At 72.0% G+C, this 57,671-nt stretch carries 50 protein-coding genes (1 of these 50 running past the window's edge); 43 read left to right on the top strand and 7 right to left on the bottom strand.

The features are described 5' to 3' along the window. From nsdA to ftsH, 7 genes are all read left to right on the top strand, one after another. Window positions 1–1,162 carry the 3' portion of a transcriptional repressor NsdA gene (gene nsdA, locus ACZ7BZ_RS29840; protein ID WP_380453478.1) on the top strand. 335 nt of this gene lie to the left of the window's left edge, so only the last 1,162 of its 1,497 coding nucleotides appear in the window; the start codon falls outside the window, past its left edge; the stop codon is at window positions 1,160–1,162. A gap of 289 nt (window positions 1,163–1,451) precedes the next feature. Then, complete coding sequence (locus ACZ7BZ_RS29835) at window positions 1,452–2,864, top strand: ammonium transporter (RefSeq protein WP_380453382.1); 1,413 nt, start codon at window positions 1,452–1,454, stop codon at window positions 2,862–2,864. Next, a complete protein-coding gene (locus ACZ7BZ_RS29830; protein ID WP_270143771.1) occupies window positions 2,861–3,199 on the top strand; it encodes a P-II family nitrogen regulator in 339 nt (112 codons plus the stop codon). The genes ACZ7BZ_RS29835 and ACZ7BZ_RS29830 overlap by 4 nt, the downstream gene beginning before the upstream one ends. Before the next feature lie 189 nt (window positions 3,200–3,388). Then, window positions 3,389–5,824 carry a [protein-PII] uridylyltransferase gene (locus ACZ7BZ_RS29825; RefSeq protein WP_470361045.1) on the top strand — a complete coding sequence of 812 codons (2,436 nt, stop codon included), beginning with the start codon at window positions 3,389–3,391 and terminating at the stop codon, window positions 5,822–5,824. Window positions 5,825–6,060: 236 nt separating this feature from the next. Further along, on the top strand, window positions 6,061–7,626 hold the full coding sequence (gene ffh, locus ACZ7BZ_RS29820; protein ID WP_380453476.1) for a signal recognition particle protein: 1,566 nt from the start codon (window positions 6,061–6,063) through the stop codon (window positions 7,624–7,626). Between the two features lie 230 nt (window positions 7,627–7,856). Further along, window positions 7,857–8,381, top strand: a complete 525-nt coding sequence (locus ACZ7BZ_RS29815; RefSeq protein ID WP_470361044.1) for a GNAT family N-acetyltransferase — start codon at window positions 7,857–7,859, stop codon at window positions 8,379–8,381. Between the two features lie 113 nt (window positions 8,382–8,494). Continuing rightward, a complete protein-coding gene (ftsH, locus tag ACZ7BZ_RS29810) occupies window positions 8,495–10,417 on the top strand; it encodes an ATP-dependent zinc metalloprotease FtsH (protein ID WP_470361043.1) in 1,923 nt (640 codons plus the stop codon). A gap of 153 nt (window positions 10,418–10,570) precedes the next feature. Here ftsH and ACZ7BZ_RS29805 read toward each other — a convergent pair whose 3' ends face one another. Continuing rightward, window positions 10,571–11,395, bottom strand: coding sequence for a class I SAM-dependent methyltransferase (locus ACZ7BZ_RS29805; protein WP_470361042.1), 825 nt, complete (start codon window positions 11,393–11,395; stop codon window positions 10,571–10,573). A gap of 307 nt (window positions 11,396–11,702) precedes the next feature. Between ACZ7BZ_RS29805 and proS the strand changes: the two genes are divergently transcribed. The 18 genes from proS to ACZ7BZ_RS29715 all read left to right on the top strand — a co-directional run bounded on the left by proS (window position 11,703) and on the right by ACZ7BZ_RS29715 (window position 28,469). Beyond that, entirely contained in the window at window positions 11,703–13,115 is a 1,413-nt protein-coding gene (gene proS, locus ACZ7BZ_RS29800; protein ID WP_470361041.1) for a proline--tRNA ligase, read from the top strand. Window positions 13,116–13,632: 517 nt separating this feature from the next. Further along, window positions 13,633–14,211 carry a hypothetical protein gene (locus ACZ7BZ_RS29795; protein ID WP_188307074.1) on the top strand — a complete coding sequence of 193 codons (579 nt, stop codon included), beginning with the start codon at window positions 13,633–13,635 and terminating at the stop codon, window positions 14,209–14,211. 517 nt (window positions 14,212–14,728) lie between these two features. After that, the gene (gene rpsP, locus ACZ7BZ_RS29790; protein ID WP_380453371.1) at window positions 14,729–15,157 is read left to right on the top strand and encodes a 30S ribosomal protein S16; all 429 of its coding nucleotides are present in this window, start codon (window positions 14,729–14,731) and stop codon (window positions 15,155–15,157) included. A 2-nt stretch (window positions 15,158–15,159) separates the two neighbouring features. Continuing rightward, on the top strand, window positions 15,160–15,399 hold the full coding sequence (locus ACZ7BZ_RS29785) for an RNA-binding protein (RefSeq protein WP_030056773.1): 240 nt from the start codon (window positions 15,160–15,162) through the stop codon (window positions 15,397–15,399). A 264-nt stretch (window positions 15,400–15,663) separates the two neighbouring features. Beyond that, complete coding sequence (gene rimM, locus ACZ7BZ_RS29780) at window positions 15,664–16,224, top strand: ribosome maturation factor RimM (protein WP_380453369.1); 561 nt, start codon at window positions 15,664–15,666, stop codon at window positions 16,222–16,224. Window positions 16,225–16,313: 89 nt separating this feature from the next. Further along, a complete protein-coding gene (gene trmD / locus ACZ7BZ_RS29775) occupies window positions 16,314–17,132 on the top strand; it encodes a tRNA (guanosine(37)-N1)-methyltransferase TrmD (RefSeq protein WP_380453474.1) in 819 nt (272 codons plus the stop codon). Between the two features lie 154 nt (window positions 17,133–17,286). Further along, complete coding sequence (rplS, locus tag ACZ7BZ_RS29770) at window positions 17,287–17,637, top strand: 50S ribosomal protein L19 (protein ID WP_030243502.1); 351 nt, start codon at window positions 17,287–17,289, stop codon at window positions 17,635–17,637. Between the two features lie 77 nt (window positions 17,638–17,714). Further along, entirely contained in the window at window positions 17,715–18,686 is a 972-nt protein-coding gene (gene lepB / locus ACZ7BZ_RS29765; RefSeq protein WP_470361040.1) for a signal peptidase I, read from the top strand. Beyond that, complete coding sequence (gene lepB / locus ACZ7BZ_RS29760) at window positions 18,670–19,611, top strand: signal peptidase I (protein WP_470361039.1); 942 nt, start codon at window positions 18,670–18,672, stop codon at window positions 19,609–19,611. The genes lepB (ACZ7BZ_RS29765) and lepB (ACZ7BZ_RS29760) overlap by 17 nt, the downstream gene beginning before the upstream one ends. A 241-nt stretch (window positions 19,612–19,852) precedes the next feature. Continuing rightward, the gene (lepB, locus tag ACZ7BZ_RS29755; RefSeq protein WP_470361038.1) at window positions 19,853–20,869 is read left to right on the top strand and encodes a signal peptidase I; all 1,017 of its coding nucleotides are present in this window, start codon (window positions 19,853–19,855) and stop codon (window positions 20,867–20,869) included. Between the two features lie 145 nt (window positions 20,870–21,014). Next, window positions 21,015–21,770: a signal peptidase I gene (gene lepB, locus ACZ7BZ_RS29750; RefSeq protein ID WP_470361037.1), complete on the top strand. Its 756-nt coding sequence runs from the start codon at window positions 21,015–21,017 to the stop codon at window positions 21,768–21,770. 112 nt (window positions 21,771–21,882) lie between these two features. Further along, window positions 21,883–22,356, top strand: coding sequence for an NUDIX hydrolase (locus ACZ7BZ_RS29745; protein ID WP_470361036.1), 474 nt, complete (start codon window positions 21,883–21,885; stop codon window positions 22,354–22,356). A 55-nt stretch (window positions 22,357–22,411) separates the two neighbouring features. Then, window positions 22,412–22,738: a DUF2469 domain-containing protein gene (locus tag ACZ7BZ_RS29740; RefSeq protein WP_030056781.1), complete on the top strand. Its 327-nt coding sequence runs from the start codon at window positions 22,412–22,414 to the stop codon at window positions 22,736–22,738. Window positions 22,739–22,906: 168 nt separating this feature from the next. Next, window positions 22,907–23,410 carry a YraN family protein gene (locus tag ACZ7BZ_RS29735; RefSeq protein ID WP_470361035.1) on the top strand — a complete coding sequence of 168 codons (504 nt, stop codon included), beginning with the start codon at window positions 22,907–22,909 and terminating at the stop codon, window positions 23,408–23,410. A gap of 1 nt (window position 23,411) precedes the next feature. Continuing rightward, window positions 23,412–25,121: a YifB family Mg chelatase-like AAA ATPase gene (locus ACZ7BZ_RS29730; protein ID WP_470361034.1), complete on the top strand. Its 1,710-nt coding sequence runs from the start codon at window positions 23,412–23,414 to the stop codon at window positions 25,119–25,121. Continuing rightward, entirely contained in the window at window positions 25,118–26,356 is a 1,239-nt protein-coding gene (gene dprA / locus ACZ7BZ_RS29725) for a DNA-processing protein DprA (protein ID WP_470361033.1), read from the top strand. Before ACZ7BZ_RS29730 ends, dprA begins: the two co-directional genes overlap by 4 nt. Before the next feature lie 540 nt (window positions 26,357–26,896). After that, the gene (gene whiG / locus ACZ7BZ_RS29720; RefSeq protein WP_470361066.1) at window positions 26,897–27,769 is read left to right on the top strand and encodes an RNA polymerase sigma factor WhiG; all 873 of its coding nucleotides are present in this window, start codon (window positions 26,897–26,899) and stop codon (window positions 27,767–27,769) included. Window positions 27,770–27,884: 115 nt separating this feature from the next. Next, window positions 27,885–28,469, top strand: a complete 585-nt coding sequence (locus ACZ7BZ_RS29715) for a TetR/AcrR family transcriptional regulator (protein ID WP_470361065.1) — start codon at window positions 27,885–27,887, stop codon at window positions 28,467–28,469. Between the two features lie 61 nt (window positions 28,470–28,530). Here the strand turns inward: ACZ7BZ_RS29715 and ACZ7BZ_RS29710 are convergent, their stop codons facing one another. Next, complete coding sequence (locus tag ACZ7BZ_RS29710; RefSeq protein ID WP_470361032.1) at window positions 28,531–28,890, bottom strand: peptidoglycan DD-metalloendopeptidase family protein; 360 nt, start codon at window positions 28,888–28,890, stop codon at window positions 28,531–28,533. 980 nt (window positions 28,891–29,870) lie between these two features. On the opposite strand from ACZ7BZ_RS29710, the gene rpsB reads away from it, so the two are divergent. From rpsB to rlmN, 6 genes are all read left to right on the top strand, one after another. Continuing rightward, window positions 29,871–30,755: a 30S ribosomal protein S2 gene (gene rpsB, locus ACZ7BZ_RS29705; RefSeq protein WP_470361031.1), complete on the top strand. Its 885-nt coding sequence runs from the start codon at window positions 29,871–29,873 to the stop codon at window positions 30,753–30,755. Window positions 30,756–30,884: 129 nt separating this feature from the next. Beyond that, complete coding sequence (gene tsf, locus ACZ7BZ_RS29700) at window positions 30,885–31,724, top strand: translation elongation factor Ts (RefSeq protein ID WP_380453351.1); 840 nt, start codon at window positions 30,885–30,887, stop codon at window positions 31,722–31,724. 262 nt (window positions 31,725–31,986) lie between these two features. Next, window positions 31,987–32,751, top strand: a complete 765-nt coding sequence (gene pyrH / locus ACZ7BZ_RS29695; RefSeq protein ID WP_030056790.1) for a UMP kinase — start codon at window positions 31,987–31,989, stop codon at window positions 32,749–32,751. A gap of 96 nt (window positions 32,752–32,847) precedes the next feature. Beyond that, on the top strand, window positions 32,848–33,405 hold the full coding sequence (frr, locus tag ACZ7BZ_RS29690) for a ribosome recycling factor (RefSeq protein WP_380417258.1): 558 nt from the start codon (window positions 32,848–32,850) through the stop codon (window positions 33,403–33,405). A gap of 284 nt (window positions 33,406–33,689) precedes the next feature. Continuing rightward, window positions 33,690–34,991 (top strand): phosphatidate cytidylyltransferase, encoded by a 1,302-nt coding sequence (locus tag ACZ7BZ_RS29685; RefSeq protein WP_470361030.1) that lies wholly within the window; start codon window positions 33,690–33,692, stop codon window positions 34,989–34,991. Window positions 34,992–35,064: 73 nt separating this feature from the next. Then, entirely contained in the window at window positions 35,065–36,165 is a 1,101-nt protein-coding gene (rlmN, locus tag ACZ7BZ_RS29680; protein WP_380453347.1) for a dual-specificity RNA methyltransferase RlmN, read from the top strand. Between the two features lie 15 nt (window positions 36,166–36,180). On the opposite strand, the gene ACZ7BZ_RS29675 is transcribed toward rlmN, so the two are convergent. From ACZ7BZ_RS29675 to ACZ7BZ_RS29660, 4 genes are all read right to left on the bottom strand, one after another. Further along, the gene (locus tag ACZ7BZ_RS29675) at window positions 36,181–37,332 is read right to left on the bottom strand and encodes a hypothetical protein (RefSeq protein ID WP_470361029.1); all 1,152 of its coding nucleotides are present in this window, start codon (window positions 37,330–37,332) and stop codon (window positions 36,181–36,183) included. Between the two features lie 27 nt (window positions 37,333–37,359). Then, entirely contained in the window at window positions 37,360–38,115 is a 756-nt protein-coding gene (locus tag ACZ7BZ_RS29670) for an ABC transporter ATP-binding protein (RefSeq protein WP_470361028.1), read from the bottom strand. 224 nt (window positions 38,116–38,339) lie between these two features. Further along, entirely contained in the window at window positions 38,340–39,734 is a 1,395-nt protein-coding gene (locus tag ACZ7BZ_RS29665; protein WP_470361027.1) for an aspartate aminotransferase family protein, read from the bottom strand. Then, a complete protein-coding gene (locus tag ACZ7BZ_RS29660) occupies window positions 39,731–40,204 on the bottom strand; it encodes an Lrp/AsnC family transcriptional regulator (RefSeq protein WP_030306695.1) in 474 nt (157 codons plus the stop codon). The genes ACZ7BZ_RS29665 and ACZ7BZ_RS29660 overlap by 4 nt, the downstream gene beginning before the upstream one ends. Before the next feature lie 269 nt (window positions 40,205–40,473). Here ACZ7BZ_RS29660 and ACZ7BZ_RS29655 point away from each other — a divergent pair, with 269 nt between their 5' ends. From ACZ7BZ_RS29655 to ACZ7BZ_RS29645, 3 genes are all read left to right on the top strand, one after another. Further along, window positions 40,474–41,949 carry a gamma-aminobutyraldehyde dehydrogenase gene (locus ACZ7BZ_RS29655; protein ID WP_470361026.1) on the top strand — a complete coding sequence of 492 codons (1,476 nt, stop codon included), beginning with the start codon at window positions 40,474–40,476 and terminating at the stop codon, window positions 41,947–41,949. Between the two features lie 202 nt (window positions 41,950–42,151). Continuing rightward, window positions 42,152–43,510 carry an aminotransferase class III-fold pyridoxal phosphate-dependent enzyme gene (locus tag ACZ7BZ_RS29650; RefSeq protein ID WP_470361025.1) on the top strand — a complete coding sequence of 453 codons (1,359 nt, stop codon included), beginning with the start codon at window positions 42,152–42,154 and terminating at the stop codon, window positions 43,508–43,510. Window positions 43,511–43,580: 70 nt separating this feature from the next. Further along, window positions 43,581–44,783: a polyamine ABC transporter substrate-binding protein gene (locus ACZ7BZ_RS29645; RefSeq protein ID WP_470361024.1), complete on the top strand. Its 1,203-nt coding sequence runs from the start codon at window positions 43,581–43,583 to the stop codon at window positions 44,781–44,783. A 98-nt stretch (window positions 44,784–44,881) separates the two neighbouring features. Here the strand turns inward: ACZ7BZ_RS29645 and ACZ7BZ_RS29640 are convergent, their stop codons facing one another. Then, entirely contained in the window at window positions 44,882–46,537 is a 1,656-nt protein-coding gene (locus tag ACZ7BZ_RS29640) for a PucR family transcriptional regulator (RefSeq protein WP_470361023.1), read from the bottom strand. Between the two features lie 251 nt (window positions 46,538–46,788). On the opposite strand from ACZ7BZ_RS29640, the gene ACZ7BZ_RS29635 reads away from it, so the two are divergent. The 9 genes from ACZ7BZ_RS29635 (at window position 46,789) to ACZ7BZ_RS29595 (ending at window position 57,357) form a co-directional block, all read left to right on the top strand. Beyond that, window positions 46,789–48,300 carry a gamma-aminobutyraldehyde dehydrogenase gene (locus ACZ7BZ_RS29635; protein ID WP_470361022.1) on the top strand — a complete coding sequence of 504 codons (1,512 nt, stop codon included), beginning with the start codon at window positions 46,789–46,791 and terminating at the stop codon, window positions 48,298–48,300. A gap of 55 nt (window positions 48,301–48,355) precedes the next feature. Continuing rightward, window positions 48,356–49,615: a polyamine ABC transporter substrate-binding protein gene (locus tag ACZ7BZ_RS29630; RefSeq protein WP_470361021.1), complete on the top strand. Its 1,260-nt coding sequence runs from the start codon at window positions 48,356–48,358 to the stop codon at window positions 49,613–49,615. A gap of 37 nt (window positions 49,616–49,652) precedes the next feature. Then, window positions 49,653–50,792 (top strand): ABC transporter ATP-binding protein, encoded by a 1,140-nt coding sequence (locus tag ACZ7BZ_RS29625; RefSeq protein ID WP_470361020.1) that lies wholly within the window; start codon window positions 49,653–49,655, stop codon window positions 50,790–50,792. Further along, on the top strand, window positions 50,789–51,718 hold the full coding sequence (locus tag ACZ7BZ_RS29620) for an ABC transporter permease (protein ID WP_465749837.1): 930 nt from the start codon (window positions 50,789–50,791) through the stop codon (window positions 51,716–51,718). The genes ACZ7BZ_RS29625 and ACZ7BZ_RS29620 overlap by 4 nt, the downstream gene beginning before the upstream one ends. Next, on the top strand, window positions 51,718–52,521 hold the full coding sequence (locus ACZ7BZ_RS29615; RefSeq protein WP_470361019.1) for an ABC transporter permease: 804 nt from the start codon (window positions 51,718–51,720) through the stop codon (window positions 52,519–52,521). The genes ACZ7BZ_RS29620 and ACZ7BZ_RS29615 overlap by 1 nt, the downstream gene beginning before the upstream one ends. A gap of 61 nt (window positions 52,522–52,582) precedes the next feature. Beyond that, window positions 52,583–53,977 (top strand): NAD(P)/FAD-dependent oxidoreductase, encoded by a 1,395-nt coding sequence (locus ACZ7BZ_RS29610; RefSeq protein ID WP_470361018.1) that lies wholly within the window; start codon window positions 52,583–52,585, stop codon window positions 53,975–53,977. A 154-nt stretch (window positions 53,978–54,131) separates the two neighbouring features. Continuing rightward, a complete protein-coding gene (locus tag ACZ7BZ_RS29605) occupies window positions 54,132–54,680 on the top strand; it encodes a hypothetical protein (RefSeq protein ID WP_470361017.1) in 549 nt (182 codons plus the stop codon). A 143-nt stretch (window positions 54,681–54,823) separates the two neighbouring features. Next, window positions 54,824–55,609 carry a nucleotidyl transferase AbiEii/AbiGii toxin family protein gene (locus ACZ7BZ_RS29600; RefSeq protein ID WP_470361016.1) on the top strand — a complete coding sequence of 262 codons (786 nt, stop codon included), beginning with the start codon at window positions 54,824–54,826 and terminating at the stop codon, window positions 55,607–55,609. A 224-nt stretch (window positions 55,610–55,833) separates the two neighbouring features. Continuing rightward, the gene (locus ACZ7BZ_RS29595; protein WP_470361015.1) at window positions 55,834–57,357 is read left to right on the top strand and encodes a CoA-acylating methylmalonate-semialdehyde dehydrogenase; all 1,524 of its coding nucleotides are present in this window, start codon (window positions 55,834–55,836) and stop codon (window positions 57,355–57,357) included. The last annotated feature ends 314 nt before the right edge of the window (window positions 57,358–57,671 follow it).

Raw genomic sequence — 57,671 nt, 5'->3', positions numbered from 1 at the left:
GCCGTGGAGCGCCCCGCAGACCGTCCAGCTGATCAGCGACTACTCCCGCAGCGACCTGATGCTCAACCGCCGGGGCTTCCTCGGCACCTCACTCGCGCTGACCGCCGGCGCCGCGCTGATCGAGCCCATGCAGCGCTGGCTCGCCCCCGGCCCGACGGGCATCCCCACCCCGATCCTCACCGCGGCCAACGGCGGCGAGGTGTTCACCGGCCGGCTCTCCGAGCCCGAGCTGGAACTGCTGGAGCAGACCACGGTCATGTTCCGCCAGTGGGACGCCCAGAACGGCGGCGGGCTGCGCCGCAAGGCCGTGGTCGGCCAGCTCCACGAGGTCACCGACCTGCTGCAGGAGACGTACAGCGAGGACACCACCAAGCGGCTGTTCCGGCTCACCGCCGAACTCGCCCACCTGGCCGGCTGGATGTCCTACGACGTCGGGATGCACCCGAGCGCGCAGAAGTACTACGTGCTCGCCCTGCACGCCGCCAAGGAGGCCGGCGACCGCCCGTTCGGCGCGCTGATCCTCACCGACATGAGCCGCCAGATGATCCACCTCAACCGGGGCGAGGACGCCCTGGACCTGATCCACCTGGCCCAGTACGGCAGCCGGGACACCGCCACCCCGCGGCAGCAGTCCCTGCTGTACGCGATGGAGGCGCGCGCCTACGCCACCATCGGCGAGGTGAACCGCTGCGCCCGGGCGATCCGGCTGGCCGAGGACACCTTCACCGACATCCGCGAGGGCGACGGGGACCCGGACTGGCTGAAGTTCTTCTCGCCGGCCGAGCTGAACGCCGAGAACGCCCACTCCTACCGCGACCTCGCGTACCACTCGGACAACGCCCAGCTGTACGCCTCGCTGTCCGCGCCGGTGATGGGGCGCGCCGTCGACCTGTTCCGCCAGGACGACGACCACGTGCGCTCGTACGCCTTCAACCTGATCGGCATGGCCAGCGTCCACCTGCTGCAGAAGGAGGCCGAGGAGGCGGCGCGGTACGCCGAACAGGCGGTGGACATCGCGACCAAGGTGCGCTCGGAGCGGCTGAACTCCCGGGTCCGCAAGACCACGGAGGCCGCGGCCGCCCGGTTCCAGGGCGTGGACGCGGTGAGCCGGCTCCAGGAGCGGGTGGTCCAGGACATCCCGGAGTTCGTCTCGGTGGTCTGAGCGGCCCAGGGCAGGAGACTCCACCGACCGTGACGGCCGCCGCCGTCACGGTCGGTGGCTTTACGGGCCACGGACCGTGCGGTGCGGCGGCAGAGTAGCCCATCCGGCCCTGCGGCGGGGCCGCGGTTCACGCGGCCGTAACCCGCGCGTCGCACGCGTCACGGCCGCGAAACAAGCGACCGCACTGGCCGAAACCCGCCTTCGGCACTCTCCTCTTCATCGCCGACACCCCGGGTGGCACGGGACAGGTACCCGGGGGCGGAGCGGCTTGGACGCAGAGGAGACGCCGATGCCGGACGGCTTCAGCGCGGGCGACACCGCCTTCGTGCTCATCAGTGCGGCCCTGGTCATGGTGATGACCCCGGGCCTGGCCTTCTTCTACGGGGGCATGGTCAGGGCCAAGAGCACATTGAACATGCTGGCGATGAGCTTCCTCTCGCTCGGCATCGTCAGTGTGCTGTGGGTCCTCTACGGCTATTCGCTCAGCTTCGGGCCCGACTCCTTCGCCGGACTCATCGGCAACCTGGACTTCCTCGGGATGCGCGGCATCGGACTGAACGAACTGACCGGGTCGATCCCGGTGACGGCCTTCGCGATCTTCCAATTGATGTTCGCGATCATCACCCCGGCGCTGATCAGCGGCGCCGTCGCGGACCGGGCCAAGTTCTCCGCCTGGGGCCTGTTCATCGCGCTCTGGGTGTCGGTCGTCTACTTCCCGGTCGCGCACTGGGTGTTCTTCATGGACAACGGCCACGGCGGCTGGCTGGGCGACAGAAACGGCGTGATCGACTTCGCCGGCGGAACGGCCGTGCACATCAACGCCGGTGTCGCCGGCCTCGCACTCTGCCTGGTGCTGGGCAAGCGGGTCGGCTTCAAGAAGGACCCGATGCGCCCGCACAGCCTGCCGCTGGTGATGCTCGGCTCCGGGCTGCTGTGGTTCGGCTGGTTCGGCTTCAACGCGGGCTCGGCGCTGGCCGCCAACGGCGTGGCCGCGATGGCGATGGTCAACACCCAGGTCGCCACCGGTGCCGCGCTGGTCGGCTGGCTGGTCTACGAGAAGCTCAAGCACGGCGCGTTCACCACGCTGGGCGCCGCCTCCGGCGCGGTGGCCGGCCTGGTCGCGATCACCCCGGCCTGCGGCTCGGTCAGCCCGCTCGGCGCGGTGGCCATCGGCCTGATCGCGGGCGCCGTCTGCGCCGCGGCCGTCTCGCTCAAGTACCGCTGGGGCTTCGACGACTCGCTCGACGTGGTGGGCGTGCACGCGGTGGGCGGGGCGATCGGCTCGCTGCTGATCGGCCTGTTCGCCACCGGCGGGGTCGGCCAGACCGCCAAGGGCCTGTTCTACGGCGGCGGGCTGGGTCAGCTCGGCAAGCAGGCGATGGGCGTGGCGGTGGTCGCGGCGTACTCCTTCGTGCTCTCCTGGCTGCTGGCCAAGGCCGTCGACAAGCTGGTCGGCTTCCGGGTCGCCGAGGAGGTCGAGGTGGCCGGCATCGACCAGGCCGAACACGCCGAGTCCGCCTACGACTTCAGCGCCGTCGGAGGCGGCCTGGCCCGGGCCCTGCCGGCGCTGGGCCTCGGCTCCGGTGCCAGCTCCGGGCCCGGGTCCGCGCCTGGTGGCAAGCCCGCCGGGACGGCCGTCGAGAAGGCCGCCGACAAGACCACCGAACAGCCCGCCGAGAAGACCGAGGTCGACGCCCGATGAAGCTCATCACCGCCGTGATCAAGCCGTACCGCCTGGACGAGGTGAAGGCCGCCCTGCAGGCCTTCGGGGTCCACGGCCTGACCGTCACCGAGGCCAGCGGCTACGGGCGCCAGCGGGGCCACACCGAGGTCTACCGGGGCGCCGAGTACACCGTCGACCTGGTGCCGAAGATCAGGATCGAGGTGCTGGTCGAGGACGAGGACGCCGACGACCTGATCGACGTCCTGGTGAAGGCCGCCCGCACCGGCAAGATCGGCGACGGCAAGGTGTGGAGCATCCCGGTCGACACCGCCGTCCGGGTCCGCACCGGCGAACGCGGCCCGGACGCCCTGTGAGGCACTGACCGATCCGGCGGACCCGCCCCTGCCCGGGGCGCGGGTCCGCCCGTCGGTGCATCCCCGCTCGGCCGTACGACGGCTCGGCCGTACGACCGCCTGGCTGCACGACGGCTCGGCTGTACGGCCCACCCGCACCACGGCCCACCCGCACCACGGCTCACCCGCATCACGGACGGGACCCCGCGCATGACCACCGAGACCAGCCCCTCCGATCCCCTGGACCACCCGGCGGCCCGGACCGCGCTGCTGGAACGGCCCGGACTGACCGGCCGCCCGCGCCGCCTCGCGCTCGCCCGGCTCACCGACGACTGGCTGGCCGGGCTGCTCGCCGCCGCCGGGGCCCCGGCCTCCGGCGTCGCGCTGGTCGCCGTCGGCGGCTACGGCCGGGGCGAGCTGTCCCCGCGCAGCGACCTGGACGTCCTGCTGCTGCACGACGGCCCGATCGCCCGTGAGCTGCCCGAGCGGATCTGGTACCCGGTCTGGGACGCCGGAGCCAAGCTCGACCACTCGGTGCGCACCCCCGCCGAGGCCCGTGCGGTGGCCGCCGCCGACCTCAAGGCCCAGCTCGGCCTGCTGGACGCCCGCCACCTCGCCGGGGACCCGGCGCTCACCGCCGCGCTGCGCTCCGCGGTGCTCACCGACTGGCGCGCCAGCGCCCCCGCGCGCCTGCCAGAGCTGCGCGAACTGGGCCGGGAGCGGGCCGAACGGCACGGCGAGCTGTCCTTCCTGCTGGAGCCCGACCTCAAGGAGGCCCGCGGCGGCCTGCGCGACCTGGTCGCGCTCGACGCCGTCGCCGCCACCTGGCTCGCCGACGCGCCCCGGGACGGCCTGGACGCCGCGGCGCTGCGGCTCGCCGATGTCCGCGACGCCCTGCACCTGGCCACCGGACGGGCCACCGAACGGCTCAGCCTCCAGGACCAGGACCAGGTCGCCGAGCGGCTCGGGGTGCTGGACGCCGACACCCTGCTGCGCCAGGTCTACGAGGCCGCCCGGACCGTCTCCTACGCGACCGACGTCACCTGGCGGGCGGTGGACCGGGTGCTCGCCGCCCGCTCCGGCCGGGGCCGTCGGGCCGTCCGGCTGGGCTTCCCATTCACCGGTGCCGGGCGCGGCAGCGGCGCGGTGGCCCGGGGCGCCGTCACGCGCCGCCCGCTCGCCGAGGGCGTGGTCGAGCAGGACGGCGAGGCGGTGCTCGCCCAGGCCGCCCGCCCTGCCGCCGACCCGGTGCTGCCGTTGCGCGCCGCGGCCGCCGCCGCCCAGAACGGGCTGACCGTCTCGTACGCGACGGTGCGCCGACTGGCCACCGAGTGCCGTCCGCTGCCGGTGCCCTGGCCGGACGAGGCGCGCGAGCAGCTGGTGACCCTGCTGGGGGCGGGGGAGGCGGCCGTGCCGGTGTGGGAGGCGCTGGAGGCGGAGGGGCTGGTGACCAGGCTGATACCGGACTGGGAGCGGGTGCGCTGCCGCCCGCAGCGCAACGCGGTGCACCGCTGGACGGTGGACCGGCACCTGGTGGAGACGGCCGTCCGGGCCGCCGCGATGACCCGCCGGGTGGCCCGGCCGGACCTGCTGCTGGTCGCCGCGCTGCTGCACGACATCGGCAAGGGCTGGCCCGGCGACCACAGCGAGGCCGGCGAGGTGATCGTCCGCGACCTGGCCGCCCGGATGGGCTTCCCGCCCGAGGACACCGAGACCCTGGCGGTGCTGGTCCGCCACCACCTGACCCTGGTCGACACCGCGACCCGGCGCGACCCGGACGACCCGGCCACCGTCGAGACGGTCACCAAGGCGGTCGGCACGCTGCCGGAGCTGGAGCTGCTGCACGCGCTCACCGAGGCGGACGCGCTGGCCACCGGCCCGGCGGCGTGGAGCGCCTGGCGGGCCTCGCTGGTGGACGGCCTGGTGGCCCGGGCCGCCGCCCAGCTGGCCGGGGGCCCGGTCCCGCCGACGGAGGTCGCGCCCGGCGCGGAGCAGGAGCGGCTCGCCGTCGAGGCCGCCCGCACCGGCGCTCCCGCACTGTCGCTGCTGGCCCAGGCGGTGGGCGCGGACCCGGGCACCGAACCGATGGGCGTCGAGCTGACCCTGGCCGTCCCGGACCGGCCCGGGCTGCTCGGCACGGTGGCCGGGGTGCTGGCGCTGCACCGGCTGACCGTCCGCTCCGCCGGTCTGCGCGAACTGGACCCGATCGGCGCGGGCCCGGTGCTGCTGCTGTCCTGGCGGGTGGCCGCCGAGTTCGGCGAACTGCCGGAGGCGGCCCGGCTGCGCGCCGACCTGCGCCGGGCGCTGGACGGCTCGCTGGACGTCTCCCGCCGCCTCGCCGAGCGGGACGCCGCCGCCCCGCGCCGCCGGGGCATAGCGACCCCACCGCCGCTGGTCGCGGTGGCGCCGGCGGTGGCCTCGGCGACCGCGACCGTGCTGGAGGTCCGCGCGCACGACGCCCCCGGGCTGCTGCACCGGATCGGACGGGCGCTGGACGGGGCGGGCGTCCGGGTGCGCACCGCGCACGTCTCCACGCTGGGTGCGGAGGCCGTCGACTCCTTCTACCTGACCGATCCGGAGGGTCGTCCGCTCACCGCGGGGCGGGCCGGGGAGGTGGCGGCGGCGGTCCGGGCGGCGCTGGGCTGAGGCCTTGCCGTCCGGGGCCGGACCTCCGCCGTACGGGGCGGCGGAGGTCCGCCGCACGGGATGCCGGAGGTCCGCCGTACGGGGCGGCGGAGGTCCGTCGTACGGGGCGGCGGAGGTCCGCCGCACGGGATGCCGGAGGTCCGCCGTACGGGGGTGGAGACCGTACCCGGGGCGGCCGGATACCCTGGGGGACGACGACCGTACTGATACCGATGCCGCAGAGGACCCGCGACGACGTGTTCGACACCCTTTCCGATCGCCTCGCAGCGACGTTCAAGAACCTCCGGGGCAAGGGCCGCCTGAGCGAGGCGGACATCGACGCCACCGCCCGCGAGATCCGCATCGCGCTGCTGGAGGCGGACGTCGCGCTGCCGGTCGTCCGGGCCTTCATCAAGCAGGTCAAGGAGCGGGCGCTCGGCGTCGAGGTCTCCGGCGCGCTGAACCCGGCGCAGCAGATCATCAAGATCGTCAACGAGGAGCTCATCGCGATCCTCGGTGGCGAGACCCGCCGGGTGCGGTTCGCCAAGAGCGGCCCGACGGTCATCATGCTCGCCGGTCTGCAGGGTGCCGGTAAGACCACCCTCGCGGGCAAGCTCGGTGCCTGGCTGAAGAAGCAGAAGCACACCCCGCTGCTGGTCGCCTGCGACCTCCAGCGCCCCAACGCGGTCAACCAGCTCCAGGTGGTCGCCGACCGCGCCGGCGTGGCCTTCTACGGCCCGCAGCCGGGCAACGGCGTCGGCGACCCGGTGCAGGTCGCCAAGGACTCGATCGAGTACGCCAAGCAGAAGCAGTACGACGTCGTCGTCGTGGACACCGCCGGCCGCCTGGGCATCGACGCCGAGCTGATGCAGCAGGCCGCCGACATCCGCGCCGCGGTGAACCCCGACGAGGTCCTGTTCGTCGTCGACGCGATGATCGGCCAGGACGCGGTCACCACCGCGCAGGCCTTCCTCGACGGCGTCGACTTCACCGGTGTCGTGCTCTCCAAGCTCGACGGCGACGCCCGCGGTGGTGCCGCCCTGTCGGTCGCGCACGTCACCGGCCGGCAGATCATGTTCGCCTCCAACGGCGAGAAGGTCGACGACTTCGACGCCTTCCACCCGGACCGGATGGCCTCGCGCATCCTGGGCATGGGTGACGTCCTCTCGCTGATCGAGAAGGCCGAGCAGACCTTCTCGCAGGAGGAGGCCGAGAAGATCGCCGCCAAGCTGCGCGGCGGCCCGAAGGCCTTCACGCTGGACGACTTCCTGTCCCAGCTGGAGCAGGTCCAGAAGATGGGCTCGATCTCCAAGCTGCTCGGCATGCTGCCCGGCATGGGCCAGATCCGCGAGCAGATCAACAACATCGATGACAAGGACGTCAACCGGGTCGGGGCGATCATCAAGTCGATGACCCCGACCGAGCGCGCCGAGCCGGAGCTGATCAACGGCTCCCGCCGGGCCCGCATCGCCAAGGGCGCGGGCGTCCAGGTCGGCGAGGTCAAGAACCTGGTCGAGCGGTTCTTCGACGCCCGCAAGATGATGTCCGCGATGGCCTCCGGCAAGGGCATGCCCGGCATGCCGGGGATCCCCGGCATGGGCGGCGGCGCGAAGAAGTCCGGCAAGAAGGCCCCGCAGGCCAAGGGCAAGCGCAAGAGCGGCAACCCGCTGAAGCGGGCGCAGGAGGAGGCCGCGGCCGCCGAGCGCCGCGCGCTCGGTCCGGGTGCCGGCCAGGGCCCGGCCGACGGCGGCGCGTTCGGCCTCGGCGCGGGCAAGGGCCCGGCCGACTTCGAACTGCCCAAGGAGTTCAAGGACCTGCTGTAGGCCTCGGCCCGGCAATCCTGTTCGGCCCGTCGCCCGGTGCACTCCGGGCGGCGGGCCGTTCGCGTGTCCGGGCCGTCGTCGCTGCTGCTGCTGCTGCCGTCGCCGTCGCTGCCGCCGCCGCGTCCGTGCGTGCGGGCCGGGTGAGGGCCGGGGGTGGTGTTCGGGCACGTGTCGGCCTGGCCGGGCACGCTGCGGTGCCGGAGGACGGTGCGGTGTCCGATGATGGCGGCATGCGAGTGACGATCAGGGCCCCGAGGGCCGAGGACGAGGTTGTGTACGCGGAGGCGGTCCGACGGTCCGCCGAGCACATCGGACGGTGGAACCCGGTCGAGCCGGACGGCCTGCCGGAGCTGCTGGGGCGGCAGGGGGCCGGCCTGCGCACCTTCCTGATCCTCGACCGGGAAACCGGCGGGCTCGTCGGGAAGGTGAACGTCGCCAACATCGTGATGGGCCGGTTCTGCAACGCCTCGCTGGGCTACGACTCGTACCTGCCGTTCGCCGGCACCGGGCGGATGACCGAGGGCCTGCGGCTGGTCCTGGACCGCTGCTTCGCCCCGCAGTCGGCCGACGGGCTGGGGCTGCACCGGCTGGAGATCAACGTGCAGCCGGAGAACGAGCGCTCGATCGCGCTGGCCAAGCGGCTGGGCTTCCGGCACGAGGGCTTCACCCCGCGGATGCTCTTCCTGCAGGGGGACTGGCGCGACCACGAGCGGTTCGCGCTGACCGCGGAGGAGTGGCCGGGCGCCGCCGTGTGAGCCCCGACGGGGCGTCATAACCGCTGGTCGGGGGGCTTGGGCACGGCCGTACGGCCGGTCCGGCGCGGCGTTGCGGTTGGCCCGCCCGAGCGGCTGTCCGTATTGTCCGGTGGGTGACCGAACCCGTGCCGCCGCGCCAGACCCCCGACCAGCCCTGGCGGTCCGAGGGGGCCCCGCCCCCGCCGCCGCCCCGCCGCCGGATGCCCGGCGGCTGGGCCGGCCTCGTCCTCACCGCACTCGTGGTGTTCCTGATCTCCGACCTGCTGCTGTCGTTCTTCGGCAACGAGGGCGCCACCACGATCTCCTACACCGAGTTCAACAACCAGCTGAACAAGGGCAACATCACCAAGATCTACTCCAAGGGCGACGCGATCGAGGGCACCCTCAAGAGCGCCCAGCCCAAGCCCGACGGCGGCAAGGGCGACTACACGGAGTTCGACACCCAGCGCCCCTCCTTCGCGGGCGACAACCTCTGGACCACCCTGCAGCAGCAGGGCGTCGAGGTCACCGCCACCTCGCCGGTCCAGCAGCGCAGCTTCCTCACCAACCTGCTGCTCTCGCTCGCCCCGATGCTGCTGCTGGTCTTCATCTGGGTGCTGCTCGCCCGCCGGATGGCCGGCGGCCTCGGCGGCGGACCGCTCGGCCGCAAGGCCCCGCCCAAGCCGGTCACCGCCGATCAGGGCAAGCGCACCACCTTCGCCGACGTGGCCGGCATCGACGAGGTCGAGGCCGAACTCACCGAAGTGGTCGACTACTTGAAGAACCCCGAGCGCTACCGCAGGCTCGGCGCCAAGATGCCGCGCGGGGTGCTGCTGAGCGGCCCGCCCGGGACGGGCAAGACCCTGCTGGCCCGGGCCGTGGCCGGGGAGGCGGACGTGCCGTTCTTCTCCGCCTCCGCCTCCGAGTTCATCGAGATGATCGTCGGCGTCGGCGCCAGCCGGGTCCGCGAACTGTTCACCGAGGCCCGCAAGGTGGCCCCGGCGATCATCTTCATCGACGAGATCGACACCATCGGCCGCCAGCGCGGCGCCGGCGGCGGCATGGGCGGGCACGACGAACGCGAGCAGACGCTCAACCAGATCCTCACCGAGATGGACGGCTTCACCGGCTCCGAGGGCGTCATCGTGATCGCCGCGACCAACCGGGCCGACGTGCTCGACCCGGCGCTGCTGCGCCCCGGCCGCTTCGACCGCCGGATCACCGTCAGCCCGCCGGACCGGGAGGGGCGCGCGGCGATCCTGCGCATCCACACCCGGACCGTGCCGCTGGCCGGCGACACCGACCTCACCCGGCTCGCCAAGGTCACCCCAGGGATGACCGGCGCCGAACTCGCCAACCTGGTCAACGAGGCCGCTCTGCTGGCCGTCAAGCGGGAGCAGGACGCGGTCAACGAGCGGGACCTCTCGGACGCCCTGGAGAAGGTCCAACTGGGCGCCGTACGGCCGCTGGTGATGCCGCAGGAGGAGCGCGAGCGGACGGCATACCACGAGAGCGGGCACGCGCTGCTCGGCATGCTACAGCCGGGCGCGGACCCGGTCCGCAAGATCACCATCGTGCCGCGCGGCCGGGCCCTCGGCGTCACCCTCTCCACCCCGGAGAACGACCGCTACTCGTACACCGAGCCCTACCTGCGCGGCCGGATCATCGGCGCGCTCGGCGGGATGGCGGCCGAGCAGGTGGTCTACGGGGTGATCACCACCGGCGCCGAGAGCGACCTGGAGCAGGTCACCAACATCGCCCGCGGGATGGCCGGGCGCTGGGGGATGAGCGAGCGGGTCGGGCGGCTCACCGCCGTGCCCGCGGACGCGCAGGGCGCGTACGGGCTCTCGGCGGCGCCGACGACGCTGGACGCGGTGGACGAGGAGGCCCGGCGGATCGTCGCCGAGTGCTACGAGGACGCGGTGCGGATCCTGGCCGAGCAGCGGCCCCGGCTGGACGCGCTGGCGGCGGCGCTGCTGGAGGCGGAGACGCTGGACGAGGAGGCGGCCTACCGGGCGGCGGGGGTGCCCCGGAAGACGGCCGACGAGGAGGCGTGAACCGGTAGCCGGGGGTGCCCGCCGTGGTGGTGGGTGCCCCCGGCTCGTCGTGCGTTCCCCGGTGCGCCCAGGGGGGGTTCGTTCGCGGTGTGTTCAGGGGTGTGTTCGGCGGCGTGTTCGGCAGCGTGTCCAGGGTCTGTTCAGGAGGTGTCCTCAACGGGGCCGCTCGGCGATCAGGTAGCGGAAGACGTTCTCCATCCGGACCGAGTCGTCCGGGCGCAGGTACGGCTGCAGCGCCTCCTCCAGCTCCTTGGCCACCAGCGCGGCCCCGGAGAACTCCTCCGCCGCCTCGAACAGCCCGGTGGAGAGCAGCCCGCGTACCGCGCTGTCGAGGTCCGGGTAGGCGAACGGGCAGCCCACCCGGCCGCTGCCCGCCGGGCGCAGGCCGACCGGCAGGAGCAGGTCCTCCAGCGCGCCGGGCGCGCTCAGCTCGAACGGGTCGCGCGCGGTGGTCCGCCCCGCCCGCCGGCGGGCCACGTCCAGCACCGGGGCGCTCTCGCAGCGCTCCGGCGGCCCCCAGGCGGCCAGCACCACGTGCCCACCCGGAAGGGTCAGCCCGGCGGCCTCGGCGACCACCCGGCCGGGCTCGGCGGCGCCGGGCAACTGGTCGAAGACCGTCACTAGCGAATGGGCCGAGCGGGGGACGGCGGCGGTCGGCCGGGCCCCCGCGCACACCCGCAGCCGGCGGTCCCGGGCCAGCTCGCGCAGCTCGTCCCGGGGCTCCTGCCCGGCCACCTGGGCGCCCCGTCCGGCGGCGAGCAGGAGGGCCAGTCCGGAGCGGCAGCCCAGCCCCAGCACGCTGCTCGCCGGGCCGACCTCCAGCCGGTCGTACACCGCCTCGTAGAGCGGTACCAGCATGCGTTCCTGGATCTCCGCCCAGTCGCGCGCCCGCGCGGGCCCGGCGGCCCCCTGCTGCGGGTGGTGCGGTCGTGCGCCCGTCGGTCGTGCGGTCGTGCCGGTCGTCCGAGCTGAAGCCATCGCGGCCTCCCATCCGGTCCTTCGGTGTGCTGCTACGGCTCCCCCAAAGTCCCGCCCCACTCCAGCGAACAGCGGGTCGGGCCCGGCGTCCAGAGGGGTGCAGGGTGGTGCGCGCGTGTCGCGGTCGTGCGCCCCCTGCGGACGGCATGCCACGGCTGCCGGCCGGTGAGGGCGGCGGTGACGTCCCGCGAGAGCGGTGGCGATCCCCCGCGAGGGCGGTGACGATCTCCCGCGAGGGCGGCCGTGATCTCCCGCAAGTGTGATGGCGATTCGAAGTGAGGGGGTCGATCCCCGTACCATTCCGCCCATGGCTAAGGCACCCGTTCTCACCCCTCAGGCGGAAGACTTCCCGCGCTGGTACCAGGACCTCATCAACAAGGCCGAGCTGGCCGACAACGGTCCGGTGCGCGGCACCATGGTCATCCGACCGTACGGCTACGGCCTGTGGGAGCGGATGCAGCAGGAGATGGACGCGCGCATCAAGAAGGCGGGCGCGCAGAACGCCTACTTCCCGATGTTCATCCCGCAGTCCTACCTGACCAAGGAAGCCGAGCACGTCGAGGGCTTCGCGCCCGAACTCGCGGTGGTCACCCACGGCGGCGGCAAGCAGCTGGAGGAGCCGGTCGTCGTCCGGCCGACCTCCGAGACCATCATCAACGAGTACTTCTCCAAGTGGGTGCAGAGCCACCGGGACCTGCCCCTGCTGATCAACCAGTGGGCCAACGTGGTCCGTTGGGAGCTCCGCCCGCGCGTCTTCCTGCGCACCACAGAGTTCCTCTGGCAGGAGGGCCACACCGCCCACGCCACCTACGAGGACGCCCGTGCGTACGCGTCGATGATCCACACCCAGGTCTACGGCGACTTCATGACCAATGTGCTCGGCATCGACGTCGTGCTCGGCCGCAAGACCGCCAAGGAGCGCTTCGCCGGCGCCATCAACACCCTCACCCTCGAAGGCATGATGGGTGACGGCAAGGCGCTGCAGATGGGCACCAGCCACGAGCTGGGCCAGAACTTCGCCAAGGCGTTCAACACCACCTACCAGTTGCAGGGCGCCGAGCGCGAGCACGTCTGGCAGACCTCCTGGGGCGTCTCGACCCGCATGGTCGGCGGACTGATCATGTCCCACGGCGACGACAACGGCCTGCGGGTGCCCCCGCGCCTGGCCGCCGTCCAGGCCGTGGTGCTGGCCATCAAGGGCGACGACGCGGTCATCGCCAAGGTCCGCGAGATCGGCGCCCAGCTGGAGGCCGCCGGCATCCGGGTCGTGGTCGACGACCGCACCGACACCCCGTTCGGCCGCCGCGCCGTCGACTGGGAGCTCAAGGGCGTTCCGCTGCGCATCGAGGTCGGCCCGCGCGACCTGGAGAACGGCACCGCGATGCTGGCCCGCCGCATCCCCGGCGGCAAGGAGCCGGTCTCCATCGACGCCCTGGCCGCGCTGCTGCCGGGCGTCCTGGAGGAGGACCAGGCGCTGCTGCTGCGCCAGTCCCGCGAGCGCCGCGAGGCCCGCACCGTCGACGTCAAGACCCTCGACGAGGCCGTCGAGGCCGCCGCGACCGGCTGGGGCCGGATCTCCTGGGCCGACCTCGGCGCGGAGGGCGAGGCCAAGCTGTCGGAGCAGGGCGTCACGGTGCGCTGCATCGTCGCGGCCGACGGTTCGGTGCCGCAGACGGACGACCAGGACGGCAATATCGCGATCGTCGCGCGCGCGTACTGACCGCCGCGCACTGATCGCACTGATGCACGTACCGGTACGCACTGTTGCGAGTAGTGTTGCGCGTACTGACGTGCTACTGCCGTACGTACCGGCGTGCGCACTGCTGCGCGTACTGATGACGGCCGCCGGCAGGTAATGACCGTTACCGGCGACATTTGCCCGGAATGCGGATGGGTAAGAATCCGGTAACTCTGCCGGAGGAGCCCGAGCGGGCTACATCCCTACTGGCCGGTCAACTGCCGGTATTAACGGAATAGCGGTACGGTGTACGGCCCGTGGCCCTGTCAACTTCGGCGGGTCCACGGGCCGTACGTCCTGGGGGCGACAGCCCGCCTCCCGGATGGAATTCACGAGGTCCGCCGGTGTTGCGACGGGCCGAAACCGGCAGGGGGTTGGTCTTGCGTAAGATCCGGAACGCGCAATTCGCGCGCAGTCGCGCATTCCTGGGAGTTCCCTGGGAATTCCCGGAGAACGGGAACATGCGGAACATCGGCTCACTCTGCATCGTTGGTCTAGCGTGAGCACGACACAGCCCCTCGTCCTCGCGGCCGAACTGGCCGCCGCCTGGAGTGACATCCAGGCCTACCACCAGGACCTTCCCGACCTGGCCTCGCCCGAGGCACTGATCGGCGAGTCCTCCTCGGCCTGTGGCACGCGGCTCGGTTTCGAGCGGCTCCTCCACGAGGCTGCCCACGGTCTGGCCGCGGCCCGGGACATCCGGGACACCTCGCGCGCCGGCCGATACCACAACCGGCGCTTCCTGATGCTCGCCTCCGAGCTGGGCCTGGCACACCCGGTCGAGCCGCACGCCAGCAGCGGCTTCTCCCAGGTGACCATGCTCAAGGAGACGCAGGAGCGCTACGCCGAGACCATCGAGCGGCTGGACCGCGCCCTCGGCGCGCACCAGGAAGCGGTGGCCGGCGACGGCACCAACCGCGCCTTCCGCGGCCCGGCCGCCCGGCACGGCTCCTCCGGGGGTGGCGTCCGGGTCAAGGCGGTCTGCGGCTGCGGACGCAACGTCCGGGTCGTGCCGTCGGTGCTCGCCCAGGCGTCCATCGTCTGCGGTGCGTGCCAGCAGCCGTTCAAGATCGCATAACCCGGCGTCGGGGCCGGTCGGCGACTGTGCGGGCAGTCGGCGCGGCCGGCGTGATCGGCGTGATCGGCAGCGGTGACATCGGTGACATCGGTGAGTCTGTGGGCTGACCGGGAGCGGGGGCTCCCGGTCGAGCCCTGAGCTGTTCGTTCGCGGCGCCTGTGCTGGCGCTGTCCGCCGGGTGTGGCCCTGTGTCGCGGGCTCCCAGCGGGTTCCTGGCGAGTCCCCTGCGGGTGACGGTCGGGTCGGTCGGGTGTCGGTCGGGGTGGCCGCGTGCCGGTCGGGGTGGCCGCGTGCCGGTCGGGACGGTCGGGTGTCGGTCGGGGTGGCCGCGTGCCGGTCGGGACGGCCGAGTGAAGACCCTTCGCGCCGGTATGGCAGAATAGACAGCTGAGTACTCGGCAGCCGGGTCAGGACCCCTCTCTCCTACGGCTGGCGTGTCCCTTGAACGGCCCGCCCCGCAACCCCACGCGGACGGCAAGGCCGCTCACCCACGTCAACACCAGGAGAATCCACTCCCGTGGCAGTCAAGATCAAGCTGAAGCGTCTCGGCAAGATTCGCTCCCCGCACTACCGCATCGTCGTCGCCGACGCCCGCACCAAGCGTGACGGTCGCGCGATCGAGGAGATCGGCATCTACCAGCCGACCTACAACCCCTCGAAGATCGAGGTCGACAGCGACCGCGCCCAGTACTGGCTGTCCGTCGGCGCCCAGCCGACCGAGCCGGTCCTCGCGATCCTCAAGCTGACCGGCGACTGGCAGAAGTTCAAGGGCCTGCCGGCCCCGGCGCCGCTGCTGGTCGCCGAGCCCAAGGTCGAGGACTTCTCGCACCTGTTCGCGAAGGCCGTCGCCGGCTTCGAGGACGCCACCACCGGTGTCGCCATCACCCCGAAGGCCAAGAAGTCGGACAAGGCCGAGGCTGAGGCCGACGCCGCCGTCGAGGCCTGAGCGTGATCGAGGACGCCCTCGACCACTTGGTAAAGGGCATCGTCGAGCACCCCGACGAGGTGCAGGTGCGTTCGCGCAACCTGCGTCGGGGCAACACCATCGAGGTGCGGGTGCACCCTGATGATCTCGGCAAGGTGATCGGCCGGGGCGGCCGCACGGCGCGCGCACTGCGCACCGTGGTCGGCGCCCTCGGCGGTCGCAACGTCCGGGTCGACCTGGTCGACGTGGACAACATTCGCTGACGCAGCTGCTCGTTCAGCCGTCGGGCTTGAGGCCGACCGGGACGCATGTCGTCCCGGTCGGCCTTTTTCGCTTCCGCGGCCCGATCGGTCGTCTGGTCGTCTGGTCGTCTGGGCGGCTTCTGCGGGTCTTCGCCGGCCTTTGTGGGTCCTCGTGGACCTTCGCCGGGGTCGGCTCCAGGCGTTTTCGTCGCATCCGTCTCAGCTCATCTACACCTGCTCATCTGTCTCTGCCTCTCGCTCAGCAACTCCAGGAGAACGATCACCGTGCAGCTCGTCGTCGGCAAGATCGGCCGCGCCCACGGCATCAGAGGGGACGTCAGTGTCGAGGTCCGCACCGACGAGCCGGAACTCCGGCTCGGCCCTGGTGCCGTCCTGCTCACCGACCCGGCCTCGGCCGGGCCCCTGACCATCGAGTCCGGCCGGGTGCACAGCGGCCGGCTGCTGCTGCGCTTCGCCGGCGTCAAGGACCGCAACGCCGCCGAGGCACTGCGCGGCACCCTGCTCATCTCCGAGGTCGACCCGGAGGAGCGTCCGGACGACCCGGAGGAGTACTACGACCACCAGCTGATCGGCCTCGACGTGGTGCTGCTCGACGGCACCCGGGTCGGCGAGCTGACCGAGGTCGTCCACCTGCCGTACCAGGACCTGCTCATGGTGGAGAAGGCCGACGGTACCGAGGTGATGGTGCCCTTCGTCACCCAGATCGTGCCGACCATCGACCTGGAGAACCAGCGGGCCGTGATCACCCCGCCGCCCGGGCTGATCGACCCCGAGGAGGCCGAGGTCGCCCGCGGCGCCTCGGAGGAGCCGGAGGAGTCGGAGTGAGCGCCGAGCAGGCTTCCGGGGACGCCGTCCTCCGGGATGCGGATGTCCACGGTGTCGACATCCAGGGAGACCAGGGCGTCCGGTCCGGGATGCGGATCGATGTCGTCTCGATCTTCCCCGAGTACCTGGAACCGCTGAACATCTCGCTGGTCGGCAAGGCCCGGGCCCGTGGCCAGCTCGACGTGCACCTCCACGACCTGCGGGAATGGACCCATGACGTGCACCGCACGGTGGACGACAGCCCGTACGGCGGCGGCCCCGGCATGGTGATGAAGCCCGAGCCGTGGGGCGAGGCGCTGGACGCGGTGGTGGCCGGCGGTCCTGCGGGCGAGGTCCCCACGCTGGTCGTGCCGACCCCGAGCGGGCGCCCGTTCACCCAGGAGCTGGCGCAGGAACTGGCGGGCCGCCCCTGGCTGGCGTTCACCCCCGCGCGGTACGAGGGCATCGACCGCCGGGTCATCGAGGAGGCCGCCACCCGCATGCCGGTGGTCGAGGCCTCGATCGGCGACTACGTGCTGGCCGGCGGCGAGGTCGCGGTGCTGGTGATGGTCGAGGCCATCGCCCGGCTGTTGCCCGGCGTGCTCGGCAACGCCGAGTCCCACCGGGACGACTCCTTCGCCCCCGGTGCGATGGCCGACCTGCTGGAGGGCCCGGTCTACACCAAGCCCGCCGAATGGCGCGGCCGGACCGTACCGGACGTGCTGCTCAGCGGAAACCACGGCAAGATCGCCCGCTGGCGGCGGGAGCAGGCCTTCGCCCGCACCCTGGCCAACCGGCCCGACCTGGTCGGGCGCTGGCAGAACGGCGCCTTCGACAAGAAGGACCGGGCGGCGCTCAGCGTCCTGGGCCTGGCCTGGGACGAGGAGCTGGGCCGATTTCGGTCCGCAGCCGGTGATGTGGAAGAATAGGCCGCTGCTGTCTGTCGCTGGTTCCCTTCCGTAGGGAACACGTGGACCGGCGCCCTCGCCACGGGGGGATCGCCGCCAGCCGATGCGGCCCGCAGCTCACCCCATTGTGACGAACTTCCGTGGGCGGCCCGTGGCGCCTGCGATGGAGAGCAACATGAGCAACAAGCTCGCTGCTGTCGACGCGGCTTCGCTGCGCACCGACATCCCGGCCTTCCGCGCCGGTGACACCCTGAAGGTTCACGTCCGGGTCATCGAGGGCAACCGCTCCCGTGTCCAGGTCTTCCAGGGCGTCGTCATCCGTCGCCACGGCGCCGGCGTCGGTGAGACCTTCACCGTTCGCAAGGTCAGCTTCAACGTCGGCGTGGAGCGCACCTTCCCGGTGCACACCCCGGTCGTCGAGAAGATCGAGGTCGTGACCCGCGGTGCGGTTCGCCGCGCCAAGCTGTACTACCTGCGTGACCTCCGCGGCAAGGCCGCGAAGATCAAGGAGAAGCGCGACCGCTGATCCACGGACCCCTGGCCGCGCCGGGGGGCCGGATCGCTCCGAGGGGCCGGGCTGCCGCAAGGTAAGCTCAGCGCCCGATGAGCACGCACGAACCACTCGCGGACCGCGACGGCAGTCCCGCACCCACCGGTGCGGACTCGCTGTCGCGGTCCGCGGTCGTTTCCGGGTCGGGGTCGGGGTCGGGGGCGGGGCCGAGGTCGTCCGCGGAGACGGGCGGAGGCCGGGGCGACGTCGAGAGCAGCGGCCAGAACCCGGACCACGATCGGGCCGAGACGACGGACGAGGACGCGGACGCAGGCGCGGAAGCGGCCTGCGGTGCGGCCGACGACGAGGATGGCGACGAGGCTCACGACGAGGCCGACGAGGCGCCCGGGCGGTCGCGTTCGCGGGACCTGCTGCTGTTGGCCGGGATCTGCCTGGCGGCGCTGCTCCTCGTGAACGCCTTCGTGGCCCGTCCGTTCACGGTGCCGTCCGGCTCGATGGAGAACACCCTGCAGCCCGGCGACCGGTTGATCGCCAACCAACTCGCCTACGCCTTCGGCGGTCACCCCCAACGGGGCGACGTCGTGGTCTTCGACGGGACGGGATCCTTCCTCCCCGAGTCGGCCGAGCCACCGGGGTTCTGGGACAGCCTGCGCTCGGTCGGCCGGGACCTCGGGCTGGTCCCGGCCGGGGACACGGTCTACGTCAAGCGCGTGGTCGGTGTCGCCGGGGACCGGGTGCGGAGCACCGGCCCGGGTGCGCCGGTCACCGTCAATGGCGTGCCGGTGGACGAGACCGCTTACCTGGACCCGGGCGACCAGCCGTCCGACGTACCCTTCGACATCCTGGTGCCGCGCGGCAAGCTGTTCGTGCTGGGCGATCACCGCAGCGCCTCCCGGGACTCGCGTGACCACCTCGGTGAGCCCGGTGGGGGCTTCGTGCCCGAGGACAAGGTGATCGGCCGGGCCGAGTGGGTGGTCTACCCGTTCTCGCGCCTGACCGGCCTGAACCGGCCCACGGCCTTCGCCGCGATTACGGGGACGGGTGGTCATGGGGAGCAGGGGTAGGGGGAGGGTCGCCGACCACCCGGCCCCGGAGCAGGGCAGCGGCGAGGCGGACCACGCCGGCGCCGGCCCCGCTGTACCGGTCCGCGGCCGCGCCGAGCGCCGCCGTAGCGCCCGCCGCGCGGCGCGTCGACGCAAGCGCTCGCTGCTGCGCGAGTTCCCGCTGATCATCCTGGTGGCACTGCTGGTGGCGCTGGTGATGAAGACCTTCCTGATCCAGGTGTTCGTGATCCCCTCGGGCTCGATGGAGCAGACCATCCAGGTCGGGGACCGGGTGCTGGTGGACAAATTGACCCCCTGGTTCGGCAGCGAGCCGCAGCGCGGCGACGTGGTGGTGTTCAAGGATCCGGGCGGCTGGCTGGAGGGCGATCGCAAGCCGTCCGGCGACGGGCCGGTACTGGGCCCGGCCAAGCAAGTGCTGACCTTCGTCGGACTGTTGCCGTCCGACAACGAGCAGGACCTGATCAAGCGCGTGATCGGTGTCGGCGGGGACACCGTCGAGTGCTGCGACGAGCGGGGGCGGCTCAGCGTCAACGGCCACCCGGTGGAGGAGCCGTACCTCGCGGCCGGCAACCCGCCGTCCCGGCAGCCGTTCAAGGTGACGGTGCCGAAGGGGCGGCTGTGGGTGATGGGGGACCACCGCGACGTCTCCGCCGACTCCCGCTTCCACATGGGCAATCCGGGACAGGGCACCGTCCCGCTGACCGATGTGGTCGGTCGCGCGTTCGTGATCGCCTGGCCGCTGGGCCGCTTCCATCAACTCGATGAACCGGGTTCACTCTCCTCTCTTTCCGCGACCCCGCAGGTCGCGAGAACTACGCCAGAATCGATGGCGGTTGGGCCGGTTCCCGTGGAACCTCCGCTCGTTATGGGTGTGTTGGGCATCCTTCCGCTCGTCGTTCGCCGGCTGAGGCGGCCTCCGGAGTGAGCCGCTGCGGCCGTTGAACGGGCTGGCGGCGCGTGTGGAACCGTGAGCCGGATGCCTTGGAGTGATAGAGAAGTGCAGGTGCGGCCGGGAGCGGTCCCGGCTGTCCGCCAGGCGGTGTTGGTGTCAGGGGAGTCCGCTGTGGGCAATCCTGATGCGTTCATGGTCGTGGTGAGCGTGGTGCCCGCTGTGCGGCACTTTGAGCGCGGGCGCGCGGGCGTCCGCACAGCAGGGAGGAGACGTTGTGGGGGATTTGGTGATCGGTGCCCGCTCAGGCGCCGGGGAACCCGAGGGCCCGGGCGGCCGGGTGAGCCGGTCCGCCGAGTCCTCGGCGCCCTCCGCCGCGGTCGAGGACGCGGCGGCCCAGACCGCCGATGAGCACGGCACCGGCTCGGACGGTCCCGCGGAGCCCCCGCGGCCGGAGAGCGGGTCGGCGGACGGGTCGGCGGACGATTCGGATTCGGAGGCGCCGGCCAAGCCGCGCAAGCAGCGCTCCTTCCTGAAGGAGCTGCCGATCCTGGTCGGCATCGCGCTGATCCTGGCGCTGGTGATCAAGACCTTCTTCGTCCAGGCCTTCTCCATTCCGTCCGAGTCGATGCAGAACACCCTGCAGGTCGGCGACCGGGTGCTGGTGGACAAGCTGACCCCCTGGTTCGGATCCGAGCCCGAGCGCGGAGACGTCGTGGTGTTCCACGACCCGGGCGGCTGGCTCAACGACGAGCCGACCCAGCAGAGCAGCAACTCCTTCGTCCGCGGCGTGCAGGACGTGCTCAGCTTCGTCGGGCTGATGCCCTCCGCCAATGAGAAGGACCTGATCAAGCGGGTCATCGCGGTCGGTGGCGACACCGTCGAGTGCAAGGACGACGGCCCGGTCAAGGTCAACGGAGTGGCGCTCAACGAGCCGTACATCTACTCCGGCAACACTCCTTGCGGGACGCAGCCCTTCGGCCCGGTGAAGGTGCCGAAGGGCCGGATCTGGGTGATGGGCGACCACCGCGCGGACTCGCTCGACTCCCGCTTCCACATGGACCAGCCGGGCGGCGGCACCGTGCCGGTGGACAACGTGATCGGGCGTGCCTTCGTGGTGGCCTGGCCGGTCAGCCACTGGTCCACGCTCCCGGTGCCGGACACCTTCGACCAGAAGGGCCTGGCAGCGGCCTTGCCGGTCGCGCCCCCCGTGGCCGGTGCGGTGGGGGCCGTCGTCCTGCTTCCGCTGGTGCGCCGGGTGCGGACCCGGACGGAGCGCCGGAAGGCCTCCTGAGCTCCACCAGCTCCTCCCCGACCCTTGCGCGGGCCGTGGTACCGACGAGTAATCTGCTCGGACGTGCCACGGCCCGTCGGCGTTCGCGCCCGAGCCACCGGCGTGCCAGTGGTGTTCTCCGGTCGGCCAGAGGTGGACGGTTTCGATGAGCAGTGTCGTGGAGCAGTCGGCCGACCAGCCGGACGCGCCCGCCCCGTCCGGCCGGCGGCCCGCCGCGGTGCTGCAGGGCGTCGCGCTCGCGCTCGGGCTGCTGCTGATGATCGGCGGTTTCGCGCTCATAGCGATCGACTACCGGCCGTACAAGATCCCCACGGCCTCGATGCACCCGACGCTCCAGGTCGGCGACACCGTGCTCGCCCGCAAGGCCGACGGCGGCGCCATCGGCCGAGGCGACGTGGTGGTCTTCCGGGACCAGGCCTGGGGCGGGGAGCTCATGGTCAAGCGGGTCGTCGCGGTCGGCGGCGACACCGTCGCCACCACTGCGGACGACCACCGGCTGACGGTCGACGGACAGCCCGTGGAGGAGCCCTACCTCGCGACCCAGGGCCGCCAGGGCGAGTCGTTCAGCGTGACGGTGCCGCAGGGCCGGCTGTTCCTGCTCGGCGACAACCGGGTCGGCTCGCTCGACTCCCGCACCCACCTGGAGGTCGACGGCGGGACCGTCCCGGCCACCGCGGTCGAGGCCAGGGTCGAGGCCACCCTGCTGCCCTTCGGGCGGACCGGCCTGCTGCACCGGACCACGGCCTTCGACGGTTTCGCGGGCCCGAGGGCCGGGGACCCGGGGCCGCTGGAGCCGGCCGCCTACGCCAGCGTTGCGGGCGCGGCGCTGATCGTCGTGACCTCGGTGGTGGGCGGGGTGGCGGGCCTGGCGCGCCGGCTCCGCCGGAGGCACAGCTCCTGAGCGCGACCGTCGCAGGCCGGGCCGCTCTGCCGAACATCGCCCCGGACGGACGCGCCGGGTGGCAGGATCGGTAGCGCCACCGATGCGAACGGAAGGAGCGTGGAGCGCTGCCATGACTGCACAGCGTCGCAGGGCGGCGCGGATCCTGCTGCTGGACGGGCAGGACCGCATCCTCCTCTTCCTGGGGGTCGACCCCGCAGCCCCCGACGAGGCGTGGTGGTTCACGCCCGGGGGCGGCTTGGAGCCGGGGGAGGACGTGCGGGAGGCCGCCGAGCGGGAGCTCGCGGAGGAAACCGGCTTGCGGGGTGTGGACCTGGGGCCCTTGGTGGCGTACGGCACGGTGTCGTTCTCCTTTCAGGGGCAGCGTTACGAGCAGGAGCAGTGGTTCCACCTGGCCCGGACCGCGGGGACGGAACTGGACCACTCGGGCATGGGCGAGGACGAACACGCCCAGCTGCTCGCGGCGCGCTGGTGGACGGTCGAGGAATTGCGGGGGACAGCCGACACGGTCTATCCGGTCGGGCTGGCGGACTTCCTGGAGCGACTGCTGGCAGAGGGCCCGCCGGTCGATCCGGTACGGCTCTGAGCGTGGGTGCGGTGGTCCACAATGGGTGGACGTGACAATTTGAGGGGACGCCTGGATGAGTGCCGAAGATCTCGAGAAGTACGAGACCGAGATGGAGCTCAAGCTCTACCGGGAGTACCGGGACGTCGTCGGCCTGTTCAAGTACGTGATCGAGACTGAGCGACGTTTCTACCTCACCAACGACTACGAGCTGCAGGTGCACTCGGTCCAGGGCGAGGTGTTCTTCGAGGTGTCGATGGCGGATGCGTGGGTCTGGGACATGTACCGGCCGGCCCGGTTCGTCCGCAAGGTCCGGGTGCTGACCTTCAAGGACGTGAACATCGAGGAACTCGCGAAGAGCGATCTGGAGCTGCCCTCGGACGAGTCCGGCTTCGGGAACTGACGTTGGACGACTCAGTCCCACGCTGTCCAGCCGAATTTCGCGTGACGGGGGCTTCTCACTCCTGCGGGTGACAGGAGTCGTCTCCAGACCCGAGTTATCCACAGGCAACCGGTAATTCCCGGTTTCGGTCTGCGCGGTGGTGCAGCCTCCTCGGCGGAGGTGGTCACCATGCAGAACACCATCGTGCAGGACCAGGCCGTACCGAACACGGCCGAGAACGCGGCGGACGACCTGGCCGACCGGGACCGCAGCACCAGGACCGGGCTCGGCCGCTACGGGGAGCGGGTCGCCGCCCGTCACCTCGCGGAGGCCGGGCTCCGCATCCTCGACCGCAACTGGCGCTGCGTCGAGGGCGAGCTGGACATCGTGGCCCTCGACGGCGACACCGTCGCGGTCTGCGAGGTGAAGACCCGCTCCGAGCGGGGCTTCCAGCAGCCCAGCGAGGCCATCGACCGGGCCAAGGCCGCCCGGCTGCGGCGGCTGGCGGAGCGCTGGCTGGCTGAACGCTGGCCCGGCCACTTCGCCCGGCTGGCCGGGCCCGGGTACGACCCCGGGCCGTCCGATCCGCAGTGGCCGCCCGCCCCACCGGGCGGAGTGCGGATCGACTTGGTCGCCGTGGTCAACCGGGCGCGGGGTGCGGCCCTGGTCGACCACCTGCGGGGGGTGGTCTGAGATGGCCTTCGCCCGTACCTGTTCCGTCGCGCTGGTCGGGGTCGACGGAGTGATCGTCGAGGTCCAGGCCGATCTGGAGCCCGGGGTGGCCGCGTTCACCCTGGTCGGCCTGCCTGACAAGGCACTCAGCGAGGCCCGGGACCGGGTCCGCGCAGCGGTCTGCAACAGCGGGGAGGCCTGGCCCCAGCGGAAGCTGACCGTCGGGCTCAGCCCCGCCTCGGTGCCCAAGAGCGGCAGCGGCTTCGACCTCGCGGTGGCCTGCGCCGTGCTGGCCGCCGCCGAACGGCTCGACCCGTCCTCCATCGCCGACCTGCTGCTGATCGGCGAGCTGGGGCTGGACGGCCGGGTGCGGCCGGTCCGCGGGGTGCTGCCGTCGGTGCTGGCCGCCGCCGATGCCGGATACGACCGGGTCGTGGTCGCCGAGCAGACGGCGCCCGAAGCCTCGCTCGTCCCGGGGGTGACGGTGCTCGGGGTCCGCAGCCTGCGCCAGCTGGTCGCCGTCCTGACCGGGGCGACGCCGCCGGAGGAGCTGCCCGACCCGATCGGCGGCAGACCGGATCCGCTGATGGCCGGCCTGATGCTGCCCAGCGCGAGCGTCCGGGGCCTGCCCGACGACCGCGCGGCGCGTTTCGACATGGCCGACGTGGCCGGTCAGTACGAGGCCAGGCGAGCCCTGGAGATCGCCGCGGCCGGAGGGCACCACCTCTACCTCAAGGGGCCTCCGGGCGCCGGCAAGACGATGTTGGCGGAGCGGCTGCCCGCGCTTCTCCCGCCGCTGACCCAGAAGGAGTCGCTGGAAGTCACCGCCGTCCACTCGGTGGCGGGCCTGCTCCCGGCCGGGCGTCCGCTGATCGACACCGCGCCCTACTGCGCCCCGCACCACTCCACCACGATGCCCGCGATCGTGGGCGGCGGCAGCGGTCTGCCGAGACCGGGGGCGGTGTCCTTGGCCCACCGGGGAGTGCTCTTCCTCGACGAGGCGCCGGAGTTCCCGGTACGGGTGCTCGACGCGCTGCGCCAGCCGCTGGAGTCGGGCGAGGTGGTGATCGCCCGATCGGCAGGCTCGCTCCGGCTCCCGGCCCGATTCCTCCTCTGCCTGGCCGCCAATCCCTGCCCGTGCGGCCGGTACTCGCGGCGGGGCGAGGGCTGTGAGTGCACCCCGGCCATGGTCAGCCGGTACCAGGGGCGGCTCTCCGGTCCGCTGCTGGACCGGGTCGACCTCCAGGTCCAGGTCGCCCCGGTGACCAGGATCGAGCTGATGGAGCGGGACACCACGGCCGAGAACACCGAGACCGTCGCGGCCCGGGTGCTGGCGGCGCGGGAGCGGGCTGCGGTCCGGCTGGCGCAGACCCCGTGGCGGACCAACGCGGAGGTGCCCGGCCATGAACTGCGGACCCGGTGGCAGCTCGGGTCCGGTGCGCTCAACGACGTCGCCCGTCAGCTGGAGCGCGGGCTGCTGACCGCGCGCGGCCTGGACCGGGTGCTCCGGGTCGCCTGGACGGTCGCCGACCTGGCCGGCCGCGACCGGCCGGACCAGCGGGACGTGCGCACCGCCCTGGTCCTGCGCACCGGGGTCGAGCAGGGGCTCCCGCTGCCCGAACGCGGATACGGCCGGGCCGGGATCATCCCGGCACAGCGCAGGACCGGCCCGGAGGACGACTGGCCCGACCCGCCGGAGAAGCCCCTGGCGAACGAGGAGGAGGCGGCGTGAACCAGCTGTTGGGGCACCCCCAAGCGGCCCAAGCGGCCCAAGCACTTCAAGCGGCCCAAGCACCCCGGGCAGATCGAGCACCCCGGGCGGCCGAGGCCGGCCCACGGACCGGACTCGAACCGGAGCGGCTCGCCCGGGCCATGCTCAACCGGCTCAGCGAACCGGGCGACGCGGTGGTCGGCCGCTGGCTCGGCCAGCTCCCCGCCGTGGAGGTGGTCCGGGCGATCAGGGAGGGCGACGTCCCCGACCACCCCGGGCTGGACTCCGCCCGGCTGGCCGCCTACCAGGCGCGGCTCCCGGGGCTCGACCCGGCGAACGACCTGAAACGGGTACGGGACGTCGGCGGGCGCTTCATCATTCCGGGGGACACGGAATGGCCCAGTCAACTGGACGACCTGGGTGACGGACGCCCGATCGGGCTGTGGACCACCGGCACGGGTTCACTGCGGCTGCTCGCCCTCCGCTCGGTGGCCGTGGTGGGCTCGCGGGCCTGCACGGCCTACGGCGCCCATGTCGCGGGCGAGCTCTCGGCCCAACTGGCCGAGCGCGGCTGGGTCGTGGTCTCCGGCGCCGCGTACGGGATCGACGCCGCGGCCCACCGAGGGGTGCTGGCCGTCGGCGGGATGACCGTCGCCGTGCTGGCCTGCGGAGTCGACGTGGCCTACCCGAAGGGGAACGCCGAACTGATCCGGCGGATCGGCGTCCAGGGCCTGTTGGTCAGCGAACTCCCGCCCGGAGAGCACCCGAACCGCTTCCGCTTCGTGCTCCGCAACCGGGTCATCGCGGCGCTGACCCGGGGCACCGTGGTGGTCGAGGCGGCTCTGCGCAGCGGAGCCCTGAGCACGGCCAGACGGGCGCGGGACCTCAACCGCCACACCATGGGTGTCGCCGGGCCCGTCACCTCGGAGCTCTCCGCCGGGGTGCACGCCCTGATCCGCAGCGGCGGCGCCACGCTGGTCACCGACGCGGCAGAGGTCACCGAACTGGTCGGGTCGATCGGGGAGGACCTCGCCCCGCAGCGCAGCGGTCCGGTCCTGCCGAGGGACTTGCTGGAGCCGGCGGTGGCCCGGGTGCTGGAGGCCGTACCGGCCACGGCGGACGGCGCTCCGGTCGAGCGACTGGCCCGCCAGTCCGGACTCCCGCCGGACGAAGTCCTGCAACGGCTCTACGAGTTGGTCTCGCTCGGCTTCGTGGAGCGGCACGGTGCGCACTGGCGAGCGGTACGGAGGAGGTGAGCGGCGGGCAGGCGAACACGGGTGCGCCCGGGGGAGGTGAGTCGGCACGGTCCAGCTGACCTGCTGATCCGGTTCTTCCGCTCGTGTGCCCGGATCCGGTGAGCGAACGCCACCGGATCGGGGGACGACCGAGTGGCGGTAGCGCTTTGCAGTGGGTCGGTGACGCTACGCTCCACATGCCTTCCCTATCAGCACATGACTCGGCAGAACGGCGCAGACCAACGTATGCCCACACACATTCCCGGACACAGAGTGACCGGTGGCGCTCGGTCCTCGGGAGGGCCGCGGACCGAGCGGCGCACCGTGACCGAGTTCCCGCCCAAGTCGGCGGGGACGATGGGAGGCCTGTCGCGCCAGGGCGGCCGGCCGACGGTGGTACCAGGCCAGCCCGCGGACACGACCAAGGACGCCGATCCAGCCAGGGACACCGACGCGACCGGAGGCGCTGACCCGGCCCGCACCGCCAAGCCGGCCCCCAACCCCGGGGCGGTCGGCGAAGCGGACGCGCCGGGTGGCGCGGCCGTCGACCACGCCCCCCGGTTGGCTTCGAGCGCCCCCGCCCCGGATGCCACCTCCCCACCCGTTTCCCGGCCCCGCCGGGAGCGGGCGGGCACGGGGGAGGGCGCAGGCGGTCGGGAGGCCGGGGCCCCGGGGCGCAGCGCGCTCGAAGAGCTCTGGCGTTCGTACAAGGAGACCGGCGACCAACGACTGCGCGAGCAGCTGATCCTGCACTACTCACCACTCGTCAAGTACGTGGCGGGCCGGGTCGGGGTCGGTCTGCCCTCCAATGTCGAGCAGGCCGACTTCGTCTCCTCCGGGGTCTTCGGGCTGATCGACGCGATCGAGAAGTTCGACATCGACCGCGCCATCAAGTTCGAGACCTACGCGATCAGCCGCATCCGCGGCGCGATCATCGACGAGCTGCGCGCCCTGGACTGGATCCCCCGCTCGGTGCGCCAGAAGGCGAAGGCCGTCGAACGGACCTACGCGACACTGGAGGCCCGGCTGCGCCGGACGCCGCACGACCCCGAGGTCGCGGCCGAGATGGGCATCGCGATCGAGGACCTGCACGCGATCTTCAGCCAGCTGTCGCTCGCCAACGTGGTGGCCCTGGACGAGCTGCTGCACCCGGTGGGGGAGGGCGGCGACCGGCTGAGCCTGGTGGACACCCTGGAGGACCACGGGGCGGACGACCCGGTCGAGGTGGCCGAGGACCGCGAGCTGCGCAGACTGCTCGCCCAGGCGGTCAACACCCTCCCCGAGCGGGAGAAGACCGTGGTGACGCTCTACTACTACGAGGGACTCACCCTCGCCGAGATCGGACAGGTGCTGGGGGTAACGGAGAGCCGGGTGAGCCAGATCCACACCAAGTCCGTCCTCCAGCTGCGCGCCAAGCTCTCGGACGTCCGGTAGCGAGCCGCCGGAGCCGTCCGACGAGCCCGGCCCCCGCACCCGGATGCGCCGCGCTGTACCGGCCGCAGGTAGGGCTCCGTACAGTGGGAGCGTGCCGAAGATCCGAGCGGCCACGGTGGCCGAGCATCGCCAGCTGCAGCGGGCAGCCCTCCTGGATGCTGCCCGCAACCTGCTCACCGACGGTGGCATGGAGGCCCTGACCTTCCCCGCGCTCGCGGCCCGCACCGGGCTGGCGCGCTCCTCCGTCTACGAGTACTTCCGCTCCCGCGCCGCCGTGGTCGAGGCGCTGTGCGAGGCGGACTTCCCGCTCTGGGCGGCCGAGATCGAAGCCGGGATGGCGAGCTGCGACACCGCTGCCGAGCGGATCGAGGCGTACGTCCGCGGTCAGCTGGCCCTGGCCGGCGACCCGAGGCACCGCGCCGTCATGGCCATCTCGGCACCGGAACTGGACGAGGCCGCGCGTGAGCGCATCCGAGTGGCGCACAGCCGGCTCGCCGGTCTGGTCGTCCGGGCCCTGGAGGACCTCGGCCACGAGCAGCCCCGGCTCGCCGCGGCGTTGTTGCAGGGGGTCGTGGAGGCGGCCGTCCGCCGGGCCGAGCAGTTCGCCACCGGGGACCGGGCGGGTTGCCCGGTCGAGTCCCCCGAGGCGGTCGCCGATGGTGCCGTCGCCCTGGTGTTGCGCGGCCTCGACCGCACCTGAACCGCCGTCCGGCCCGGGCGTCGAACTTTTGCCGAGCAACGGCCCCTTCCCTCGGGCCGGGTCACTCCATCCGCCCGGCCCGGCCAGGCCCGCTCAGTGGCAGCAGGCGTGCCCGGCCCGTGCCGAGCAGGGCCAGCGGATCGAGGTAGCGGCCGCCGCGCAGCAGCCCCCAGTGCAGGCAGTCCCGCGCGCCGCAGTGCCGCCCGTCCGGGGCGAGCTGACCGATCACCTGCCCGGCGGCCACCGCGGTGCCGACCGGGAGCTCGCCGAGGACGGGCAGATAGGTGGTCCGCAGCGGGGGAGTCCCGGAGCCCGGATGGGTGACGGTCACCACCGGGCGCCCCGCCACCAGCCCGGAGAACGCGATCACCCCGGCGGCAGCCGCCCGTACCTCCGCCCCGGGTGCGGCGGAGAGGTCCACCCCCCGGTGCCCGGCCGCCCACGGTTTCGCCGGTGGCTCGAACCGCTTCAACATCCCGCTCGGCCCGCCCACCGGCCAGGCCCGCGCCGCACCCCAACCTGGACCGTCGGCTGAACCGCCGGCTGGACCGCCGCCGGAGTCGCCGCCGGACCCGGCGACGGGACCACCTCCACTCGGCCCGCCGCCCGCCGAAGCTCCCGCCGCACCAGAAGCAGCAGGCATACCGGCCACGCCAGCAGCCCACCCCACCCCCGCCGGCACCCCCGACGCACTCGCAACCCCCGCCAGGGCGAGCAGCACCGCCGGCACCGCCCCGGTGACCACCCCTCGAACCCCACGCCGTCCAGTCATGCCCCGAGACTGGCCGCGCCCCGACTTCCACACCACCCAGATCTGGATGCCTGTGGACAAACCACCCCCGCCCCGGATCGCCGTCACCCGGACGGGTGTACGAGCTCCGCCATCCGGTGTACAAACGGCATACGAGGACCGTTCGGCGGGCAGTGGGCCGACCAGTCGGCACCCTTCCTCCGTCCGCGGCGGCCCCGTCGCCGAAGCCGTTCTCCCGGGCTCCCGCACGGTCGGTCTCCCGGGCCGTCCACGGGCCGTCGGCAGCTCGTGGCCCGTTCGTCCGTAGCCCGCCCGTAGGCCCTCGCGCGCCCGCGAAGTCGCTCGCTGCTCGGCGCTTCCCGTACACTTCACACGCGACCCGGTCCACCGGGTCGACTTCGCACGCCCCGCCACCGGTGGTCGGACGCGGTTCTTCCGCGGCCCCGCCAGGTGCGAGTGCCGCTCGGTCCGCCGAGCCCGACCGGTCCCCGGACCGAGCGGGTGGAAGCGGCTCGGCACGATCGGGGCGTCAGGCGTGGCTGTCACCTGGCCGCCACGGACAACCGAGACTGACCTGGCCGTAGGCACTTCGCCCGAGGGAACCCCCGAGGGCAGCCACAGCCGGGCCGTAACACCTGAGGAGCACGGCAATGGCCGTCGTCACGATGCGGGAGCTGCTGGAGAGCGGCGTCCACTTCGGTCACCAGACCCGCCGCTGGAACCCGAAGATGAAGCGCTTCATCATCACCGAGCGCAACGGCATCTACATCATCGACCTGCTGCAGTCGCTGAACTACATCGACCGCGCCTTCGAGTTCATCAAGGAGACCGTTGCCCACGGCGGCAGCGTCCTCTTCGTCGGCACGAAGAAGCAGGCCCAGGAGGCCATCGCCGAGCAGGCCACCCGCGTGGGCATGCCCTACGTGAACCAGCGCTGGCTCGGCGGCATGCTGACCAACTTCTCGACCGTCTACAAGCGTCTGCAGCGCCTGAAGGAGCTCGGCGAGCTGGACTTCTCGGACGTGGCCGGCTCCGGCCTCACCAAGAAGGAGCTCCTGGTCCTCCAGCGCGAGCACGACAAGCTGGAGAAGACCCTCGGCGGTATCCGCGACATGCAGCGCGTTCCCAGCGCTGTCTGGATCGTGGACACCAAGAAGGAGCACATCGCGGTCGGCGAGGCCCGGAAGCTCAACATCCCGGTCGTCGCCATCCTCGACACCAACTGTGACCCGGACGAGGTCGACTACAAGATCCCGGGCAACGACGACGCGATCCGCTCCGTCACCCTGCTGACCCGCGTGATCGCCGACGCCGTCGCCGAGGGCCTGAAGTCCCGCGCCGGTGTCGCCAAGGCCGACACCAAGGCCGAGCCGGGCGCCGACCAGCCGCTGGCCGACTGGGAGAAGGACCTCATCGAGGGCGAGAAGAAGGCCGAGGAGGCCCCCGCGGCCGCCGAGGCTCCGGCTGAGGCCCCCGCTGCCGAGGCCGCCGCCACCGAGGCCCCGGCCACCGAGGCTCCGGCCGAGCAGGCCTGACGTACCAAGGGTGAGGGGCACTCGCCGGTACGACACCGGCAGGTGCCCCTCTCTCCCGCGCCGGGACCGAACCATCGGTCCCGGCGCATCCCCACGCAGACACGCGAGACGCGAGAAGAGATTCACACCATGGCGAACTTCACCGCCGCGGACGTCAAGAAGCTCCGTGAGCTCACCGGCGCCGGCATGATGGACTGCAAGAAGGCCCTGGACGAGGCCGAGGGCAACGTCGAGAAGGCCGTCGAGCTCCTGCGCATCAAGGGCCAGAAGGGTGTTGCCAAGCGCGAGGGCCGTGACGCCTCCAACGGCGCCGTCGCCGCGCTGATCGCCGAGGACAAGAAGTCCGGCGTTCTGGTCGAGCTGAACTGCGAGACCGACTTCGTCGCCAAGGGTGACAACTTCGTCCAGGTCGCCGACGCGATCGCCGCCCACGTCGCCAAGAGCGCCCCGGCCGACCTGGACGCCGCCCTGGCTTCCGAGATCGAGGCCGGCAAGACCGTCCAGCAGTTCGTGGACGAGGCCAACGCGACCCTGGGCGAGAAGATCGTCTTCCGTCGCTTCGCCCAGTTCAACGGTGACGGCTTCGTCGCGGTCTACCTGCACAAGACCAGCCCCGACCTGCCGCCGACTGTCGGTGTCCTGGTCGAGCTGGACAAGGAGAACGCCGAGGTCGCCAAGGACGTCGCGCAGCACATCGCCGCCTTCGCGCCGAAGTACCTGTCCCGTGAGGAGATCCCGGCCGAGGCCCTCGAGAACGAGCGCCGCGTCGCCGAGGCCACCGCCCGCGAGGAGGGCAAGCCGGAGGCCGCCCTGCCGAAGATCGTCGAGGGTCGCGTCACCGGCTTCGTGAAGGAGAACTCCGTCCTGGAGCAGGCCTTCGCCAAGGACAACAAGAAGACCGTCGCCAAGGTCCTCGAGGAGGCCGGCGTCTCCCTCAAGCGCTTCGCCCGCTTCCGCGTCGGCGCCTGAGCCACGTTCCACCTGGTCCCCGGCCCCTCTAGGCTGGGAACCGCCCCCGCCCGCTGACCGGGGCGGGCGGAACGCCGAACGGGCTCACCCAGCGCCAACCGTCCATGGGCGGGCCGTGTCGGCACCATGAACGACGAGGAGGCCATTGCCGTGCAGGACACCGAACCGGTTCCCGCGGCAGTGGCCTCCTCTCGTGTACGCGCAGGCCGGGCATCCGCACGCCCAGGCCTGTGAGCCAGCAGGTGCAATAAAGGAGAAGTCCATGCAGGAGACGCAGGAGACCGCGCAGGACCCCAAGGCCGGCTCGCGCCGCCGGGTGCTGCTCAAGCTGTCCGGTGAAGCCTTCGCCGGTGGCGGCGGGCTCGGCGTCGACCCGGACGTCGTGCACGCGATCGCCCGCGAGATCGCCACGGTCGTCCGCGCCGGTACCGAGGTCGCGGTGGTCATCGGCGGCGGCAACTTCTTCCGGGGCGCCGAGCTGCAGGTCCGCGGCATGGACCGGGCCCGGTCCGACTACATGGGCATGCTCGGTACCGTCATGAACTGCCTGGCACTGCAGGACTTCCTGGTCAAGGAAGGCATCGAGACCCGGGTCCAGACCGCCATCACCATGGGCCAGGTCGCCGAGCCGTACCTGCCGCTGCGGGCCGTCCGGCACCTGGAGAAGGGCCGCGTGGTGATCTTCGGTGCCGGTATGGGCATGCCGTACTTCTCCACCGACACCACGGCCGTCCAGCGCGCCCTGGAGATCCACGCCGACGTCCTGCTGATGGGCAAGAACGGCGTGGACGGCGTCTACGACTCCGACCCCCGGACCAACCCGGACGCGGTGAAGTTCGACGCGCTGGAGTACTCCGAGGTCATCGCGCGCGACCTCAAGGTCGCCGACCTCACCGCGATCACCCTGTGCAAGGACAACAACCTCCCGATGCTGGTCTTCGAACTGCTGGCGGAGGGCAATATCGCGCGTGCGGTGAAGAGTGAGAAGATCGGCACACTCATCAGCCAGGATTCTGTCCGGGCCTGAGCAGCAACCAGCCGTACGGGGCGGCGTCCGCCGCGACCGGCCCCGATGCCGACGCCGGTCGGGACAACAGCAGATGAACCGGACAGGGAGATCACAGTGATCGAAGAGACCCTCCTCGAGGCCGAGGAGAAGATGGAGAAGGCCGTCGTCGTCGCCAAGGACGACCTCGCGGCCATCCGCACCGGCCGGGCGCACCCGGCGATGTTCGCCAAGATCGTCGCCGAGTACTACGGTGCCGTGACGCCGATCAACCAGCTGGCCTCGTTCTCGGTGCCGGAGCCCCGGATGGCGGTCGTCTCGCCGTTCGACAAGACCGCTCTGAAGGCCATCGAGCAGGCGATCCGCGACTCCGACCTGGGCGTCAACCCGTCGAACGACGGCTCCATCATCCGGGTGGTGCTGCCGGAGCTGACCGAGGAGCGCCGCCGCGAGTTCATCAAGATCGCCCGCACCAAGGGCGAGGACGCCAAGGTCTCGATCCGTTCGGTGCGCCGCAAGGCCAAGGACGCCATCGACAAGCTGGTCAAGGACGGCGAGGTCGGCGAGGACGACGGCCGCCGCGCCGAGAAGGAGCTCGACGACACCACGGCCAAGTACGTGGCCCAGGTCGACGAGCTGCTGAAGCACAAGGAAGCCGAGCTGCTCGAGGTCTGATGAACGACGCCCCTGACGCCCCTGGCTACTGGGGCCCGTCCGACCAGCAGTTCCAGCCTTACCGCCCGGCGCCGCAGCCGCAGGCACCCCGGCCGCCGGCGGGTCCGGCGCCGGGGTCCGGCGAGCACCCGGCGCCGGACCGGGCGCAGCCCTTCCCCGGCCGGCACGGCCAGTCCGGCGACCAGGCCGTGCCGGGTGCCGTCCCCGGGGACCAGGGCCTCCGTTCGGATCACTCCCAGCAGCCTCCGGTGTACTGGGGCGGCGACGCGGAGGAGACTCAGGTCATGCCTCCCGTACCGGCCGATCCCGGCCCGCACCCCGGCGCGCCCGACCACGGTCAGGCCCAGGCCCCGTCGGCAGTGCCCGGCGGGTACCCGGCACCCGGCCGGCACCCGGGCCCGGGTCAGCATCCGACCCCCGGCCGGCGCGCGGCGCACGGTCGGCCGACCGCGCCCGCCGACGCAGCCGCGCCCGCCGACCCCGGTCCGGAGCAGGCCAGGGAGCCCGGCCGGATGAGCGGCCCGCTGTTCCGGGACGAGCAGCCCGGGACGGCGCCGCCCGGAGTGACGGAGACGGTCGTGCTGCGCGCGATAACCGACGACGTCACCCCCGCCCCCGGGTACGGCGCCCCGCCGTACCCGGGGGCACCGGTGCACCCCGCGCCGCCGCAGAGCCACTGGGCGGCGGGGCAGCCCCCCTTCGTGCCGTCGTCCCATCCAGGGCAGGAGACACCCGTGGCCGCCCAGCCCGCCCCGCAGCCGGAGCCGCGCAAGCAGCGCGGCGGCCGTAACCTCCAGGCCGCCATAGGCGTGGGAGTGGGCCTCGGCGTGGTGATCATCGCCACGCTGTTCGTGGTCAAGGCGCTGTTCCTGTTCGTCGTGATGGCCGCGGTGGCGGTCGGCAGCTGGGAGTTGACCACCCGGCTCGCCGAGCGCAAACAGATCAAGGTGCCGCTGATCCCGCTGGTGGTGGGCGGTGTCGCGATGGTCGCCACCGGCTACTGGGCCGGCGTCGAGTGGGCCGCGGCCTCGCTCGCGTTGACCGGGTTGGCGGTGATGGTCTGGCGGATGGCCGAGCCGCCGGAGAACTACCTGCGCGACATAACGGCAGGCGTGTTCACCGCCTTCTACGTGCCGTTCCTGGCGACCTTCGTGGCGATGATGCTGGCGGCCGACGACGGCCCCCAGCGGATCGTGCTCTTCCTGATCGTCACGATCTGCAGCGACACCGGTGCCTACGCGGTGGGCTACAAGTTCGGCCGGACGAAGCTGGCCCCGACGATCAGCCCCGGCAAGACCCGCGAGGGCCTGGCCGGCGGCATCGGCCTGTCGATGCTGGCGGGCGCCCTGCTGATGCAGCTGATCATCGACGGCGGCAGCTGGTGGCAGGGCCTGATCCTGGGCGGCTGCGCCGCGGTCACCGCGACCCTGGGCGACCTGGGCGAGTCGATGATCAAGCGCGACCTCGGGATCAAGGACATGGGCACCCTGCTGCCCGGCCACGGCGGCATCATGGACCGGCTGGACTCGCTGCTGCCGACCGCCCCGGTGGTCTGGCTGCTGCTGGCGGCCTTCGTCGGGAGCTGACCCGCGGATCCGAGTACGGGCCCCGGACACCAGGCGTCCGGGGCCCTCGCGCGTCTGCGACACTGGAACAACCATGCCTAAGCCCGGAGAACTCACCTTTGTCGCGCCGCGCGGCGCCAAGCCCCCGCGACACCTCGCCGACCTGAGCCCCGCCGAGCGCAAGGAGGCCGTCGCCGAGCTGGGCGAGCAGCCGTTCCGCGCCAAGCAGCTCTCCAACCACTACTTCGGCCGGATGTCCGCCGACCCGGCGAGCTGGACGGACATCCCCGCCGCCAGCCGGGAGAAGCTCACCGAGAGCCTGCTGCCCGAGCTGATGTCGGTGGTGCGGCACGTCTCCTGTGACGACGACACCACCCGCAAGACGCTGTGGAAGCTGTTCGACGGCACGCTCGTCGAGTCGGTGCTGATGCGCTACCCGGACCGGGTCACCATGTGCATCAGTTCGCAGGCCGGCTGCGGCATGAACTGCCCGTTCTGTGCCACCGGCCAGGCGGGGCTGACCCGCAACCTGTCCACCGGCGAGATCGTCGAGCAGATCGCCGCCGGGATGCGCGCGCTGAAGGCCGGTGAGATCCCGGGCGGCGAGGCGCGGCTGTCCAACGTGGTGTTCATGGGCATGGGCGAGCCGCTGGCCAACTACAACCGGGTGCTGGCCGCGATCCGCCGGCTGACCGACCCGGCGCCGGACGGCTTCGGCCTGTCCCAGCGCGGCATCACCGTCTCCACGGTCGGCCTCGTCCCGGCGATGAACCGGCTGGCGGACGAGGGTCTCAGTTGCCGGCTGGCGCTGTCGCTGCACGCCCCGGACGACGAGCTGCGCGACGAGCTGGTCCCGGTGAACACCCGGTGGAAGGTCGCCGAGGTGCTGGACGCGGCCTGGAACTACGCGGAGAAGTCCGGTCGCCGGATCTCCATCGAGTACGCGCTGATCAAGGACATCAACGACCAGGCGTGGCGCGCCGACCTGCTCGGCCGGCTGATCAAGAACCACCGGGTGCACGTCAACCTGATCCCGCTGAACCCGACCCCGGGTTCCAAGTGGACGGCCTCCCGGCCCGAGGACGAGCGCGAGTTCGTCCGCCGGCTGCAGTCGCACGGCGTGCCGACAACCGTCCGGGACACCCGCGGTCAGGAGATCGACGGCGCCTGCGGCCAGCTCGCGGCAGCCGGCTGAGGAATCCGGGCGGCCCTAGCGCAGCCCGGCGGCCGCCAGTGCGGCGGTCGCCCCGCCGGTCAGCAGCAGTGTGGTGCCCACCGCGAGGGTGCGCAGCGCGACGGCGCCGAACAGCAGCCGGGGGGCGGCACCGAGGCGCAGCAGCGCGTCGGTGACCTCCCGCCGGTCGGTACGCACCTCGGCGAGCCGGGCGATCACCGCGGCGGCCGCGCAGCCGAGGACCAGGCAGGCCTCGACGGCGGGCAGCGCGTCGGCGCTGTCGGGGGTGCCGATCCAGTAACGGACGGTGGTCAGCACCAGGGCGACGACCAGCGTGAGGACGGCCAGCGGCGGGCCGAGCCGGCGGGCCTGGGCGGTGAGGCCGCGTCCGGCCAGCAGCCGCAGCGGGGTGGGCCGGCCGAGGGCGAGCAGCCGTCCGGTCCAGGCGAGCAGCGGGCCGGTGAGCAGGGCGAGGCCGAGTGCGCTGGCGGCCCAGCCGCCGAGGGCGGCGGTGCTGGTGCTGCCGAGTCCGGCGGGCAGGTGGATCGGACGGCCGTCGGCGGGGGCGCCGGGGCGCAGGGCGATGAGTTCGAGCGCGGCGCCGATGACGACCAGTCCGACCGGTACGGCGATCCGCAGCGGGCCGAAGCCGGTCCGGCCGTGGGGGCGGCCGCCCGGCAGGGTCTCGGCGACGGGCACCGCGCAGCCGGCGGCGAGGCCGGCGGTGAGCGGGACCAGTGCGAGCAGGGTGACCGGAGCGGCGGCCGGCAGCGGCACGCCCATGCCGAGGTCGGGGGCGAGCGAGGGCCCGGCGATGTCGTTGCGCAGCACCAGGAAGAGCAGCAGGGTGAGCACGCTGCCGAGGGCGCAGGCGAGGGCGACCTCGCCGGCGATCATGGCGCGGATCCGGCGGGAGCCGGCCCCGGCGGCGGTGAGGCCGGCGATCCGCTCGGGCCGCCGGGCGGGCACCGAGCGGGCGGCGACGGCGGCGAACCAGGCGACGGCGGCCAGCGGGGGCAGGCACCAGAGCAGTCGTACCAGGGCGTCGGCGCCGCCGAGCGGGTCGCTCAGCGCCCGGCCGAGGGAGCGCAGCAGGAAGGCGGCGACGACGGCGGCCGCCAGTGCGGTGAGCAGCCAGCGGCCGAGGTCGGGCACCCGGTAGCCCCGGGCCAGACGGAGGTAGAACACGTCGACTCTTTCAGCGGCTGGGCCTCGTCAGCGGCGGGTGGCCGTGACGGCGGAGGCACCGGCCGTGCCGGGGGCGGCGGTGCCGCGCGGGACGGGGGCGGCGGGTGCGGTGAGCCGTCCGTCGACGAGGGCGACGGCGCGGTCCGCGAAGCGGACGAGCTCGGGGTCGTGGGTGGCCAGGACGAGGGTGAGCTGGTGCGAGCGGGCCGCGCTGGTCAGTATCCGCAGGACCTGGTCGGCGGCCTCGCGGTGCAGCGGGGCGGTGGGGTCGTCGGCGAAGACGACGGGCGGCAGCGGGGCGAGGGCGCGGGCGACGGCGATCCGCTGGCGCTGGCTCTGGACCAGCCGGTCGGGGCGCTGCCGGGCGATCTCGCCGACGTCGAGGCGTTCCAGCCATTCGTCGGCGGCGGTGTAGGCGGCCTTGTTTCCGGCGCCGGCGAGCAGCAGCGGCAGGGCGACGTTCTCGCGGGCGGTGAGTTCGGGCACCAGGTGCGGCTCGGAGCCGACGAAGCCGAAGCGGTCGCGGCGGAGGCGTTCGCGTCCGGCCCGGCCGAGGGTGTGGACGGGGGCGCTGTTGAACCAGACCTCGCCCTCGTCGACCGGGAGCTGGGCGGAGAGGCAGCCGAGCAGGGTGCTCTTGCCGGAGCCGCGCGGACCGGTGACGGCGAGCACCTCGCCGTCGCGGACGCCGATGGAGATGCCGCGCAGGGCGGGGGTGCCGTAGTGGGACTTGACGATCCCTCGGGCCCACAGCACGTCGTTGTCAGGCGGTGCCGCTGACATGAGGTTCCATCCTGGGGGCCGCAGGGATATGACAGTCGTCAGATTAGAACGACCGGGGCCGGTCGCGGTTGCGGCGCTCTGGGCCATCACGGGCAAATCACCCGCATTCAGGCATGTTTGGTCGTACGACTGTGATGTTCCGTGCCGGGGGTGTGAACGCCGAAGGGCGGCCCCGCGGGAGCGGGACCGCCCTTCGGCGGAGGGTGGGAGGAGGGCTCAGGGGATCAGAGTTTGGCCCACGCGTCGGTGAGGCTGACCCGCAGGATCTGCTCGATCTCGTCGAAGGTCGACTGGTCGGAGATCAGCGGCGGGGCCAGCTGGATGACCGGGTCGCCACGGTCGTCGGCGCGGCAGTACAGGCCGTTGTCGAAGAGCGCCTTCGACAGGAAGCCGTAGAGCACGCGCTCGACCTCGTCGTCGTTGAAGGTCTCCTTGGTGACCTTGTCCTTGACGAGCTCGATGCCGTAGAAGTAGCCGTTGCCACGGACGTCGCCGACGATCGGCAGGTCGCGCAGCTTGTTCAGGGTGCCGAGGAAGTTCGCCTCGTTGTCCAGCACCTTCTGGTTCAGGCCCTCGCGCTCGAAGATGTCGAGGTTGGCGAGCGCCACGGCCGAGGAGACCGGGTGGCCGGCGAAGGTGTAGCCGTGCAGGAAGGTGTTGTCACCCTTGTAGAACGGCTCGGCGATGCGGTCGGAGATGATCGTGGCGCCGATCGGGGAGTAGCCCGAGGTCATGCCCTTGGCGCAGGTGATCATGTCCGGCACGTAGCCGAACTTGTCGGCGCCGAACATGGTGCCGAGGCGGCCGAAGGCGCAGATGACCTCGTCCGAGACCAGCAGCACGTCGTGGCGGTCACAGATCTCGCGCAGGCGCTGGAAGTACCCGGGCGGCGGCGGGAAGCAGCCACCGGCGTTCTGCACCGGCTCGACGAAGACGGCGGCGACGGTCTCGGCGCCCTCGTTGAGGATCGCCACCTCGATCTCGTCGGCGCACCAGCGGCCGTAGGCCTCGGGGTCGACCGTGCCGTCGGGGCCCTCCAGGAAGGCCGGGGCGCGGTAGATGTTGGTGTTCGGGGCCTTGTGGGTGCCCGGCACCAGCGGCTCGAACGGGGCCTTCAGGCCCGGCAGGCCGGTGATCGACAGGGCGCCCTGGGGGGTGCCGTGGTAGGCGACGGCGCGCGAGATGACCTTGTACTTGGTCGGCTTGCCGATCAGCTTGAAGTACTGCTTGGCCAGCTTCCAGGCGGTCTCGACGGCCTCGCCGCCACCGGTGGAGAAGAAGACCTTGTTGAGGTCGCCCGGGGCGTAGTTGGCCAGGCGCTCGGCCAGCTCGACGGCCTTGGGGTGCGCGTAGCTCCAGATCGGGAAGAACGCGAGTTCCTTGGCCTGCTTGGCGGCGACCTCGGCGAGCTCGGTGCGGCCGTGACCGGCCTGCACGACGAACAGGCCGGCCAGGCCGTCGATGTACTTCCGGCCCTTGTCGTCCCAGATGTACGTGCCCTCGCCCTTGACGATGGTGGGCACGGGGGAGTTCTCGTACGACGACATGCGGGTGAAGTGCATCCACAGGTGGTCGTAGGCGGTCTTGGAAAGGTCCTTCTGCGCCGGGTCGGCTGTCATCGGGTGCCCCAGGTGTAGGTCTGTTTCCGGAGCTTCAGGTAAACGAAGCTCTCGGTGCTCCGCACGCCGGGAAGCGCGCGGATGCGCTTGTTGATCATTTCGAGCAGGTGCTCGTCGTCCTCGCAGACCAGTTCGGCCAGGAGGTCGAACGAGCCTGCGGTGCAGACGACGTAGTCGACCTCGTCGAGGGCGGCCAGCGCGTCGGCGACGGGCTCGATGTCGCCCTCGACCCGGATGCCGACCATCGCCTGGCGGGTGAAGCCGACGGTGAGCGGGTCCGTGACGGCGACGATCTGCATCACGCCCTGGTCGAGCAGCTTCTGCACGCGCTGCCGTACGGCTGCCTCGGACAGGCCGACGGCCTTGCCGATGGCGGCGTACGGGCGGCGCCCGTCCTCCTGGAGCTGCTCGATGATCGCCTTGGAGGCGGCGTCGAGGGGAACGCTCGCGTTTCGGTCGCGGTTGGCCACGCGGCCACTGTGCCTGATCGTTCCCCTGTTCGCAAGCGTGGGAGCTGCTGATTTCGTCGCGCTTCGGGAAAACGCATGCGGATTTCATCGTGTGCGCGGGATCCATCTGTCGATCCCGGCAGTGCTGCGGCTACCCTGGCACGGTACGCGCGCGCCCCGGCAGGGCGGCGCGCGTTCCGCCACCAGTGGATGGCGCCACCCCCGGGCCCGGCCACTCGGCACCCTTCGTAGGCCGGATCCGCCGACGTACCATGGCGCCGGAATCTGCAATGCCGCAGGCCCAGACCGAGGAGAGACCCGTGAGCGACCTTCGCACGCTGCGCAACTACATCAACGGTGAGTTCGTGGACGCGGCCGACGGCCGCACGCTCGACATCGTCGACCCGACCACCGGCGAGGTATACGCGACGTCGCCGCTGTCCGGTGCCGCGGACGTGGACGCCGCCATGGCCTCGGCCGCCGCCGCGTTCCCGATCTGGCGCGACGCCACCCCGAGCACCCGGCAGAAGCTGCTGCTCAAGATCGCCGACGCGGTCGAGGCCCGGGCCGACGAGATCGTCGACGCGGAGGTGCGCAACACCGGCAAGCCCCGCGCGCTGACCCTCTCCGAGGAGATCGGCCCGATGGTGGACCAGATCCGCTTCTTCGCCGGTGCCGCCCGCCTGCTGGAGGGCAAGGCCGCCGGGGAGTACATGGACGGGATGACCTCGATCATCCGCCGCGAGCCGGTCGGCGTCTGTGCCCAGGTCGCGCCGTGGAACTACCCGATGATGATGGCGGTCTGGAAGTTCGCCCCGGCGATCGCCGCCGGCAACGCCGTCGTGCTGAAGCCCTCGGACACCACCCCGGCCTCCACCGTGCTGCTGGCCGAGATCATCGGCGGCGTGCTCAAGGAGCTGGACCTGCCGGCCGGCGTCTTCAACGTCATCTGCGGTGACCGCGAGACCGGCAAGCTGATGGTCGAGCACCGGACCCCGGCGATGGCCTCCATCACCGGTTCGGTCCGGGCCGGCATCCAGGTCGCCGAGTCGGCCTCCAAGGACGTCAAGCGCGTCCACCTGGAGCTGGGCGGCAAGGCCCCGGTCGTGGTCTTCGAGGACGCCGACATCGCCGAGGCCGTCGAGGGCATCTCGGTGGCGGGCTACTTCAACGCCGGCCAGGACTGCACCGCCGCCACCCGCGTGCTGGTGCACGAGTCGATCCACGACGCCTTCGTCGAGGCGCTGGCCAAGGCCGCGGCCGAGACCAAGACCGGCGGCGTGGACGACGAGGACGTGCTGTACGGCCCGCTGAACAACGCCAACCAGCTGAAGCAGGTCTCCGGCTTCATCGAGCGGCTGCCCGCCCACGCCAAGGTCGAGGCCGGTGGCCACCGGGTCGGCGACAAGGGCTACTTCTACGCCCCGACCGTCGTCTCCGGCCTGCTCCAGGACGACGAGATCATCCAGAACGAGGTCTTCGGCCCGGTCATCACCGTGCAGAAGTTCACCGACGAGGACCAGGCCGTCGAGTACGCCAACGGCGTCGAGTTCGCGCTGGCCTCCTCGGTGTGGACCAAGGACCACGCCCGCGCCATGCGGATGTCCCGCCGCCTGGACTTCGGCTGCGTCTGGATCAACACCCACATCCCGCTGGTCGCCGAGATGCCGCACGGGGGCTTCAAGAAGTCCGGCTACGGCAAGGACCTGTCCTCCTACGGCTTCGAGGACTACACCCGCGTGAAGCACGTCATGACCGCGATCTAGCGGGTCGTGACTGTCGGGCGCTGTACGGCCGCGATCCGATCAAGCTGATCGATCTGATCAGTGCTGAAGGTCGTCTGAACTGACAAGGGGCCCGGGTCTTTTCGACCCGGGCCCTGTCGCTTTGCACCCTGTCGGCGGGTCGGGTGTCCGGCTGACAGGATGAAACTGCACTTCGGGGGCGGCCGGCCCTAGCCTTACCGGCATGAGCATCCCCACCGCTGACTCAGCCGCCGGCCAGGCCGTCAAGGCGGCCGACCGCGCACACGTCTTCCACTCGTGGTCCGCCCAGGCGCTGATCGACCCCCTCGCGGTGGCCGGCGCCGAGGGCTCGTACTTCTGGGACTACGACGGCAACCGCTACCTGGACTTCTCCTCGCAGCTGGTCAACACCAACATCGGCCACCAGCACCCGAAGGTGGTCGCCGCGATCCAGGAGCAGGCTGCCAAGCTCTGCACCATCGCCCCCGGCTTCGCGGTCGAGTCGCGCAGCGAGGCGGCCCGGCTGGTCGCCGAGCGCACCCCCGGCGACCTCGACAAGATCTTCTTCACCAACGGCGGGGCCGAGGCGGTCGAGAACGCCGTCCGGCTGGCCCGGCTGCACACCGGCCGGCAGAAGGTGCTGTCCACCTACCGCTCGTACCACGGCGCCACCGCCAACGCGATCGCGCTGACCGGCGACCCGCGGCGCTGGGCCAGCGAGACCGGCGTCTCCGGCGTGGTGCACTTCTGGGGCCCGTACGCCTACCGCTCCAACTTCCACGCCGAGAACGAGGCGCAGGAGTGCGAGCGCGCGCTGGAGCACCTGGAGCAGGTGATCGCGTTCGAGGGTCCGGGCACGGTCGCGGCGGTCATCCTGGAGACGGTGGTCGGCACCGCCGGCATCCTGGTCCCGCCGCCGGGGTACCTGGCCGGGGTGCGGGAGATCTGCGACCGGTACGGGATCGTGTTCATCCTGGACGAGGTGATGGCCGGCTTCGGCCGTACCGGCGAGTGGTTCGCCGCCGACCACTGGGGCGTCGTGCCGGACCTCATGACCTTCGCCAAGGGCGTCAACTCGGGCTACGTCCCGCTGGGCGGCGTGGCGATCAGCAACGAGATCGCCGCGACCTTCGCCGAGCGGCCGTTCCCCGGCGGGCTCACCTACTCCGGCCACCCGCTGGCCTGCGCCTCGGCGGTGGCCACCATCAACGCCATGGCGGAGGAGGGCATCGTCGAGAACGCCCGGCAGATCGGCGAGACGGTGCTCGGCCCCGGCCTGCGCGAGCTGGCCGAGCGGCACCCGTCGATCGGCGAGGTGCGCGGCCTGGGCGTGTTCTGGGCGCTGGACCTGGTGAAGGACCGGGAGACCCGCGAGCCGCTCGTCCCGTACAACGCCGCGGGTGCCGACAACGCGCCGATGGCCGAGCTGGCCGCCGCCTGCAAGCGGCGCGGGCTCTGGCCGTTCGTCAACATGAACCGCTTCCACGTCGTCCCGCCGTGCACCGTCACCGAGGAGGAGGCCAAGTCCGGCCTCGCGGTGCTGGACGAGGTGCTGTCGCTGACCGACGCGCACACCGTCTGACGTACCTACCAGGACGGCCCCGGGCGCACCCGCGCGCCCGGGGCCGTCCCACGCTCCGGAAGGCCCCCACATGTCCCGCAGCTCCACCCCGACCCGCCGACCCTCCCACCCGTCCGTGCTGCGCCGGCGTTCCGTCCTCGGCGGGGCCGCGCTGCTCGGTGCCGGCACGCTCTCCGGCTGCGGCATCCCGTCCGCGTACGTCGCCGAGGACCGCCGCTCGGCGCCGGACCGCTCGGAGCGCGACAAGCGGCTGAACTTCTCCAACTGGACGCAGTACATCGACACCGACGACCAGGGCCGGCGGCCCACCCTGGACGCCTTCAGCGAGCGGACCGGGATCGCGGTCACCTACACCGAGGACATCAACGACAACGACGAGTTCTTCGGCAAGATCAGCCCGGTGCTCACCCAGGGCGCGGACCCGGGCCGGGACCTGATGGTGATCAGCGACTGGATGGCCGGGCGGTACGTCTCGCTCGGCTGGGTGCAGGCGATGGACCGGGACAACCTGCCCAACGTCACCGCCAACCTGGACCCCCAGCTGGCGCACCCGGTCTTCGACCCGGGGCGCCGGCGCAGCGTGCCCTGGCAGTCCGGGATCACCGGCATCGCGTACAACCGCAGGGCGCTCGGCCGGGAGCTGAAGTCCACCGCCGACCTGTGGGCGCCCGACCTCAAGGGCCGGATCACACTGTTCGCCGGGCTGGACGAGGCGCTCGGGCTGCTGATGCTCTCCCAGGGCGCGGACATCGCGCGGTTCACCGACGACGACGCCCACCGGGCGATGGACCTGGTGCAGAAGATGGTCGACACCGGCCACGTGCGCCGTTTCACCGGCAACGACTACACCAGTGACCTCGCCTCCGGTGCCGCGCTCGCCTGCCAGGCCTACTCCGGTGACGCCGTCCAACTCACCGCCGAGAACCCGGACATCGCCTTCCTGGTGCCGGAGGAGGGCGGCGAGCTGTGGGCGGAGAGCCTGATGATCCCCAACCGGGCCGTGCACAAGCGCAATGCCGAGGCCCTGGTCGACTACTACTACCAGCCCGAGGTGGCCGCCGAACTCGCCGCCGCCGTCCAGTACATCTGCCCGGTGCCGGCCGCCCGCGAGGTGCTGGCGGACAGCGGGGACAAGGACAAGGCCGCACTCGCCGAGAACCCGCTGGTGTTCCCGACCGAGGAGATGCGGGCCAGGCTGCACGGCATGCGCGACGTCACCTCGGCCGAGCGGCCGGAGCTGCACAAGGTGTGGGGGCGCATCACCGGCGTCTGAACACCGGCGTCTGAACACCGGCGTCGGAACACCGGCGTCGGAACCGGGTCTGAACAGCGGGGTCTGAACAGTGCGGGGGGACGCCGGGGGACGGGCGCTCAGCGGCGGACGGCGTCCAGGGCGAGCAGCGCCACGTGCAGGGACAGACAGGACTCCACCTGGTCGAGGTCGACGCCGAGGATCCGCTCGACCTTGTGCAGCCGGTCGTAGAAGGACGGCCGGGACAGGTGGGCGGCGTCGGCCGCCGCCGACTTGTTCCGGCCCTGCTCCAGGTAGATCCTCAGCATCTGCACCAACTGTCCGTTGTGCTCGGCGTCGTGGGCCAACAGCGGGCCCAACTCCCGCTCCACGTACGTCTGCAGCCGGGCGTCGTCGCGCAGCAGGTGGAGCAGGCCGCGCAGCCGGACGTCCGGCAGCCGGTAGTAGGAGGCGGTCCGGCCCCCGCCGGGCGCGTCGTGCAGGGCCGCGTCGGCGACCTGGGCGGCCTCCAGCAGGGTGCGCCGGGCGTCGCGGACCGAGCCGACCGAGGAGCCGACCGCGACCACCGGGCCCGGGGCGTCGGCGCCCTCCCGGCCGGCCTCGGCGGACATCCGGCGCAGGGTGGCGGAGAAGGAGTCCAGGGCGGCGTGCTCGTCCTGCTGGGTGCCGAGCGCGATCAGCAGGCCCACGCCCCCGTCGTCCAGCGCGCCGACCAGGGCGGAGAGCCGGCAGGCCCGGACCGCGCCGGCGGCCAGCTCGGTGAAGTCGCGCAGCCGGGCCTGCGCCTCCAGCGCGGCCGGGATCGGCCCGCGGCGCTGGCGCAGCACCACGCCGACCAGTCGGCGGCCGTCCAGCGGGACGCCGAGCGCCTGGGCCCGCAGGGCCACCTCGGAGACGGTCAGCGAGTGGGTGAGGATGCCGGAGAGCAGGGTGCGGTGGGTCTGCCGCTCCAGGCTCTCCCGGTCGCGCACCACCAGCCGGTTGAGCGCCAGGGCGGAGGCGCCGCGCTCCAGCAGCATGGCGTGCGGGTGCGCCTCGCCCTCCGGCAGCGGGCCCGGCTCCAGGGCGAGGACCAGCCGGCCCCAGTCCTGGCCGCGGGCGCCGACGGTGGTCACCAGCCAGCCGCTGCGCGGGTCGTGGCCGGTACGGCCGGGCGGGCGGACTCCGCGGGAGCGGCGCTCCCAGTCCTCCAGGAGCTCGGTCTCCGGGCGTCCGGCGGTGTCGTGGGCGAGCACCTGGTGGGCCAGGTTCTCCAGGACCACCGGCGCGCCCGCCATCCGGGCCACCTGGCGGATCACCTCGGGCGGCTCGGCGCCCTCCACCACCAGCTCGTTGAAGACCTGGTGGACCGACTCGGAGATCCGCAGCTGTTCCAGCTGGGAGTTCACCACCAGGGCGTGCACGGCCTCGGTGACGGCGACGAAGCGCACTTCGCGGCGGAGCGTGATCAGCGGAAGTCCGCGCTGCTCGGCGGCGTGCACCAGGGCGCGCGGGAGCGAGTCGAAGTAGCGGCGGCCGAACTCGACCACCAGGCCGGCCACGCCGACCTCGTCGAGGTCGCGGACGTAGCGGGCCAGGCCCTCGCGGTCCTCGGGCAGGGCGATGCCGGTGGTCAGCACCAGCTCGCCGCCCTGCAGCATCCCGGCGACGTCCGGCAGTTCGCTGACGTGGACCCAGCGGACCGGACGCTCCAGGCGGTCGGCGCCGGCCACGACCTGGGGCAGGCCGCGCCGCATCACCTCCAGGTCGAGGACTCGGGCGACGGTGGGGAGCATCGCGGGCCTCCTGGGGGCCGGGGGAGGGGCGGTAGGGGAGGGGACAGAGTGTCAGGAGAATCATCCATCGTCCGAACGACCTGTTGCCCTGCGAAGAGCCTTGCACTCTGTAAGGCCCTTCGTGTCGAGACTGTCGAAGTGACCCTTGTCACGTCAACCCCGCAGTTGGCAAGGTCAGCGGGACCGCAGACCCCACCGCGGAAGCGTTTCGCCGCAGCGCGGTCGAACCGCGAGCACTTGGAGGAATCCAGATGGACCTGACCGACTTCGGCGCGGGCGCGCAGTACATCGCGGGCCGTCAGGCCCGGGGGAGCGGCGAGCCCTTCCAGGTCGTCAACCCGGCCGACGGCAGCGTGGTCGAGCAGGTCGCCCTGGCCACCGCCGGGGACGTGGACGCCGCCGTCGCCGCCGCCCGGGCCGCCCTGCCCGGCTGGTCCTCCGCCACCCCCGGCGCCCGGTCCGAGGCGCTCACCCGGCTGGCCGCCGTCCTGGACGCCGCCGCCGACGACCTCGCCCGGGTGGAGACCGCGCAGACCGGAAAGCCGGTCAAGCTGGCCACCGAGTTCGACGTCCCCGGCACCGTCGACAACGCCGCGTTCTTCGCCGGCGCCGCCCGCAACCTGGAGGGCAAGGCGGCCGGGGAGTACTCCGGCGACCACACCTCCTACGTACGGCGCGAGGCGATCGGCGTGGTCGGCTCGATCTCGCCGTGGAACTACCCGCTGCAGATGGCCGCCTGGAAGATCCTCCCGGCGATCGCGGCGGGCAACACCATCGTCCTCAAGCCGGCCGAACTGACCCCGCTGACCTCGCTGATGTTCGCCCGGGCCTGCACCGAGGCCGGCATCCCGGACGGCGTGGTCAACGTGGTCACCGGCGCCGGGCGCACGGCGGGCGAGCACCTGGTCTCCCACCCCGGCGTCGCGATGGTCTCCTTCACCGGCTCCACCGCCGTCGGCCGACGGGTCGCCGAACTGGCCACCGCGAGCGTCAAGCGCACCCACTTGGAACTCGGCGGCAAGGCCCCCTTCGTGGTCTTCGACGACGCCGACCTGGACGCCGCGGTGCACGGCGCCGTCGCCGCCTCGCTGATCAACGGCGGCCAGGACTGCACCGCCGCCACCCGCGCCTACGTCCAACGCCCGCTCTACGACGCCTTCGTGGCCGGCGTCGCCGAGCTGTACGCGGCGATCCGGATCGGCGACCCGCAGGACCCGCGCACCGACCTGGGCCCGCTGGTCTCCCACGCCCACCGGGACCGGGTGGCCGGCTTCGTGGAGCGCGCCCGCTCCTACGCCACCGTCGTCACCGGCGGACCGGCGCCGGCCGAGGGCCACGACGGCTTCGACCTCACCCGCGGCGCCTACCACGCGCCGACCCTGATCACCGGCGCCGCCCAGGACAGCGAGATCGTCCAGGGCGAGGTGTTCGGACCGGTGCTGGTCGTACTGCCCTTCGACGACGACGACGAGGGCTTGCGGCTGGCCAACGACACCCCGTACGGCCTGGCCGCCTCAGCCTGGACGAGCAACGTGCACCGCTCGCTGCGCGCCACCCGGGAGATCGCCGCCGGGTGCGTCTGGGTCAACGACCACATCCCGATCATCAGCGAGATGCCGCACGGCGGCTACAAGGCGTCCGGCTACGGCAAGGACATGTCGCAGTACTCGCTGGACGAGTACACCCAGGTCAAGCACGTCATGTTCGACACCACCGCGGTGGCCCGCAAGGACTGGCACCGCACCGTCTTCGGAGACAGATAACCCCTCAGACCGGGGTGCCCCCCCACGCACCCCTCTTCCCCAGGAGGCCCGTTCCATGGCGTTCAAGGCGTTCGACGAACTCACCGGCGGTCTGCCCGAACCGGTCCGCAAGGCCTGGGAACGCAGTCTGACCGGCGGCCGGGCCGCGGTCGGCCGCCGCAGCCTGCTGCGCGCCGCCGCCCTGACCGCCGGTGCGGGAACCCTGGCCGCCTGCGGGATCCCGGCGGCCCCCCGGGCGACCGGCGACTCGACCGCCAACGCCGCCAAGGACCTCTCGGAGAGCGAGAAGGAGGTCGACTTCTCCAACTGGCCGCTGTACGTCGACACCGACGAGAAGGACAAGCAGAAGCACGGCACCCTGGACGCCTTCACCGCGGCCACCGGCATCGCGGTCAAGTACAACGAGGACGTCAACGACAACGTCGAGTTCTTCGGCAAGGTCAAACCGCAGCTGGCGGCCGGCCAGGACACCGGCCGTGACCTGGTGGTGCTCACCGACTGGATGGCCGCCCGGCTGATCCGGCTCGGCTGGGCGCAGAAGCTGAACCCGGCGAACGTCACCACCGCGATCACCAACGTCGACTCCCGTTTCCGCGCCCCCGACTGGGACCCGGGCCGGCTCTACTCCTACCCGTGGGCGGGCATCCAGGTCGTGGTCGCCTACAACAAGAAGGCGACCAAGGGCAAGGAGGTCACCAGCGTCTCCCAGCTGCTGGACGACCCCGAGCTCAAGGGCCGGGTCACCTTCCTCTCCGAGATGCGCGACAGCATCGGGATGGTCCTGCTGGACATGGGCAAGGACCCGGCGAAGTTCACCGCCGACGACTACGCCGGTGCGATCGCCCGGGTGCAGCAGGCCGTGGACAACAAGCAGATCCGCCGCTTCACGGGCAACGACTACGGCCAGGAGCTGTCCTCCGGCGACATCGCCGCCTGCGTTGCCTGGGGCGGCGACCTGATCCAACTGCGCGCCGACAACCCGGACATCGAGTTCGTCGTCCCGGAGAAGGGCTTCATCTTCTCGACGGACAACCTGCTGGTCCCGGCCAAGGCCCGGCACAAGACGAACGCGGAGAAACTGATCGACTTCTACTATCAGCCGAAGATCGCGGCGCAGCTGGTCGCGGGCATCGGCTACGTCTCCGCCGTCACCGGGATGAAGGAGGAGCTCGCCACCCTCGCCCCGGACAGCGCGGCCAACCCGCTGGTCGTACCCACCCCCGAGATGGCGGCCAAGGCGCACGTGTTCCGCACCCTCACCGAGGCCGAGGAGAGCGACTTCGAGCAGAAGTTCTCCAAGCTCATCGGCGCCTGACCCCCACCCCCGGCCGACAGACCCAGGAAGACACCCCATGACAGACCAGCTGCGCGACACGGCCGGCGGCGACGTCCGCCTCACCGGCATCGGCAAGACCTACGGCTCGTTCACCGCCGTCCACCCGCTGGACCTGACCGTCCCCCAAGGCTCCTTCTTCGCCCTGCTCGGCGCCTCCGGCTGCGGCAAGACCACCACCCTGCGCATGATCGCCGGCCTGGAGGAGCCCACCAGCGGCACCGTCCTGATCGGCGGACAGGACGTCACCGCACTGCCCCCGTACAAGCGGCCGGTGAACACCGTCTTCCAGAGCTACGCGCTCTTCCCGCACCTGGACATCTTCGAGAACGTCGCCTTCGGCCTGCGCCGACGCGGCAAGAAGGACGTCAGGAAGCAGGTGGAGTCCATGCTGGAGCTGGTCGAACTCGGCCAGTACGCCCGGCGCAAGCCGCACCAGCTCTCCGGCGGCCAGCAGCAGCGCGTCGCGGTCGCCCGCGCGCTGATCAACCACCCCCAGGTGCTGCTGCTGGACGAGCCGCTCGGCGCCCTCGACCTCAAGCTGCGCCGCCAGATGCAGCTGGAGCTCAAGCGGATCCAGACCGAGGTCGGCATCACCTTCGTGCACGTCACCCACGACCAGGAGGAGGCCATGACCATGGCCGACACCATCGCGGTGATGAACGGCGGCCGGGTCGAGCAGCTGGGCGCGCCCGCGGACCTGTACGAGAACCCCGGCACCACCTTCGTGGCCAACTTCCTCGGCCAGTCCAACCTGCTGCCCGCCGAGGTCACCGGCGGCGCGGGCGACGACCTGCTGCTCACCGTGGCCGGCACCCGGCTCGCGGTGCCGAAGGCCCGCTGCGCCACCGGGGCCAAGCAGGTCCACCTGGGAGTGCGCCCGGAGAAGATCACCATCACCCACGCCGCCGGGGAGGTCGCCGAGGGCCGCAACAAGCTCGCCGGCACCGTCCTCGACTCCAGCTTCATCGGCGTCTCCACCCAGTACGTGGTGCGCACCGACGGCGGCCAGGAGGTCACCGTCTTCGAGCAGAACATGGAGCGCGACGCCCGGATCGTCCCCGGCGCCCCCGTGCTGCTGCACTGGAACCCGGCGCACTCCTTCGCCCTGGACGCCTCGCAGGCGATCGACGCGGGGACCGGGGAGGAGGCCGCGTGACCACCACCACCCCGGCGGCACCGCCACAGGTCGTACCGCTCCCGGAACCGGAGCGGAAGCCGCGGCGCAAACTCACCCCGTACTGGCTGCTGCTGCCCGGCATCGCCTGGCTGGTCGTCTTCTTCGCCGTGCCGATGCTGTACCAGGGGTCCACCTCGCTGCAGACCGGGTCGCTCGAAGAGGGCTTCAAGGTCACCTGGCACTTCTCGACCTACTGGGACGCCCTGGTCGAGTACAAGTGGCACTTCGTCCGCTCGTTCTCCTACGCGGCCATCGCCACCGTGCTCTGCCTGGCCATCGGCTACCCGCTGGCGTACACCATCGCCTTCAAGGCGAACCGGCGCTGGCGCAACGTCATCCTGATCCTGGTCATCGCGCCGTTCTTCACCAGCTTCCTGATCCGCACGCTGGCCTGGAAGACCATCCTGTCCGACGGCGGGCCGGTGGTCGGCGCGCTCAACACCCTGCACGTCCTGGACGTGACCAACGCGGTCGGGCTCACCTCCGGGGACCGGGTGCTCGCCACCCCGCTCGCCGTGGTCTGCGGCCTGACGTACAACTTCCTGCCGTTCATGATCCTGCCGCTGTACACCTCGCTGGAGCGGATCGACCCCCGGCTGCACGAGGCGGCCGGCGACCTCTACGCCCGGCCGTTCACCACCTTCCGCAAGGTCACCTTCCCGATCTCGCTGCCGGGCGTGGTCGCGGGCACCCTGCTCACCTTCATCCCGGCCTCCGGCGACTACATCAACGCCCAGCTGCTGGGCTCGCCCAGCGAGCAGATGGTCGGCAACGGCATCCAGAAGCAGTTCCTGAACGTGCTCGACTACCCCACGGCCGCCGCGCTGAGCTTCATCCTGATGGCCCTGATCCTGGGCATGGTGACGGTCTACATGCGCAAGGCCGGGACGGAGGAACTGGTCTGATGTCCCGCATCCTGAAGTGGGTCCGCGCCCACCTGGTGGTGCTGGCCGGGCTGCTCGCCCTGGCCTACCTGGTGCTGCCCAACCTGGTCGTGCTGGCCTTCTCGTTCAACAAGCCGGTCGGCAAGTTCAACTACGAGTGGAACGAGTTCTCCACCGACGCCTGGACCAACCCCTGCGGCGTGGCCGACATGTGCCAGTCGCTCTCGCTCAGCCTGCAGATCGCGGTGCTCGCCACCATCGGTGCCACGGTGCTCGGCACCATGGTCGCCTTCGCGCTGGCCCGCTACCGCTTCCGCGGTCGCTCGGCCACCACCGCGATGATCTTCCTGCCGATGGCCATGCCCGAGGTGGTCATGGCCGCCTCGCTGGGGACGCTCTTCCTCAACATGCGCATCCCCTTCGGCTTCACCACCATCCTCATCGCCCACGTCATGTTCTGCCTCAGCTTCGTGGTGACGGCCGTCAAGGCGCGCGTGATGAGCATGGACCCGAGGCTCGAACAGGCCGCCCAGGACCTCTACGCGACCCCCGTCCAGACCTTCCTGAGGGTCACCCTCCCGCTGGCCGCCCCCGGCATCGCCGCCGGCGCGCTGCTCAGCTTCGCGCTCTCCTTCGACGACTTCATCATCACCCAGTTCAACTCGGGCCCGACCACGGTCACCTTCCCGATGTTCGTCTGGGGTGCCTCGCAGCGCGGCATCCCGGTGCAGGTGAACGTCATCGGCACCGCGATGTTCGTCGCCGCGGTCGCGCTGACCGTGGCCGGCCAGCGGCTCGGCAACCGCCGGAAGGCCACCGCCTGACCTACGGTCGGTCAGCGGTGGCTCGAACCGTCATCTATCCGTAGAAAGTGGCTGATAATGCATGGACTCCGCCCGCGCGCTCAGTGACGCCAGGCCCACCCCCTTCTGGCTGGAGGATCCCGGCCGGCCGCAGCCGCTGCCCGCCCTGGTCGGCGACACCAGCTGCGACCTGCTGGTCGTCGGCGGCGGCTACTCCGGCCTGTGGACCGCCCTCATCGCCAAGGAGCGCGACCCCGCACTGGACGTCGTCCTGGTCGAGGGCAACGAGGTCGGGTGGGCCGCGTCCGGGCGCAACGGCGGATTCTGCGCCGCCAGCCTCACCCACGGCTTCGGCAACGGCCTGGAGCGCTGGCCCGGCGAACTCGGTCGGCTGGAACGCCTCGGCGCCGCCAACCTGGACGCCATCGAGGCCACCCTCAAGCGCTACGGCATCGACGCCGAATGGGAGCGCACCGGCGAGATCGACGTCGCCACCCAGCCCCACCAGGTCGAGGAACTCCACGAGGTCGCCGAGGCCGTCGCCCGCTACGGCTTCGACCTCACCGTCCTGGACGCCGACCAGCTGCGCGCCGAGGTGAACTCGCCGACCTTCCTCGGCGGCCTCTGGGACAAGGACGGCGTGGCGATGGTCCACCCCGCCAAGCTCGCCTGGGGCCTCAAAGACGCCTGCCTGGGCCAGGGCGTCCGGATCTTCGAGCACACCCGGGCCACCGAGCTGCGGGAGCACGGCAGCGGCATGGCCGCCCGCACCCCGTACGGCCGGGTCTTCGCCCGCAAGGTCGCGCTCGGCACCAACGTGTTCCCGTCCCTGCTCAAGCGCGTCCGTCCGTACGTCGTGCCGGTGTACGACTACGCGCTGATGACCGAGCCGCTCAACGACCGGCAGCTCGCCGCGATCGGCTGGCGCGGCCGGCAGGGCCTCGGCGACAGCGCCAACAAGTTCCACTACTTCCGGCTCTCCGCCGACAACCGGATCCTGTGGGGCGGCTACGACGCCGTGTACCACTACGGCGGCCACGTCCGGCACGAGTACGACCAGCGACCGGAGACCTTCCGCACCCTGGCCGACCACTTCTTCCAGTGCTTCCCGCAACTGGAGGGGCTGCGCTTCACCAACGCCTGGGGCGGCGCCATCGACACCTGCAGCCGGTTCTCGGCGTTCTTCGACACCGCCTACCGGGGCAGGGTCGCCTACGCCGTCGGCTACACCGGGCTCGGCGTCGGCGCCACCCGCTTCGGCGCCGAGGTGATGCTCGACCTGCTCGCCGGCGAGCGCACCGAACGCACCGAGCTGGACATGGTGCGCTCCAAGCCGCTGCCGTTCCCGCCCGAACCGGTGCGCTGGGCCGGGATCGAGATCACCACCCGCTCGCTGGAGCGCGCCGACCGCAACGGCGGCCACCGCAACCTCTGGCTGCGCACTCTCGACCGGCTGGGGCTCGGCTTCGACAGCTGAACCGTCGGCCGCCGCCGGCCACCGCTGGGTACTGCCGGGTACGTGCCCGCGACCCGTGTAAGAGGGACCCGCCGTCCGCCTCTCCTTGGTGACGGCGGGTCTCGTGATCCCGCCGCGCCCGACCAGCACGAACGGCGAGAAGCGGGGACACGACATGGAGAGCACCGGACTGCACTGGCTCGCGCAGGTGGCAGCGGACCCGGAGGACTTCCGGGAGCAGTGGGAACGCACCGGACTGGGCCTGGTGCTGCTACCGGCCGGGCGCCGATGGGACGTCCTCGCCGTCCCGGGGCCGCTCGGGCGGGCCGCCCTGGACGTGCTGGGCGGCCCGCACGGGGGCTCCTGCGGGCCGGGCGTCGGTCCCGGCTCCGGTTCGGCCACCGGTTCGGCCTCCGCTCCTGCCTTCGGTTCGGGCCTCGGGACGGGCCTCGGTTCGAGCCTCGGTTCGGGCCTCGGTCCGGTCCTCGCCGACTTCGGCGATGAGCACGTCAGCTTCCTGATGCCGGTCGGCACCGCCGCCCGTTGGGTCGGCACCGGCGTGCGCTGCGCGGGGGAGGGCACCTGGATCGTCGTCCCGCACCCCGGGCGGAGCAGCCGGGGCGTGCGCTGGCTGGTGCCACCCGACGGCTCCGGGCGGCTCAACGACCCGGTGCTGTTGGAGCTGGCCCTGCACGAGGCGGCGGCGGGGCTCGGGGGCTGGTAGCGCGGGGCGGCCCGCGCCGACGGGATCATGACGGGACCACGGCGGCAGCGCGAGGTCGTCGACGGCGGCTCTGCGGTTCTCGACGGCGGCGTGTGGTTCTCGGCGGCAGCGCGCGGGGCGGGTGGCCGGGTCAGACTGGAGGCGTGACCACCGCCCCGCACGCCGTCGACGCCTCCCTCCGACCGGGCCCCGCCCAGCTGCGGCTGGCCGCCCTCGCCGGGCCCGTCTGCATCCGGTACGGCTTGGCGCTGGCCGGCGGGCACGCGCTGCGCGCCCACGGCGTCGCCGCCTGCCCGCAGGACGGGCTCACCCTGGCCACCGGCGGGGCCGACCTGCCGGAGGTGGCCGCCGCGCTTGCCGAGGCGTACCGCGCGGCCGGCGGCGTGGCCGTCGAGCGGCCCGGAACGCCGCGCCTGGAACAGCTGACCGTACGGCTGGCGCTGGGCGGGCGGTCGCATTCGGTGGAACTGCGGAAGGAGCCGCTCGGCCACCGGCCGGTCCGGCTGGACTTCGGCGTTCCAGAGGCGGACCGCGGGGTGACGGAGCCGGGCGAGCCGCCGGTGGTCCTGCCGGTGGTCGCCCTGGAGGACGCGGCGGCGCTCACCACTGCGCTGCTGGTCGATCGCGGCATGCCGCGCGACCTGATCGACGTGCACGCCCTCACCCGCAACTACCGTGAGGGTGAACTGCTCGCAATGGCAGCGGAGTTGGACCCGGACTTCCAGTCGGGCGCGCTCGCCGACCGGCTGGAGACGCTGGCCGAGGCGGCGGACGGCCGGTTCCGCGCCCGGGGGGTCGAGGCGGCGGCGGTGGACGGGCTCAAGCGGTGGGCGCTCGCCTGGGCGCAGGACCTCCGGCTCGACCTACTGGAGACCCAGGAGGCGCCGGACGGGCTGCACGACCCGTACCTGGAGGACGAGGAGTCCTGAGCCGGCTGCCGTCCCGCCTCCGCGCGTTCGGCGTAGCGACCGGACGACCTGTAAGGCTGAATCCGCGATACCCGTCAGCCTGTTCGTTGAGCCGTGCTCCGGCGGCCACCAGACTGGGAGACGAGCGCGGTAGCCCCGTGATTTCCGTCGCCCGGCCCTCTCTCGGGCGGCGCCAGACCGGACCGGTGGCAGGACGCCGCCCGGGACTTCGGAGGCAGACGGACTTGAGCAAGCACATCACTCACTGGATCGGCGGTCAGCCGGTCGCCACCGCCGGTGCGGCGCCCCGCCGCGGCGACATCTTCGACCCGGCCACCGGCCAGGTCGCCGGCCAGGTGGACTTCGCCGGGATCGCCGAGGTCGACCAGGCCGTGGCAGCGGCCGCCTCGGCCTTCGCCGAGTGGCGCACGGCTTCGGTGGCCAAGCGGAGCACGGTGCTTTTCGCCTTCCGCGAGCTGCTGAACGCCCGCCGCGACGAGCTGGCCGCGATCATCGTGTCCGAGCACGGCAAGGTGCACTCGGACGCGCTCGGCGAGATCGCCCGCGGCCTGGAGGTCGTCGAGTACGCCTGCGGCATCCCGCAGCTGATCAAGGGCGGCTTCACCGAGCAGGCCTCCACCGGCATCGACGTCTACTCGATCCGCCAGCCGCTCGGCCCGGTCGCGGTCATCTCGCCGTTCAACTTCCCGGCCATGGTGCCGATGTGGTTCTTCCCGATCGCCATCGCGGCCGGCAACACCGTCGTGCTGAAGCCCTCGGAGAAGGACCCGTCCGCCGCCAACTTCCTGGCCGGGCTGTGGAAGGAGGCCGGGCTGCCGGACGGCGTCTTCAACGTCGTGCACGGCGACAAGGTGGCCGTCGACCGTCTGCTGGAGCACCCGGACATCAAGTCCGTCAGCTTCGTCGGCTCCACCCCGATCGCCCGCTACGTCTACGAGAGCGGTACCCGGTACGGCAAGCGCGTGCAGGCCCTCGGCGGCGCCAAGAACCACATGCTGGTGCTGCCCGACGCCGACCTCGACCTCGCCGCCGACGCGGCCGTCAACGCCGGCTTCGGCGCGGCCGGCGAGCGCTGCATGGCCGTCTCCGTCCTGGTCGCCGTCGACCCGATCGGTGACGAGCTGGTCGACAAGATCAAGCAGCGGATCGCCACCCTGAAGGTCGGCCCCGGCTGCAACGGCGACTCCGAGATGGGCCCGCTGGTCACCGGCCAGCACCGCGACAAGGTCACCTCCTACGTCGAGTCCGGCGTCGCCGACGGCGCCGAGCTCGCGGTGGACGGCCGCAAGCACCCGGTGACCGCCGAGGACAGGAACGGTGCCCCGACCTCGGACGGCTTCTGGCTCGGCCCGACGCTGTTCGACCACGTGAAGCCCGGCATGTCCGTCTACAACGACGAGATCTTCGGCCCGGTCCTCTCCGTCGTGCGCGTCGCCTCCTACGACGAGGGCCTGGCGCTCATCAACGCCAACCCGTACGGCAACGGGACCGCCCTCTTCACCAACGACGGCGGCGCGGCCCGGCGCTTCCAGTTCGAGGTGGAGGTCGGCATGGTCGGCATCAACGTGCCGATCCCGGTGCCGGTCGCCTACTACTCCTTCGGCGGCTGGAAGGCCTCGCTGTTCGGTGACGCCCACGCGTACGGCCCGGACGGCGTGCAGTTCTTCACCCGCGGCAAGGCCGTGACCCAGCGCTGGCTGGACCCGTCCCACGGCGGCATCAACCTCGGCTTCCCCACCAACAGCTGAGCCAGCCGAATCCAGCAGGCCGGACCCTCTCCCTGGGGCCCGGCCTGCCCCCTTTTGCAGGTCGTTTGCATCCGGACGCAGATGCGCGTACAGTCCTTCGAGCTGCCTGGCAGGGAGCACCGGACACGCGTGAGCGCGGACGGTCCCGGGGCAGCCAATCCCTTGAAACACCACTCCTGGTTCGTGCCGGTCGTTTCGCTTTTCGCGTTGCGGCCTGGGGCTTATTCGGCGTGCGCTTTTTATCGGATTGCGGCTGGATTCGCTTTTCGGAGCGGGGATCGGCTAGAGTTTGAAACGTCGGACAGGGCGTCAAG

This window comes from Kitasatospora sp. NPDC036934 (genome assembly GCF_055608425.1).
The sequence above is the reverse complement of the archived record's forward strand: the minus strand, read 5'-3'. Positions and strand labels throughout refer to the sequence as shown.

Excerpts from the sequence above, each read along its gene's own strand:
- ACZ7BZ_RS29670 (WP_470361028.1), bottom strand. The coding sequence starts at position 38,115 with ATGTCAGCGGCACCGCCTGACAACGACGTGCTGTGGGCCCGAGGGATC.
- ACZ7BZ_RS29730 (WP_470361034.1), top strand. The coding sequence starts at position 23,412 with ATGGCCTTCGCCCGTACCTGTTCCGTCGCGCTGGTCGGGGTCGACGGA.
- ACZ7BZ_RS29830 (WP_270143771.1), top strand. The coding sequence starts at position 2,861 with ATGAAGCTCATCACCGCCGTGATCAAGCCGTACCGCCTGGACGAGGTG.
- ACZ7BZ_RS29610 (WP_470361018.1), top strand. The coding sequence starts at position 52,583 with ATGGACTCCGCCCGCGCGCTCAGTGACGCCAGGCCCACCCCCTTCTGG.
- ACZ7BZ_RS29735 (WP_470361035.1), top strand. The coding sequence starts at position 22,907 with ATGCAGAACACCATCGTGCAGGACCAGGCCGTACCGAACACGGCCGAG.
- ACZ7BZ_RS29825 (WP_470361045.1), top strand. The coding sequence starts at position 3,389 with ATGACCACCGAGACCAGCCCCTCCGATCCCCTGGACCACCCGGCGGCC.
- ACZ7BZ_RS29740 (WP_030056781.1), top strand. The coding sequence starts at position 22,412 with ATGAGTGCCGAAGATCTCGAGAAGTACGAGACCGAGATGGAGCTCAAG.
- rlmN (WP_380453347.1), top strand. The coding sequence starts at position 35,065 with ATGCCTAAGCCCGGAGAACTCACCTTTGTCGCGCCGCGCGGCGCCAAG.
- proS (WP_470361041.1), top strand. The coding sequence starts at position 11,703 with ATGGCTAAGGCACCCGTTCTCACCCCTCAGGCGGAAGACTTCCCGCGC.
- lepB (WP_470361040.1), top strand. The coding sequence starts at position 17,715 with ATGAGCACGCACGAACCACTCGCGGACCGCGACGGCAGTCCCGCACCC.
- ACZ7BZ_RS29605 (WP_470361017.1), top strand. The coding sequence starts at position 54,132 with ATGGAGAGCACCGGACTGCACTGGCTCGCGCAGGTGGCAGCGGACCCG.
- tsf (WP_380453351.1), top strand. The coding sequence starts at position 30,885 with ATGGCGAACTTCACCGCCGCGGACGTCAAGAAGCTCCGTGAGCTCACC.
- ACZ7BZ_RS29815 (WP_470361044.1), top strand. The coding sequence starts at position 7,857 with ATGCGAGTGACGATCAGGGCCCCGAGGGCCGAGGACGAGGTTGTGTAC.
- ACZ7BZ_RS29615 (WP_470361019.1), top strand. The coding sequence starts at position 51,718 with ATGTCCCGCATCCTGAAGTGGGTCCGCGCCCACCTGGTGGTGCTGGCC.
- ACZ7BZ_RS29685 (WP_470361030.1), top strand. The coding sequence starts at position 33,690 with ATGCCTCCCGTACCGGCCGATCCCGGCCCGCACCCCGGCGCGCCCGAC.
- trmD (WP_380453474.1), top strand. The coding sequence starts at position 16,314 with ATGCGGATCGATGTCGTCTCGATCTTCCCCGAGTACCTGGAACCGCTG.
- lepB (WP_470361039.1), top strand. The coding sequence starts at position 18,670 with ATGGGGAGCAGGGGTAGGGGGAGGGTCGCCGACCACCCGGCCCCGGAG.
- pyrH (WP_030056790.1), top strand. The coding sequence starts at position 31,987 with ATGCAGGAGACGCAGGAGACCGCGCAGGACCCCAAGGCCGGCTCGCGC.
- rpsB (WP_470361031.1), top strand. The coding sequence starts at position 29,871 with ATGGCCGTCGTCACGATGCGGGAGCTGCTGGAGAGCGGCGTCCACTTC.
- rplS (WP_030243502.1), top strand. The coding sequence starts at position 17,287 with ATGAGCAACAAGCTCGCTGCTGTCGACGCGGCTTCGCTGCGCACCGAC.
- ACZ7BZ_RS29665 (WP_470361027.1), bottom strand. The coding sequence starts at position 39,734 with ATGACAGCCGACCCGGCGCAGAAGGACCTTTCCAAGACCGCCTACGAC.
- ACZ7BZ_RS29640 (WP_470361023.1), bottom strand. The coding sequence starts at position 46,537 with ATGCTCCCCACCGTCGCCCGAGTCCTCGACCTGGAGGTGATGCGGCGC.
- ACZ7BZ_RS29655 (WP_470361026.1), top strand. The coding sequence starts at position 40,474 with ATGCCGCAGGCCCAGACCGAGGAGAGACCCGTGAGCGACCTTCGCACG.
- lepB (WP_470361037.1), top strand. The coding sequence starts at position 21,015 with ATGAGCAGTGTCGTGGAGCAGTCGGCCGACCAGCCGGACGCGCCCGCC.
- ACZ7BZ_RS29645 (WP_470361024.1), top strand. The coding sequence starts at position 43,581 with ATGTCCCGCAGCTCCACCCCGACCCGCCGACCCTCCCACCCGTCCGTG.
- ACZ7BZ_RS29805 (WP_470361042.1), bottom strand. The coding sequence starts at position 11,395 with ATGGCTTCAGCTCGGACGACCGGCACGACCGCACGACCGACGGGCGCA.
- ACZ7BZ_RS29745 (WP_470361036.1), top strand. The coding sequence starts at position 21,883 with ATGACTGCACAGCGTCGCAGGGCGGCGCGGATCCTGCTGCTGGACGGG.
- ACZ7BZ_RS29835 (WP_380453382.1), top strand. The coding sequence starts at position 1,452 with ATGCCGGACGGCTTCAGCGCGGGCGACACCGCCTTCGTGCTCATCAGT.
- ACZ7BZ_RS29635 (WP_470361022.1), top strand. The coding sequence starts at position 46,789 with ATGGACCTGACCGACTTCGGCGCGGGCGCGCAGTACATCGCGGGCCGT.
- ACZ7BZ_RS29630 (WP_470361021.1), top strand. The coding sequence starts at position 48,356 with ATGGCGTTCAAGGCGTTCGACGAACTCACCGGCGGTCTGCCCGAACCG.
- ACZ7BZ_RS29650 (WP_470361025.1), top strand. The coding sequence starts at position 42,152 with ATGAGCATCCCCACCGCTGACTCAGCCGCCGGCCAGGCCGTCAAGGCG.
- ACZ7BZ_RS29625 (WP_470361020.1), top strand. The coding sequence starts at position 49,653 with ATGACAGACCAGCTGCGCGACACGGCCGGCGGCGACGTCCGCCTCACC.